This is a genomic window from Geitlerinema sp. PCC 7407 (assembly GCF_000317045.1).
GTDB lineage: Bacteria > Cyanobacteriota > Cyanobacteriia > PCC-7407 > PCC-7407 > PCC-7407.
In genome coordinates this window covers 4619586-4674670 of the sequence record NC_019703.1, presented here as the reverse complement: position 1 = coordinate 4674670, position 55085 = coordinate 4619586, and the positions used below count along the sequence as shown (strand labels likewise).

The window sequence follows — 55085 nt, the reverse complement described above, 5'->3', positions numbered from 1 at the left end:
TGGATCAGGCGTTCGTTGGTGCGTCGAACCTGATCGTGAGTGTAGGTATAATCGATCACCAAGCCAGTCAGGGGAACTAAGTACGCCACCACCTTCAAAAAGTGGCCAATATTGAAATCATTGTCAAAAAGCTCTGCCGATCCAAACGCCATGTGCATCTGAGTCACCGCATTGGGCAGCGTACTCACCACCAGCGCACTCGAGAAAATACTGGGATAGCGACGATAAAATCTTGGATAGATAAAAATCCCTGCTACCAAAAAAAGCACCAGGGGTATCACATCCCACGGTCGCCGAATCAGCGCATTGGGGAACATCGTCACCGGGAGCTGACTGCTGGTCGCGCAGGCGTGGAGCACCGCATAGGCCGCCGCAATAAAACAGACGCTCACCCCGGCCATCAGGGGAAAACTGCCCTGCCACCGCTTCGGTTTCCAGCCCAAAAACAAGCTCACGCCGATGATCGTCAGCAGGGCATTGCCTAGGCGGCAGATTGCCCACGTGAAGGGGACCAAGTCTTGATTGTTTGCCCCCGCGCTGATGAAGCGATCGGCTGCTAGAACGTGAAAAGCATCCATCGCCCCCGCGCACAGCAGCGCGACCCCAATGATCGGCGTGGTCACATCGCGCTTGATGCTGAAGTGGGAAAAAGCCAGCACCGCCGTAAAAATCGCCGCACAAACAGCGCTCCACTCCAAAAGGGTGTGGGTGAAGCTGCCCCGGAGAGAATGGTGCAGCTGGTCTGAGATCGCTGCGGGCGACAAACCTGCCCAGTCCTCAGGCGTCACGACAGGCGATCGCGTCCCAAAGTCAACGCCCGCGAGGTGAAGCAGTGACGGGGCTACACACAGGATGACCACAGACCAAATCACGTGCTTTGGTAGCATGGGCCCTGTCCTGTAAAACGATGGTCGCTTTTGGCGAGAAAAGAATTTGGGAAACCAAGGAGAGGAAAGCACACCCATCGCAGTTGATCCATTCCCACAGCAAAAGCCTGGGTAAAACGAAAGGTCGGCATCTGACAGCAGACCTTGAGGGGGTATAGAGCTGTTGCAGCGATCGCTCTAGACAACACGGCTGCTTAAGGTTCCATCTGCTAGCTTCTCCAAATCCCATTATGCTAACAACGGCGTTTCTACGAGACCACCTGGCAACAAGGGTTCATACTTGCGTGATTGAACGGTAATTTTTGTTACCTATTCTGACCAGCCACTTAGCTGGCGATCGTCCCTCGCTGGGCTTGGCGATCGCGAATTTGCTCCAGGCTGCCCACCGGAATCGCTGAAATGAGCTGGCGTGTATAGGCCTCTTTGGGCTCGCGGTAGATGCTGTCCGCTGGCCCAATCTCTTCAATGCGGCCTCGATTCATCACCATAATGCGATCGCTCATAAACTTGACCACGCTCAGATCGTGGGAAATGAAGATATAGGTCAAGCCAAACTCGCTTTGCAGCGCCTTGAGCAAATTGAGCACCTGGGCCTGTACCGAGACGTCCAGCGCCGACACAGACTCATCGCAAATAATGAACTGCGGATTGAGGGCCAGGGCGCGGGCAATGCAGATCCGCTGGCGCTGGCCCCCCGAAAACTCGTGGGGATAGCGATTCATCCAGGCCGGCTCTAGGCCCACTTTGTCGAGGAGGTAGGCCGCGCGCTCCCGCAGGTGCTGGCGGGGCTTGGCGTGGCGGCGGTGAATGCCGTGAATGCGCAGGGGCTCCACAATGGCGGCCCCGATGCTCATCCGGGGATCGAGGGAGCTGAAGGGGTCCTGGAAGACAATTTGCATGTTGCGCCGGACCTCCTGGAGCGCCTTGCCCTCCAGGGTCAGCACGTCGCGCCCCTCAAAGACAATCTGGCCGCTCATCGGCTGCACAAGCCGCAGCAGGGTCCGGGCGAGGGTGGTTTTGCCGCAGCCCGACTCTCCCACCAGTCCCAGGGTTTCGCCGGGATAGATGTCGAAGGAGACGTCATTGACGGCCATGGTGTAGCGCTGGGTGGTGCCGAGGAGGCCTTTGACCGGGAAGCCGACCTTCAGGTTGCGTACGGCGATCAGGGGCGATCGCTGGCCGAGATCGGCGAGGCGCTGCTGGACCTCGGCGTCGCTGATGTCGTCCTGGTGGAGCGCCGTCTCAACATCTAGCGACTTTTCGCGGATTTCGAGATGACCGTCGGGGGTGGTGACCGTTTCCATGAAGTCTGCCACGGTGGGCAAGCGGCGCAGACGGCGATCGGGACGGGGCCGACAGGTCAGCAGGCCCTTGGTGTAGGGGTGCTGGGGCTGGGAGAAAATGTCCCAAACCGAGCCGAGCTCCACGAGTTTGCCCTGGTACATGACGGCGATGCTGTCGGCGATGTCGGCAATCAGCCCCAGGTCGTGGGTCACGAAAATAATTGACATGCCCCGGCGATCGCGCAGTTCGCGCAGCAGATCGAGAATGCGGGCCTGGACCGTCACATCCAGCGCCGTGGTGGGCTCGTCGGCGATCAGCAAAGAGGGGTTGCCGGCTAGGGCCATGGCGATCATGACCCGCTGGAGCTGGCCGCCCGACAGCTCGTGGGGATAGCGCTGCAAGAGGGCCTGCTTTTGCTGCTCGACGATCTCGGCGATCGCCTGTTCAGAAGGAGGCCTGTCGGTGTGGCTTTCCCGTAGGCGCTGGGCCAGGTCTTCGTCGCTGGCCAGCAGCTTGACCTCTTGCAAAAGGGCGATCGCCCGTCGCTCGGCCTCTGCCTTGGGCAGGGGATGGTGCTGCAAGATCGCCTCGGTGAGCTGGTAGCCGCAGGTAAAAACCGGATTGAGGGAGCTCAGGGGCTCCTGGAAAATCATGGCAACCTCGCCGCCCCGGTACTGCTGACGCTGCTCCTCAGAAAGGCTGCGCAGATTAATCGGCTCGCCGCTCGATCCTTGAAACAGAATTTCGCCGCTGGTGACGCGGCCAGGGCTGGGCACCAGTCCCAGCAGCGCGAGGGCTGTCACCGATTTACCAGAGCCAGATTCGCCCACAATGCCCAAAGTTTGGCCTCGCTGGACCTGAAAGGAGATGTCGTCGACGGCTTGAACGCGGCGGGAGTCGAGGACAAATTCAACTTTCAGATTGCGAACGTTGAGAACAGTGTCAGTCATGGTGCGGGAGGGGAGAGCGAGGGACAGCGATCGCGCTCTGAGGGCGATCGCGCCAGTACCGAGTCAGCGCTGAGGGGAGACGATCCCTGAAGGGGGCGATCGCGCGCCTTGGACTGCCACCTGGCCGTGCCCAAGGGCTCCTCAAAAGAGTAACAGGATTGTAGCAGCGTCCCCTGAGTGGTTTTGTGCTTTGCAAGGGGGGTTTGACCCAGCAGACCGACCCAGCACTAGAAGGATTCTTGGTGTCGCTGCTGCTGAGCCCACTGTAAAAGGATCTGCTGCTCGGCCTGATAGAGGACGCGCTGGGTGGCGGCGATCGCCTCGGGCTCCACCACCAGGGCCGTCGCTCCTGCCTGCACCCATTCCGCGATCAAATCCGGAAAGTCCGTCACCGCTTGGCCACACACAGCGCAGGGCACCCGATGCTGGCGCGCCGTCTGGAGAATCTGGGCGATCGCCCGCCGCACCGCCGGATGCTGGGCCGTGTAGGCTTGGGCCAGGGCGGCATCGTCCCGATCGGCCCCCAGCAGCAGCTGGGTTAGATCATTGGTGCCAATGGAAAAGCCCTGCACCCCCGCCTCCACGTAGTCCGCCATCAGCAACAGCACCGAGGGGACTTCAGCCATGATCCACAGCTGAAATGTGCCCTGGCGGCGCAGCCCCGCCGCCTCGACCCGCTGGCGACAAAACCGAAACTCTTCCACGCTGCGCACAAAAGGGATCAGCAGCCGCAGATTGTCCAGCCCGCGCGCCAGCACCGCTCCCAGGGCCGCCAGCTCCAGCTCAAACAGCTGGGGGTGAACCTGGTAGCGGTAGGCCCCGCGCTGGCCCAGCACCGGATTGGCGCTGGTGCCCTCGCCGAGGAACTGGGGAAACTCGTGGGCCCGCAGGTCAAGGCTGCGGTAGAACAAGGGCCGAGGGGCGATCGCCGCCGCAAAGCGCTCAATGCGCTCGGCCAAGCGGGCCACAACATCCGCCGGATCCTGGAGCCAGTCCGCCAGCGATCGCCCCGCCATCAGATCCACCAGCATCAGCTCACTGCGCAACAGGCCAATGCCATCCACCGGCTGATCGCGCAGCCGCTCCAGGGACGATACCTGGCTCACGGCGGCCCAAATCTGGGTGGCCGTCGGCGGCAGTGGCTTGGGATGGGGAGCGCCGGAGTCTGCTACCGGGCGACGCTGGCCATTGGGAAAAGTCACCTGAGCTAGGCGATCGGTAGATGTCTCGGGGGTCGGCGATCGAAAAACCAGGCCGCGATCGCCATCAAGCAGCAGCACTTCGCCCGAGCGGACCGCCTCCAGCGCCCCCGCCGCCCCCACCACCGCCGGAATCCCCAGCTCCCGCGCCAAAATCGCGCCGTGGCTGGCCCGCCCCCCCTGCTCTGCGATGATGCCGGCTGCATGGCGCAGCGCTGGCAGCCAGTCCGGGTGAATGGACGCCGCCACCCAGATCGTGCCAGCCGGGGCCGAGGACGGAAGTAGCTCAGCCTCTGTGATGACGTGCACCGGCGCGATCGCCTGTCCGGGCGCCGCCGCAATGCCCTGGAGAACAGGAGGCGTCGAGGCAGGCTTGATCTTTGGCTCCGCCGCGTTGGGGGATGGCAGCGCTACGGCAAGCGATCGCGCTTGGCCCGCGACGGGCTCGGGCGGAGCGATCGCCGCGTCTACCTGGCTCAGGCACAGCCTCGGCTCACGGCCTGCCCGCCCGAGCACCCAGGTCCACCGAAACGTATTTCCAAAGGCCACATGCAGCCGCAGCCCTAGCTGGACGATCTGCTCTAGCACCTCGTCCCTCAGGACCATTCGAGTTTGGTAAGCAGCGTCTAAAACGTAGGGCATCATCGGGCTTGGCTCCGGCAACCACTGCTCTAGAGCCGGGCTGGCCTGAGGAATCTCAGTCTCTAGGCCGTAGGCTAGGGGTTTCCAGCCAGGTTGGTAGAGCGTCGTACCCTGACCCGGCTCGACCCAGTAGCAGTCTGGGCTCACCTCCCCCCGCAGCAGCGCCCACTCGTGGCCCCAGCAGGCTTGCAGCGCCAGCTGCTGATTGCTCATCTCCAAAAATCCGCTGGCGATCGCGGGCTGCACTGGCTGCACCATCACCGCGAGCTGAATATTTTGCAGCTCAATGCCGCTGCGCTGCCAGTAGAGCAAAGTCTGGGCTCGAAAAGCGCTGGCCCAGAGGGCCTTGAGCATGGTGGCTACGGCGGAGACGTGACTCGCGCACAGCCGAGGCTCGATCAGGCTCTGGGCCTGGAGGCTGGGAAAAGAGTCCGAGGCGTGGGCCAGACCAATGGAGGGCCGCAGCACCAGAGCTGAGATCTCCCCCGTGGTCTGGTCGCGCAGCTCTTGCAGTGCCCCTTCGAGGGCCTCCAGCCAGTCCGCTGCCAGCTCGGTGGCCTGGAAAACGTGGCGAATTTGCTGGGCGATCGCCTGCAATTGTCGCGGATTGTTGATATCGAGGTGGAGCGAGGAGGTCGAAAAATCGGTAAACAGCGGTTCTAGCCAATCAATCGTTTCCAAAAATCCCCGAAATGCTCGGGCTGGCACCACAAATCCCGGCAGGATTGGATATCCTTTTTCCCCCAGACGGCTGAGATAAAAGGCCCCCTCCCCAACGGCTGCTCGGTCTGCGAACGGAATCTGCCCAAGCCAATGAAGAATGCTCACGGGGTGACGAAGAGTGGACGTGTTGCCTTTGATTGTACGGACTTCCCCCGAGAGAACGGCAGCCCTATCTGCCACGCTGCCAAGGGATCCAAAGTCAGGCGGTAAGACGGTGGGCGATCGCCCCTAGACACCGTTCGGCAACTTCCACACCCTTGGAACTGGACTTAGATCTTCTTGGGCAACTTTGGGCACCGTTTGGCAACTTCCACACCCTTGGAACTGGACCCAGATCTTCCTGGGCGACTTCCACACCCTTGGAAGCATTCCAGCAGAAAGCTCGGTGAGGCCTTGATGGTTTTTCTCTGATGGCGTGCATCCTGAGAAAAAGACAACAGGATGGTGCCATGGCCCGCTGGACCGCTGCCTTCTCTGGTTTGCTCTCGCTATTTCTCAAGTCTGTTTGCCCGCTGTGCCAGCGGCCAGCGGACCAGACCCTCTGCCGCGACTGCCAGCAGCAGATCCGGCGCTGCCAGCGATCGCCCCTGACCTGGCGCCAAGACGGGCTGGTGTTGCAGGTGTGGGGCCAGTACACCGGACCGCTGAAGCGGGCGATCGCCGCCTTCAAGTACGACCAGCAGCCCCAGATCGCGCAGCCCCTAGGAGACTGGCTGGCCGAGGCGTGGCTGGCTGAGGCCCCGCGCTTTCCGGCGTCTCTGGCGGTGGTGCCGATTCCGCTGCACCCCGACAAGCAGCGCCAGCGCGGCTACAACCAGGCCGAGCTCTTGGCGCGCCAGTTTTGTCAGCAGACGGGACTGCCCCTGCGATCGCGCGGGCTGCTGCGCCAGCGCTCCACCGAGGCCCTGCACCGCCTGGGAAGTCGCGATCGCGCGGCCCAGCTGGCTGGGGCCTTTGGCCTGGGACCCGATCTTCGGGGGAGCGCTCCTGTGCCGATCTTGCTGCTCGATGACATCTACACCACTGGGGCCACCGTTCAGGCCGCTGCCCAAGTCCTAAGACACCACGGTTACCCGGTCTATGGCATTGCGGCGATCGCCACCTCCCGTCCGCCCTGGCCCGCGCTCTCTTCAGAACGGCGGCACCGTTGACTCCTGGGGCGGCAGCTCCGAGGACGATCCGAAAATGGGGCTGGGGTCTAGCCCCGTGACCTGCCGAAACTGCTGGGGGGTGACTGTGCTCACGATGGGGTGCCCCTCCCAGTAGACCAGCTTGGCCTGCACCTGCTCCAAAAATGCCTGTCCCCGCACCAGCGGCACAGAGCGCCACAGCTCCGTGAGCGTCTCTACCAGCGCCAGCTCGATCAGCGGCGCAGGATAACGGCTCAGCAAGGCAGCCATGACTGCTTCAAAGGCTTGCGCCCGCTGACCCACAGCGTCACCCTTGAGCTGATAGCTACTCACAATATGTTTGACGCGCTGTTGGCTCAACTGTTTTTGGAGTTCCATGGAAACCTCGACCAGCGGGGTGCAACGGCTAGGCGCTGACGGCAGGTGCTCGACGCCCCGATCCCGGCGATCGCGCCCCCAGAACGTGGGTACCAACCAGCGTGCCCAGAAAAATTCTATCGCGCTGGAAATCGCGATCGCCCATCTGCTCAATCTGAGCCGCTCCACCCAGGGCTTAAAATACTACTGCCCTTCAGTGCTCCAGAGAAACATCCCCCAAGGGATACAAATTCACTGCGTGGTGCTTGGGGGACGGGGCGCATGACTCATTGGGAGCCCGCTCCCATCCTCACGCTGAGCCAGCTTGCCGCCCCCTCGAGAACACATCCCATCGACGCTAGGGAAGGAAACGTCGTGCAGCAACTGCTTCGAATAGCCAGGTGGATTGATCAGCTCAATGAGTATGTCGGGCGCTTCATGACCGGTGTGGTGCTCTTGATGGTGCTGATTGGCGTCTGGAACGTGATCGGGCGCTACGTCGGTCAGGCCATCGGCCAAAATCTCAGCTCCAATGCCCTGATCGAGACTCAGTGGCAGCTCTTTGACCTCGTCTTTTTGCTGGGCGCGGCCTACGGCCTCAGACACAACGAGCACGTGCGGGTGGATGTGTTTTACAGTGGCTGGTCAGCCAAGCGCAAAGCCCTCGCAGACTTGATCGGCAATCTCGGATTTCTGATTCCGTTTTGCATCATGGTGATCTGGGTTTCCTGGGACACGGTAAAGATCTCCTGGCAAATTCGTGAAATGTCGCCGGATCCAGGCGGTCTGCCCCTCTACCCGATCAAAACCATGATTCTGGTGGGCTTTGGGCTGCTGATCTTGCAGGGCTTTGCCAATGCGATCAAAAACATTGCGGTACTAAAAGGCGTTCAGCAACCCCCAGCGGAGGAAGAGCATGAGTCTGCCCTTTGAATGGCTTGGTCCCACAATGTTTGTGGGAGCGCTGGTCTTTTTGTCCATGGGGTACCCGGTCGCCTTCTCCCTGGGGGCGGTGGCGATCGCCTTTGGCATTGTGGGCGTGGCCCTGGGCGTCTTTGACCCGATTTTCATGACGGCCATGCCCCAGCGGATTTTTGGCATCATGAGCAACTTCACGCTCCTGGCCATTCCCTACTTCATCTTCATGGGCTCCATGCTGGAGCGATCGGGGATTGCCGAGCGGCTGCTGGAGACCATTGGCATTCTGTTTGGCCGGGTCCGGGGCGGCCTAGCCCTGGCGGTGGTGCTGGTGGGCGCGCTGCTGGCGGCGACGACGGGAGTCGTGGCGGCGACGGTGGTGGCCATGGGCCTGATTTCGCTGCCGACCATGCTGCGCTACGGCTACAACAAGCAGCTCGCGACGGGGGTAATTGCGGCGTCGGGGACTCTGGGCCAGATCATTCCGCCCAGCATCGTGCTGGTGGTGCTGGGCGATCAGCTGGGCGTTTCGGTGGGGGACCTGTTCATTGGGTCGGTGATTCCGGGACTGCTGATCTCGGGAGTGTTTGCGGTCCACGTGCTGGTGGTGGCGTTTCTCAAGCCGGACGCGGCGCCGCCACTGCCGCCGGAGGTGCGCAACATTGGCGGTCGGGCGCTGGGGCTGCGGATGATCCAGGTGATGCTGCCGCCTTTGGCCCTGATTTTGCTGGTGCTGGGCAGTATTTTCTTTGGCTATGCGACGCCGACGGAGGCGGGAGCGGTGGGAGCCCTGGGGGCGATGGTGCTGGCGGCGGTCAACCGCAAGCTGAGCTGGCAGTCACTGCGCCAAGTGTGCGATGTGACGCTGCGCACGACCACTATGGTGATGTTTATTCTGCTGGGCTCGACCGCGTTTAGCCTGGTGTTTCGCGGGCTCAACGGCGATCGCTTCATGTTCGATGTGCTGTCGAACCTGCCGGGCGGCCAGGTGGGCTTCCTGGTGGTCAGTATGCTGACGGTGTTTTTGCTCGGGTTCTTTATCGACTTTTTCGAGATTGCCTTTATTGTGGTGCCGCTGTTTGTGCCGGTGGCCCAGCAGCTCAATCTCGATCTGGTCTGGTATGGCGTCGTGCTGGCAACCAACCTCCAGACATCATTTTTGACCCCGCCCTTTGGCTTTGCGCTCTTTTATTTGCGCGGGGTATCGCCCCCAGAGATTACGACGGGAGACATTTACCGGGGAGCGGTGCCCTTCGTGATTTTGCAGCTGCTGGTGCTGCTGCTGGTGATCGTGTTTCCGGGCTTGGTGAATTTTTTGCCGAGCCTGAGCCAGCCGCTCTAGGGCAGACCAGACAGGGGGTCGGGGTGGTAGTAGTCTGAGGGCTTGATCTCGTCGACCTCGTCGCGGTTTTGGTTGATGCAGCCCGGTTTGTCCACGTAGCGGCAGACGCGGGCCCACAGCTTGGCGCGGGTGCCCGGCGCACCGGACGAAAACAGAACCCGATCGCCCCCCGGGGCGGGTTCGATTCTGACGCCGCAGATGGGGCAGGTTTGGGGAATGGAGGTAGACATCGCCGCTCCTCCGGGCGATCGCCCGAGGCTCACAATTGAGGCTAGCGTAGCCCTATCCCCAGCGATCGCCAAGTAAGCTGACCAAATTTCTGGCAAAAGGCAGATCTTTGGGAAGGATGGCGAAATTTGGTCCGAAGATGCTGATTTTGCCGGGGTTTAGCGGCGCGATCGCCGGGAAAACTGGGTGGCAAAATTCTGCGATCGCGTCGGCGAGAGGGCGCGGGCCTTGAGAATGGCGGCGCCCAAAAAGGCATAGGACACTACCCCCACCACCGCCAAAATCAAGCCGCTCACAACGCCCGTGGTATTCCACAGGGCGTGCAGACCGGCAGCGCTCAGGTAGCCGACGCTCAGGCTTGACCAGCGATTGGCGGGCTTGAGAACGCTCAGGCCAATGAAATAGCCCAGGTAGCCGCTGTAGGCCATGTGCCCAGCAATGGAGCCCAAAATCCGGGGAATCAGAAGCTGGAGCCCCAGCAGCTCGCCGGAGCTGTCTGCGGTGCTGGCGCTTTCGATCATCGAAGGCACGTACTGATCGAGGGTTTCCAGCAGGGTAAAGCCCACGGCTGCCGCGCACCCGACCAATATGCCGTCGAGGGGCTCCCAGATGCCGATGCGATCGCGCCAGGGCGATCGCAGCTGCCGCCCCAGCCACCACAGCACCAGCACCGGCAAAGACTTGAGAATTTCCTCCATCAGTCCGGCGCCAAAAAACATGCGCACCAGCAGCATCGGGAAGCTCACTACTTCCCCCTCCACCGGCAGGCGTCCCGGCAAGATTTCCCGAAACACAGTTAGGAAAACCGGCAGAACGGGGCTGGTCAGCAGCAGCACCATGGCCCCCATCACCCCCACCAGCAGCCACCAGGGCTTGTGTTTGCCGCACAGCTGGTAGACGAAATAGTAGGCCGCGCTGGCCAGATAGCCCGCCAGCAGCACGTTAAACACCATGGCGTCGCCGACGGAGGCAAACATCAGCACCACGCAGCTCACCGTCACGATGCCGGGCAGCAAGTAGGCCTTGCGGGGCAGATCGCGGCCCGTGGAAAAGATGGGAAAAAGCTGGCTAAAGGTCGCTTCTTCGCGCGTGGATTTGGGGGTGAGCTGGACCTCGCTGGAAACCACGGCGGACAGGGCTGGCTTGGGGCTCGCCTCCGGCCTCGAAAAGGAGGTAGATCGGCTGTCCTCGGCCGGGGGCATTCGTCCCCGATCGAGCAAAAATTCTGGGCCGTTTTGCCCTAGCAAAATGCGATCGCCCGGCTGCAAACTGCGACACCCCAGCAGGCGCTGCCCGTTGACGTAGGTGCCGTTGGCGCTGTTGAGGTCGCAGATTTCCCAGTGGGAGTCTCCGTCTCCCCCAACCACAGGCCGAATCAGGGCGTGGCGGCGAGAAACCATGCCGTAGAGCACTGAGTCCAGGACGATTTGGCAGCTCGGATCGCGGCCGATCTCGATGGAGTAGTGGGGAAGCAGGGGGTAGCACGCAGCCGACTGGGGGTCAGCAGAGATCAGTCTCAAAAAGCTGCTAGAAAGAGGTTTGCCCGTCATTAACGGCCAGCTAAATGCAAAACGCGCACGAGTCGGCGATCGCGACTACAGCAATTCTCGCTCGAATCGTCCGCAGAAAGGCAAGTTCGGAGTGCGGGGGCTTGCCAGGAGATCTGGGGCACTGGGCAAGGGCGCGCCCCCAGCGATCGCTCAAGCCCACACAAAAACCGTCAGCGTGAGAGCAGCTGACGGTTTGGGGCGAAGCTAGCGGGAAATCAGCGGTTTTGGTCGGCGTTCGCGCTGGTGACAGCGGCGTAAAAGGAAAAGCCGCCCACCGGAATGCTCAGGGCCAGAATGGCGCTGGTCAGGGTTGTACCTAGTTCAGGTGTACCAGAGGCCAGCTCAAACACAGAGCCCACTGTGGCGATCGCTGCAATACAAGCAATGGCCAGCAGCAGGCCACTTTTGGGAGACGTCACCATAAAACGCTGGAAAAAGAATTAAAAACGATTCAGAAAAATTCCGGCAAAAAATCTTGGCGATCGGGCCAGGGGCCTAGCGCACCGGCTGGACGGCGTTGGCCGCAAACCCGTGCTTGGTCAGCTCCTGGTTGAGGGCCAAAGCATTGTCGACCCGATCCACAAATAGCACGCCGTGGAGGTGGTCCATCTCGTGCTGGATCGCCCGCGAGAGCAAGCCGCTGGCCATCAGCTTTTGGGGACGGCCCTGCTCGTCTTTGTAGCTCACCTCGATCACCTCGGGGCGCTGCACATCCAGGTACACCCCCGGAATGCTCAGGCAGCCTTCTTGGGCCATGCAGACATCCCGGCTGGCCCGCTGGATCGCCGGGTTGATCAAGATCAGCGGCGGCGTGGTCGCGTCATCGGGTTCGCAGTCCACCACGATGAGCTGCTTTTGGACGGCCACCTGGGGCGCAGCGAGTCCGATCCCGTCGGCGCTGTACATGGTTTGCAGCATGTTGCGAATGAGCGTCCGAATCTCGTCATCCACCCGAGAGATGCGCTTGGCCGGCTGGCGCAGCACGCGATCGCCCAAATAATGAATCTCCAGGGGAGGATTCTCTAGCTTTTTCTTCTCAACCAGAATCGTGGATGTCATGAATAATTTGGAACTCGCTATCACTGCCGAGGCGTCGGGCTGGACCCTACCTTTCGATCTTATCAACCTCTCCCCGAATCTTCTATGTCGAAGTGACTTCGAGAAAGAAATTCAGGGTCTGCCCTTGCCGCTCAGTAGCCAGCAATACGCAAACCCTGATGATTCCCACGGAAGGATGGACCGTTGTAGCCTCGCTCTCTGGAAAGGAACCCTGTCTCTTGGCCGGTTTGGACATCGGCGATCGCAAGAGACAAGCTGTGGAACCTAGAAACCCTTGGTCCCACTCTAGAAGGAAATCTTTCATCGCTCTGAGTGGAACCTGACTACATTACAGCGTTTTTCAAACCATAAAATCCCGCGAAGATATACGGATTTTGGTATCGAGAAAGACCGAAAATCGGGTTTTGAGGCCGTATTTCCCGGCTTCGGCGCAACATCTCGATACAGTTTCTCAGAGGCGGCTGCCGACTTCCAGCACTGTGGAACTTGGAAGCAGGCGCTCTTGGGCGGATTTCCCTGGGCGATCGCGCGGGAGCGGCCAAGCGGCCCAAAGTGAAGCTTCCGAAACAGAGCGATAGAATTTTTAAGGACTCTCCCCTACTGTGCCGGTTCATGCCCAAGCCCGCCAAGTCAAAGGCCCCCCAAAAAACTGCCGATCGCAACGGTCGCTCAGCGGCAGCCTCTGCCCCAGACCGCAACCTGATTCGGGTCCGGGGCGCCAGACAGCACAATCTCAAAAATGTGGATCTGGAGCTGCCCCGCGATCGCCTGATTGTGTTTACGGGGGTTTCCGGTTCGGGCAAGTCTTCCCTGGCCTTTGACACGATTTTTGCCGAAGGGCAGCGGCGCTATGTCGAGTCTCTGAGCGCCTATGCGCGCCAGTTTCTCGGGCAGGTCGACAAGCCCGATGTCGACGCCATCGAAGGGCTGAGTCCAGCGATTTCCATCGACCAAAAGTCAACGTCTCATAACCCGCGCTCCACGGTGGGGACGGTGACCGAAATCTATGACTATCTGCGGCTGCTGTTTGGCCGGGCGGGGGAGCCCCACTGTCCCCACTGCGATCGCTCCATCGTGCCCCAGACCATCGATGAAATGTGCGATCGCGTCCAGGCCCTGCCCGATCGCACCCGCTTTCAGATCTTGGCCCCGGTGGTGCGCGGCAAAAAAGGCACCCACAAAAAGCTGCTGTCGAGCCTCGCTGCGGAGGGATTTGTCCGGGTGCGCGTGGATGGGGAGGTGCGCGATCTCAGCGACGCCATCGACCTCGACAAAAACCAGTTCCACGACATCGAAATCGTGGTCGATCGCCTGATCAAAAAAGACGATATCCAGGAGCGCCTATTTGACTCCTTGTCCACCTGTTTGCGGCGATCGGACGGCATTGCCGTGATCCACCTGCTCCAAGAGGAGCCAGCGGTGGTCGAGCTGCCGGGACGCCCTGGGGAAGACCCAGCCGCGGCCCCTCTGGCTGCCGAGGCGGGCGGCACCTATGCCCCCCTACCCAAGGAGCTGGTCTTTTCGGAAAACTTCGCCTGCCCGGAGCACGGCGCAGTGATGGAGGAGCTCTCGCCCCGGCTCTTTTCTTTTAACTCGCCCTACGGCGCCTGCCCCAACTGCCACGGTCTGGGCTCTCTGAAGCGGTTTTCGCCCGATCTGATCGTGCCGGACCCCAAGCTGCCGGTCTACGCGGCGATCGCCCCCTGGTCCGAGAAAGACAACACCTACTATTTCTCGCTGCTCTACAGCGTCGGCCAGGCCCTGGGCTTCGACATCCAGACGCCCTGGAACCAGCTCACCCCCGAGCAGCAGCACACCCTCCTCCACGGCACCGAGGAGCCCATCTGGATCGAAACCGACTCCCGCTACCGCGAAAAGAAGGGCTACGAGCGCCGCTACGAAGGCGTGATTCCCATCCTCCAGCGCCAGTACAGCGAGAGCACCTCGGAGATGTACAAGCAGAAGCTGGAGCAGTACCTGGTAGACCAGGCCTGCGAAGTGTGTCAGGGTCAGCGCCTGCGGCCGGAGTCCCTGGCCGTGCGCATGGGACAGTACCGCATTACCGAGCTGACCAGCGTCTCCATTCGCGAGTGCCTGACCCGGGTCAACCACCTGAACCTCACGCCCCGTCAGGCCCAGATCGGGGACTTGGTGCTGCGGGAAATCAAGGCGCGACTCCAGTTTTTGCTGGATGTGGGCCTGGACTATCTGACCCTGGACCGGACGGCCATGACGCTCTCTGGGGGCGAGGCCCAGCGAATCCGACTGGCCACCCAGATCGGCGCGGGCCTGACGGGGGTGCTCTATGTGCTGGATGAGCCGAGCATTGGTCTGCACCAGCGCGATAACGATCGCCTGCTGAGCACTCTGATCAAGCTGCGGGACCTGGGCAACACCCTGATCGTGGTGGAGCACGACGAAGACACCATCTGCGCCGCCGATCACCTGGTGGACATTGGGCCAGGGGCGGGGATTCACGGGGGCCGCATCGTGGCCCAGGGGGACTTGCAAGCCCTTAAGGACGCGCCGGACTCCCTGACGGGAGCCTATCTGTCGGGGCGACGGGCGATCGCCACGCCAGGAGAGCGCCGGGCTGGCAACGGGCGATCGCTCCTGCTCCAGAACGCCCACCGCAACAATCTGCGCCACATTGACGTGGAGATCCCCCTGGGTAAATTTGTCTGCGTGACGGGGGTATCGGGCTCTGGCAAATCCACGCTGATCAATGAGCTGCTGTACCCCTCTTTGCAGCACCACTTCGGCCACAAGACCCCTTTTCCCAAAGAGCTGGACGATGTGAAGGGTCTCAAGGCCTTGGACAAGGCCATCGTGATCGACCAGTCGCCCATTGGCCGCACGCCGCGATCGAACCCCGCGACCTACACGGGCGTGTTTGACGTGATCCGATCGCTGTTTGCAGAGACCGTCGAGGCCAAAGCCCGGGGCTACAAACCGGGGCAGTTTTCCTTCAATGTCAAGGGCGGGCGCTGCGAGGCCTGCGGCGGCCAGGGGGTGAACGTCATCGAAATGAATTTCCTGCCGGATGTGTATGTGCAGTGCGAGATTTGCAAGGGCGCGCGCTACAACCGGGAAACCCTCCAGGTGAAGTACAAGGGCAAGTCCATCGCCGATGTGCTGCAAATGACGGTGGAGGAAGCCCTGGAACTGTTCAAGAACATTCCCCAGGCGGCCAACCGCCTCCAAACTCTGGTGGATGTGGGCCTCGGCTATGTGCAGCTCGGCCAAACGGCCCCCACCCTGTCCGGGGGCGAGGCGCAGCGGGTGAAGCTGGCCACGGAGCTATCGCGCCGCGCCACCGGCAAAACGCTGTACCTGATTGATGAGCCGACGACGGGCCTGTCGTTTTATGACGTGCACAAGCTGCTGGACGTGGTGCAGCGCTTGGTGGACAAGGGAAATTCGGTGCTGATGATCGAGCACAATCTGGATGTGATTCGCTGCGCCGACTGGATCGTGGATCTGGGGCCAGAAGGGGGCGATCGCGGCGGCGAAATCATCGCCCAGGGGCCTCCGGAGGAGGTGGCAGCCAACCCGCGCTCCCACACGGGCCACTACCTCCAGCAGGTGCTCAAAAAACACCCGCCCCAGCCTGTGGAGGCGCTAGAGGAGGCGGCTTCCTAGTCTGGGTCAACGCAGCTCCAGAAACGGCTGGATCTGCTGAAGGGTCTGCTCAGCGATCGCGCGATCGAGAGACCCTTGGGGCGTGAGCATCAGCGTGGTGCCATTGTGCAGCCGGAGCGCGACTTTGTAGACAGGGCGGCGATCGCGACCCAGCGTACTCTCCTGAATGGCGAGGTGATCAATGGCGCTGAGGGCAAAGCGTTTTTGGGTTTGGAGGGCGCAGCGGTAGCGAATCAAACGCCCGCGATCGCGCCCTTTGTCGAGCACCAAAAGGGTGGTCGGTGCGCTCAGTAGCCCTGCCAAAGGGAGCCCCAACAATAAGCCGCCTAAAAGAACCCAAAACAGCGCGATCGCCATGGGCGCAGTCCGATCGGCGGCCCAAGTTTCTGTCAGGGACTGCCGCGCTGTCTGGCGGCTGAACCCGTTGATGGCATTGGCGCTGGCCCGCAGCCAAGCTGCCTGCTCGGGCTGGGTGACTGTCTTGACCCAGGTTTCGCCTGTTTGAGAAACCAAGACGAGCTCATAGGAAATGTCGTACTCGTAGGCAGAGGTGCCGGTACCGCTGTCAAAGTACTCGATTTCTTTTCGTTCCCTGACTTCGGCCCGCAAGGGGCCAGGGACCTTGACGCTGCGGCGCATGACAGGCAGCCAGCTTTGGCGCTCTACAGTGCAGCTAATCTGGGGCGTGCGATCGCAGCGCACCTGAGTGGGGCCTTCGGCGATCGCCATCAGCAGCATCACGCCCAGACCGACTGTTGCAGGGAGTCCTATCAGCCCTACAATCAGCCACAGACACCCGCGGCAGCCCCAGTGCGGCGCCTGCTTCAGGATCAGTTCCTGATCGGTGTGCTTGAGAATCCGCATGGTCGAAAGTTTCCCGAGAGGCTCTGGCCTGATCGTGCCCGAGCGACTGCGGTGGCTCGACAAAACAAACGCTATGGGAGACAAAGTTTTGCGAAGAGTGGGGCAGGCGATCGCCTCCAGTCCGGTGATTTTGGGGGCGATCGCCGTTGGCATTTACGGGATTGTTTGGCTGGGGCGCCAGATCGCTCCCCAGGGAATCGGGGCTCAGATCCTGGTGCTGACGGTGGCTGGCTTGGTGCTGGGCTTTTGGGGGGCGCTGATTGCTTGGCGCTTGGCCCTGTTTGATCGGCCTGCGGGGGGGCAGTGGGAGCCTGCGCAGTTAGCAGACTGGTCGCGTCTAGAGACGACCGCCTGGACCCAAGCAACAGCCCACCTAGAAGAGCTGGGGTTTCAGCGTGGCCAAGACTGGCGCTTGATTCCGGAGGTGGGGCCGACCGAGCCCCAAGCGATGCGGCTGTTTTATCATCCCGAGCACCAATGCTTTGCGCGGCTGGTGCAAGGGGTCCCTCGCCGGGGCCAGCCCTCGCCCTTGGTGAGCGAGGTGACCAGCTATCTGGCAGAGGGCTGGTGCCTGATCACCACGTCCCAGCCGCCGAGTCCGGCGATCGCCGCTCTCCAGGTCTCCCGGCAGCTGTGGTTTAGCGTGTCCGGCGCTGATGCGCCGCCAGTCCTGGCCGAGCACCTCGCGCGACGTCAGGAAATCTTGACCGGTTTGGGGCAGCCGATCGCGGGCGATCGCACCTTCACGGACTACCAAACGGCCTTGCTGGAGCGGGCTTGGCGCCAGCGCCAGATTGCTAAGCGCCTGAATACTCTGGGATCCTTCGGGCAGGCCGTGAAGTCAGTTTTTCAGCCTCAGCGCGCTTGGTGGAATGGCTATGCTGAGGCAATCCGAAAGCAATCTCCAGATTGAATCTGAGCCCCCAAAGGAGATCTGAGATGAACCAAACCCATTCTTCCAAGCATGCACTGGTCATCGGCGGCAGTATGGCGGGTCTGCTCACGGCCCGGGTGCTGGCGGACTTTTGCGATCGCGTGACGGTGATCGAGCGCGATTCCCTGCCCGAGAGCCCCAAGGCTCGTCCTGGCGTTCCCCAGTCTAGTCAGCTCCACCTCCTGCTCAATCGCGGGCGAGATATTCTCGAGCGCCTGTTCCCAGACCTAGAAGCGGCGATCGCCCAGCAAAACATTGCGCCCCTGTTTTGTACCCAGGATCTGGCCGTGTTGGGGCCTTCTGGCTGGCTGCCGGGGCGTCCGTCTGAGATCAAGAGCTACAGCTGTACGCGGCCGATGCTGGAATGGCTGGTGCGCCAGCAGCTCCAGCAGTGGAGCAACGTTCACATTGTGGATGAGTGCCAGGTCGAGGAGCTGTGCCTGGACGAAACGCGATCGCGGGTGAGCGGCGTGCGCCTGCGCTTTCAGAAAACGGTGCCCTCGGGGCCATGGACCGCGATCGCGGAAGGCAGCGACAAAGAGCGCTTTTGCGCGGCAGATTGGGTCGTGGATGCCAGTGGCCGCCGCTCCCTGGTGCCCCACTGGCTAGAGCAGCTAGGCTATCAGCCGCCCGCCGAGACCCGCGTGACCCCCTTCATCGGCTACGCCAGCTGCCAGTACCAGACGCCGCCAGCGTTTCAGGTGGCCCATCCGGGATTCTTGATCATGGCGGTGCCGCCCCACCAGCGTCGAGGCGGCTGTGCAATGCAGATCGAGGGCGAGCCCGGTGCGTCGGGCCAGCGCTGGCTGGTCACGCTGACCGGGACCGGCAAAGACTATCCGCCGACCGAGGAAGGTCGACTGCTGGAGTTTGCTCGCAGCCTGCGATCGCCGGTTCTCTACGATCTGATGCGCCAAGGGGAGCGGGTCACCCCGATCACCAGCTATCGGCGAATGGAAAATCTCCGCCGCCACTACGAATCCCTCAAAGCGTTTCCTCAGGGGCTGCTCGTGACGGGGGATTCGGCGTGCGCCTTCAATCCTATCTATGGTCAGGGCATGAGCGTAGCGGCCCTCGATGCCGTGCTGCTGCAGCGCTGCTTCGCGGAGGCTCAGCGCACCGGTCGCTGGGACCGCCTGGGCGATCGCTTTCGACGGCAGCTCGCCCAGGAGATCGCCGTGCCCTGGATGCTGGCAACCGGGGAAGACTCCCGCTGGGCCACCACCCAAGGCGCTCAGGTCAGCCCCATCACCCGCTGGTCCCAGCGCTATCTCGATGAGGTGTGGAGCGCCGCCGTGGGCAATCCTGAAATTACGCTGCGCCTGTTTTCGGTGCTGCACATGTGGGCTCCGCCAACGGATTTGTTTCATCCCCGAGTGATGGGGCCGGTGCTGCGGCACGTCCTGCGGGGGCTCGTGCGCCGTCCTGACTCGGAGGCGATCGCCCCGCCGTCTCTCAACTCTCTGGGGCACTAGGGAAAAACGGGCGATCGCCCGTGGGGTCCGCAGCTGGGGCAAAATAAAGCCATGCAACCTTTTTCTACTCAGCTGCGGGTTCGTCACTACGAGCTCGATACCCTTGGCCACGTCAACAATGCGGTGTACCAGCACTATCTAGAGCACGCCGCGATCGCCCATCTCGAGCATCACGGCTTTACCCTGGAGCGCTACCGCGAATACGGCGGCTTTTTTGTCATGCGGCGCATCGCCCTGGAGTACCTGCGGCCCGCCCTAGCCGGCGACACCCTGGAGGTGACCACCTGGATTCAGGATATGGGCCGCTCTCGCAGCACCCGCTGCTACGAAATCCGGCGCCTCGGCCAGCCCGATCTGCTGGTCACAGCGGAAGCGCTGTGGGTGTGGGTCGACGCCCAGACTGCGCGCCCCCGACCGATTCCCGACGTGTTTTTGCAGCTGTTTGAGCAGCTGTGCCACGCCCACGCTAGCGAGGCGAAGGGCTAGGAGAGGTTGTTGCCGCAGGCGAAGGGCTAGGAGAAGTTGTTGCCGCAGGGGAAGGGCTAGGAGACGCTGCCGAAGGCGATCGCTCCACCCGGTACTGCGACGGCAGCTCCTCCGCCTGGCGGGTTGCCACCAGCCCCTGGTAGATCATGGCCGCCACATCGGCGCGAGTGGCGGGTTCACGCGGATTCAAGAGGCTTGGGTTTGGATAGCTGACCACCAGATCGGACTGCGTTGCGCCCGCGACCTTGAGGGTTGCGTAGTTGGGGATGCTAGCCGCGTCCTGATAGATTTCCAAGGTATCTCCCGCCGTCTGGGGCAGGGGCAGTCCCAGACCGGTCATCAGCGCCACGAGCACCTCCGCCCGAGAAACGGGCGACTCCGGCCGGAAAACATTGCCGGGATAGCCTTTCATGAAGCCCATGCGGGTGGCGCTGTCGATGGCGCTCACGCCCCAAAAGTCCTGGGGCACATCTCCGTAGTTGATCGGGGTGGCCTGGCGATCGCTCGCAAAAGCCTTTTGCAGCTGCGCCGCAAACTCAGCCCGCGTGACCGGCTGGTTGGGCCGAAAAGACCCGTCTGGGAAGCCGCTGACAATGTCGCGCTGCTCCAGAGCCGCGATGAAGGGAACGGCCCAGTAGGTCCGGCTCACATCCGAAAAATTGTTAGACCCGATGGTCGCGGGAGCAGTGGCGATGCTGGGCGAAGGCGAGGCTGCCGGGCTGGGAGGAGTCGGGGCTGGCACCGGAGCCGGGGCAACGGCGCTGGTCTCAGGCGAGGGCTGGGCAGGACTGGGGGCGGGGGCGCTCTGGGGCGATCGCTCACCGCGCAGCAGCGGCACCAGCAGCGCTGTCAGCTCTGGATGTCCCTGCGATCGCTGAACCGGCTGTTCTGTGGTCACTCCAGGCGTTTTTGGGTCCGCCGACCGCTGGAGGCGGGACGCCGGAGAGGGATTTGCCTCGATGGCTTCGCCCTCAGCAGGCAGGGCAGCAGATGAGTCATCAGCTTCAGCGCCTGCCTCTGGAGCCGGAGCCAGTTCGGCCGAGGGGCTCGGGGATTCTGTAGAGACGGCTCCCTCCCCAAGCGAAAGCCAATTGAAGTCGCTGCTGCGGGTCAAGCCCCAGGCCAAAATCGCGCCCAACACGCCAAACGCCACGATGATGGCAATCAGTTCATCGAAGTCTACGGGGGGCTTCCGACGGGATTGCGGATCTGGAGAAGCGTTGGTCATCGCGATCGCCTCGTACCTTTGGTCTTCAGATTACCGTACCTTTCGAGAGGGCGATCGCCCCAAATCCAAAATCAATCTACAGAAAGATAAAGGCTCCCGGGCCTCTTCCCTGGGCCTGAGAACCCCAAAACCCACGCTAGGCCTCCCGCGCTGCGATCGCCTGCCTACAACCTGCCTACAATGGGAAAAAACTCGCCAAAACGACTGTATGACCGCCATTCCTGTCAGCCTCCTTCGTGCCGAGTCCTACGAGCCCGATGCTCTCCGCGCGTCCCTCGAAGCCCTGCTAGCGCCCCTGGGCGGCATGGGAGCCATTGTCAAACCGGGCGATCGCGTGCTGCTCAAGCCCAACCTGCTCACCGGCGCCCGCCCCACCAAGGAATGTGTCACCCGCCCCGAAGTGGTGGCCTGCGTTGCCCAAATGGTCCGTGAGGCCGGCGGGGAGCCCTTCCTGGGCGACAGTCCCGCCTTTGGCAGCGCTCGGGGCGTCGCCGAAGCCAACGGCTACAAGCCCCTGCTCGAATCCCTCAACCTGCCCGTCGTGGAGTTTCACGGCAAGCGCTACGAAGTCGTCAACGAGTCCTTCAATCACCTGCGGCTGTGCAAAGAAGCCATGGAAGCCGACGTGGTGATCAACTTGCCCAAGGTCAAGTCCCACGCCCAGCTGACCCTGACCCTTGGCGTCAAAAACCTATTTGGCTGCGTTCCCGGCAAAATGAAAGCCTGGTGGCACATGGAAGCCGGTAAAGACCGCGATCGCTTTGGTGAAATGCTGGTGGAAACCGCCCGGGCGATCGCCCCGGACCTCACGATCGCCGACGGCATCCTGGGCCACGAAGGCAACGGACCCAGCGGCGGTGAGCCTCGTCAGATCAGCGTCCTGGCCGCCTCCCAAAATGTCTTCGCCCTCGATCGCGCCATGGTCGACATTCTCAGCGTCGACCCCCAGAGCGTGCCCACCATTGCCGCCTCCCAGCGCTTGGGTCTGTGCCCCGATCCAGCAGATCTCACCTTCCCCCTGCAAACTCCCGCCGAGCTGCAGCTCCCAGACTGGCGCCTGCCCAGCCGCTTGATTCCCATCGACTTTGGGCTGCCCCGGGTTATGAAGTCCAGCTTCAAGCACCTCTACATTCGCTGGCTCAAGGAGCCCCTGCGGGCCTACGCCAACCGCTCCTAGGGCAAATGCCAGCGCGGGGTCAGATTGTCAAAGTCGACACAGCACAAGGGCGATCGCCCGCGCTACCGTGACCTCACCCTCCGAATAGTTTTGCGATCGCCCCCTGTGGGCGATTTTTTGTTGCTCGTCTCGAGCGTACTAGAGGTGAATGGTGCCGTCCGGCATCACGGCCCGCCGCAAATCAACCCCTTGCAAATCAACCCCTTGCAAGTTGGCGCCCATCAGATTTGCCCCTGTGAAGTCCGTTGCGCTCAGGGTCGTGCGGTAGAGATTTGCGCGCACCAGCACCGCCCCACTAAAGTCAGCGCCGCTGAGGTCAGCCCCGCTGAGAATTGCCCCGATCAGGTCCGTGTGCGTTAGCCAGCTGCGCCGCAGGTTGGCGTTGTAGAGATTAGCGCCGTGGAGGTCCGCCTTGCGCAGCCGCGCATTGCACAGATTCGCGTTATTCAGATTCGCCAGCTTGAGCAACGCTCCGTCCAAGACCGCGCCATTGAGGTCTGCATCGCTAAAATCGGCGCCGCTCAGGGTGGCATTGGTCAGCACGGCCTCCGCCAGATTTGCCTGACCCAGGTTGGCCATGCTCAGATCGACGCGGCTCAAGTTGGCCCCGCGCAGGTTGGCCCCGCGCAGATTGGCTCCCACCAGGTTGGCCCCCGCCAGATCCACCCCCTGCAAGTTTGCATCGACCAGGTCGACTTTGCTCAGGTAGGCTGCGTGCAAGTCCAAACGGCTAAAATCCCGCTCGCCCATGACGTAGCGCTTTAGCAATTCATCAATGGTCATTGTGTTCATGCCCTAACCCTGCTTTAGTCGCCAAAGGAACCGGAAGTACAAGCGCAAGCCTGTTTTGGTGGAAGTGAAAGGCTGTGAGGACAAGATCGCATTCCTCTACCAACCAATAACTTTGTTGAAGTCCTGCGGTCCGGAGAAATAGAAAGGCTTCTTGCACACAAAATCGAGCAAGGGGCAAAAATCGCAAAAAAATAAGGGGCCGCCGATGGCGCACCCCACAAACCAGAACATCTTGAATTTCAAGGACCAATGGAGCCGACGGGAGTCGAACCCGTGTCCGCGATGGCTATTGACCTCTCGCTCCTTCACAGGCTTAGCCTCTCTGACCCTCGAGGCGGGAACCGCCAATTATCCCTGGCGACAGGATTCCCTAGTAAAGTCTTAGCCAACTAGCAGACTAGAGGCCGCTAGCGGGAGCATCCGTTGGGGTTAAATCTGTCGTCCTTAACGGAGTCAAACGCCAGATGCTCGAACCTGTTAGAGGTTTTTGTTAGGCAACAGCTGCTGCCTTAACACGAGCGAAAGGAACGATGTTGTTCGCAGTTACTTTTTTTTGAGCCCGGTATTTGCGAGAGAAGACTCACTCTCGGCCTGTATCACAATACGGATTTCACCAACACGTCGAAACCGTTACGGCCCCGCGTACCCCTATTATAGTCGGCATTTTGAGAGAGTGTGTCTGCGATCGCCCCGGGACTTTCAGACGGCGATCGCCCGCTCCCTAGCGCCGCAGCGTCAAAATCTCGTAGCCGTCCTCCGTCACCGCGATGGTGTGCTCAAACTGAGCCGACAGCTTGCGATCGAGGGTGACCGCCGTCCACTCGTCCTCCAGCACCTCGACTTCCCAGGTGCCTTCATTGATCATCGGCTCGATCGTAAAGACCATGCCCGGTCTCAGGCGGCGCCCCTTGCCCCGCGTCCCGTAGTGGGGCACCTGCGGCTCCGTATGAAAAATGCGGTTGATGCCGTGACCCACGAAATCCCGGACCACCGAGAAGCCTTCTGCCTCGGCATACTCCTGGATCGCCGCCCCAATATCGCCGATCCGAGCGTCCGGCTTGACCGCCTCGATGCCCCGGCGCAGGCACTCCTCGGTCACGTCCACCAGCTTTTTGGCGACGGGGGAGGGGGTCCCCACAAAGAATGTCCGGGACGCGTCGCCGTAGTAGCCATCGAGGATCGGCGTCACGTCCACGTTGATGATGTCACCGTCCTGCAAGACCTGCTGCTTGCTAGGGATGCCGTGGCACACCACCTCGTTGATGCTGGTGCAAATTGACTTGGGAAAGCCGTGGTAGCCCAGCGGCGCACTGACCGCGCCGTGAGCCTTGGTCCAGCGCTCCGCCTCGTCGTTGATTTCGAGCGTCGTCACGCCGGGTTGGATCATTGGCGCGAGGTGATCGAGCAGCTCCGCCGCGAGACTGCCCGCCGCCCGCATTTTTTCCAGCTCTCGCTTGGACAACAAAACAATTGGTTCGCCCATGTCAATTTTTCCAGTACCGATCCCTTATGGTGCCATTTCTTCAGACTGCTTGGTTGGCGACGATTTGACCAGGGCGATCGCCCGGAGACACCCCGAATCTTGGGTGCCCCGTGGCCAACGTGCCACAATAAGGGGAATGTAAAACCCAAGCGACACCGGATTTTAATCCCTCGTTTGTTTTTGCGTAGGTCGTAGGTTTGCTTTGCTGACTCTCTTTAAGACCCTCAAAGACATCATTGCCCGCTGGTGGTCAGAGTTTACCCTTCAGACCAAGCTCATGGCGGCTGCCACCCTGGTGGTTTCCCTCATCATGAGTGGCTTGACGTTTTGGGCCGTCAACACCATCCAGCAGGACGCGCGCCTGAGCGATACCCGCTTTGGCCGCGACTTGGGGCTGCTGCTGGCCGCGAACGTGGCTCCGCTGGTGGCGGATGACCAGCTCACCGAGGTAGCGCGATTTTCCCATCGCTTCTACAGCAGCACCACGAGCATTCGCTACATGCTCTATGCCGATCAAGATGGCGAAATCTTTTTGGGGATTCCGTTTTCGGAATCTGAGGTCCAAAACTCCCTGACGATCCAGCGCCGCATCCAGCTGCCAGAAAACTACACCACCAAGTGGGAAGAGCCCCTGGTCCGCCAGCACCTGACGCCCGATGGCGAGGTGGCGGATGTGTTTGTGCCGCTGATCCACGAGGGGAAATATTTGGGCGTGGTGGCCTTGGGCATCAACCCCAATCCGACGGTGGTCACGTCGTCCCACTTGACGCGAGATGTGACCATTGCGGTGTTTGTCTCGATTTGGGTGATGGTGATTTTGGGCGCGGTGTTTAACGCCCTGACGATCACTAAGCCGATCAAAGAGCTCCTGGTCGGCGTAAAAAATATCGCGGCGGGCAATTTCAAGCAGCGAGTCGATTTGCCCCTGGGGGGCGAGCTGGGGGAGCTGATCTACAGCTTCAATGAGATGGCGGAGCGCCTAGAGCGCTACGAGGAGCAAAACATCGAGGAGCTGACGGCGGAGAAGGCGAAGCTGGAAACTCTGGTCTCGACGATCGCTGATGGAGCAGTGCTGCTGGACCCCAATCTGCGCGTGATTTTGGTCAACCCCAATGCCAGCCGCATGTTTGGCTGGGATGCCCAGGCGATCGCCGGCGAAAATGTCCTCTACCACTTGCCCCAGGCCCTCAAGGCAGAGCTGACCCGGCCCTTGTATCAGCTGGCCCAGGGCGATCGCGAAGGGGCTGAGTTTCGGGTGACCCTGACGGAGCCCACCAGCCGCACGGTGCGGGTGCTGCTGACCACGGTCCTCGACCAGTACCGCGAAAACGTCAAAAGCGTGGCGATGACCATTCAGGACATCACCCGCGAGGTCGAGCTCAACGAGGCGAAGAGCCAGTTTATCAGCAACGTCTCCCACGAGCTGCGCACGCCGCTGTTTAACATCAAGTCCTTTATCGAGACGCTCCACGAGTTTGGCGATGACCTGACCGAGGAGGAGCGCTGCGAGTTTCTGGAGACGGCCAACCGCGAAACCGATCGCCTAACCCGCCTGGTGAACGATGTCCTCGACCTGTCGCGCCTGGAGTCGGCGAAGCGCTATCACTTCGAGCCGGTGGACATCAGTCAGCCCATCGAGCAGACCCTGCGCACCTACCAGCTCAACGCCCGCGACAAGGGGATCGAGCTGCTGCAAGAGATTGAGCCGAATCTGCCAGCGGTCTATGGCAACTATGACCTGCTGTTGCAGGTGTTTGCCAATCTGGTGGGCAACGCGCTGAAGTTTACGAAGTCGGGGGGCAAGGTGGCGATCCGCGCCTACTGGCTGGACATGCAGGTGCGGCCGGATCACCTCAATTTGGGCCATGTGCGCATCGAGGTGTCCGATACGGGCATTGGCATCGATCTGGAAGACCAGACGGCGATTTTTGACCGCTTTTTCCGGGTGGAGAACCGCGTCCACACCCTGGAAGGAACGGGCCTGGGCCTGTCGATCGTGCGCAACATCATGGAGAAGCACCACACCCTGATGCACCTGGTCAGCGAGGTGGGCGTGGGGACGACATTCTGGTTTGATCTGTCGGCCTACGACGACAGCCTGCTGCTCGATCGCGCCCCGGCCTGCGATCTGCCGTCGGCGGTGGAAGAGGGCCGGATCCAGGCGGATGTAGACACGATCGAGACGGCGGTGAATGATTCGCTGCCGGCGAACCGCTGAGGCTAGGGCAGCAAGGCGATCGCGACGCTAATCAAGGCGATCGCCATCACAATGGCCCAGATGCCATAGCGGCGCAGCCAGCGCTGGAGCCTGACGCCGAGGGGAGCGGGGGGCAGGACGTCCTGGACGAGGGGCTCAGCAACGTCGTGATAGAGCGTGCAGGTTTGAGCGTGGGGCCGCTGGGGAAAGTTGCAGGTGTCGTCGGCGTCGTAGGTGCAGGTGGCGCACAGCGAGGCGGCGTCGGTGGCTCGGTGGAGCGTGATGCCGGGATGACCGTGGGCCTTGAGGGTGAGGCCGCAGTGGGGACAGTGAATGGCCTGACGGCTAACGGACTGATGGCAGCGGGGACAGTGCATGGTCCTGGGGGCGTAACGGTAGTCAGCAGCGCGGCTTCCCAAACGAGTATGGTATTTAATAGCAAGGGAAGGTTTACCAGAATTGACAGATTTTAATCAGGGCGAAATCTTGGTTTACCAAGGTTCGCAACCCGACGCATTCTTCCCCTGCTGATAGTGATTGGCTCTGGTAGATCTTGGCTCGAATGGCGAGTGTGGGCGATCGCAGGGGTATTTCCCGTCGACGAAGGGAGATGCCGGTTGACCTCACCCTAGCGTTCCTCAGAGCGCGATCGCCACGGTTGCTTGCGGTTTTCGTTGGCTCTTGGGTTTTCCTATCTCCATGACCTCCTCTTTCTCGGGTAACATGCTGGCCACGCTGTCCCTGGCCAACCGCCAAGGCAATCTGACGGATCGGGTCCGAGACTTGCCCGTGGCGCAGTTCGTGGCGTTGCTAGAGCAGATTACCCGCGAGTTTGAGCATTTTCTGCGGGCGATCGATCTGATCAACAACGAAGCCCTAGAAGTCATGCTCGAGGAGATTCTAGAGGCCTTCACGCTGAAAATTGGCCAGATTCTCCAAGCTGATCGCACCACCATTTTCTTGGCCGATCACGAGAAGGAGCAGCTCTGGGCCAAGCTGGCCCAAGGGGAAGGCGAGAAACCCCTCGAAATCCGGATCCCCATTGATGCGGGCATTGCGGGCCACGTGGCGACCAGCGGCGAGGGGCTCAACATCCCCGACGCCTACGCCCACCCGCTGTTTAACCCAGAGGTCGATCGCCAGACCGGCTACCGCACCCGCAATATTCTCTGCATGCCGATCTTTAGCAAGCAGGGCCAGGTGGTGGCCGTGGTGCAGCTGCTCAACAAGCTGACGGATTTGCCCTTTGACGCCCAGGATGAGCAGCTTTTTCGGGAATTTGCCCTGTCAATCGGCATCATTCTGGAGAGCTGCAACACGTTCTACATCGCGGCGCGCAACCAAAAAGGGGTAGCGGCGCTGCTGAAGGCGACGTCCTGCCTGGCCCAGAGCCTTGATCTGGAAAGGACGCTGCGGGCGGTGATGAATGAGGCGCGCCTGCTGATGCAGGCGGACCGCAGCACCCTGTTTCTGCTCGATCGCGATCGCCACGAACTGTGGTCCAAGGTCGCCAAAGCCGACGGCCAGGAATCCATCGAGATCCGCATTCCCGCCGATCGCGGCATTGCGGGCTATGTGGCCTCCACGGGCCAAACTTTGAATATTCCAAACGCCTACGAAGATCCCCGCTTTGACCCGACCACCGATCGCCGCACCGGCTACAAAACCCGCAGCCTGCTGTGCATGCCGGTGTTTAACTCGGAAGGCGACCTGATCGGCGTCACCCAGCTCATTAACAAGCAGCAGGGCAGCTTCACCAGCTCCGATGAGGAGTTTATGCGGGCTTTCAATATCCAGGCGGGCATCGCCCTGGAAAATGCCCAGCTTTTCGAGAGCGTCTTGCAGGAGAAGCAGTACCAAAAAGACATTTTGCAGAGCCTCTCGGATGCGGTGATCTCCACCGACTTGCAGGGGCGCATTGTCACGATCAACGGGGCGGCGCTGGAGCTGCTGGGCTGTCCGGTGCGCCAGGGCTCCCGCTCGGCAGAACATCTCTGGGAGCGCCAGCTGGTGGGCCGCCTCGTGTGGGAGGTGGTGCCCATCGAGAATCTGCAAATGCGCCTGATGGACAGCCTGACCTGCGGCGCGCGGCACTATGTGCCGGAGCAGGGGCTGACGGTGGGGCTCTACACGCTGGAGGAACCGCCCCAGGAAGACAACGGGCGATCGCCCGGGGCTGAGCAGGACGAGGGAATGGTGATCTTGGCGATACGCGATCGCGCCCATCCCGATCGCTTCTTGAGCTGGAACCTGCCGCCCCTCGATAAACCCTACGAAATCCACGGCTACACCATGCCGCCGACCCTGCCCCAGGACGAAGTGCGGGAAATCGAGCGCAGCATCAACTTAACGGTGAATCCCCTGACGGACCCCGATGGCGGGGTGCGAGGCGGCCTGATCGTCCTCGAGGACATCAGCCAAGAAAAGCGCATGAAAACCACGATGTACCGCTACATGACGCCGGGAGTCGCCGAGCGGGTCATGGCCCTCGGGGACGACGCCCTGATGGTCGGAGAGCGGCGGGATGTGACCATCCTGTTCTCGGATATTCGCGGCTACACCACCCTGACGGAGAACCTGGAAGCGGACAAGGTGGTGTCCCTGCTCAACCAGTATTTCGAGACCATGGTGGAGGCGGTGTTCAACCACGAGGGCACCCTCGACAAGTTCATCGGGGATGCCTTGATGGCGGTCTTTGGGGCGCCGCTGCCGTTGGAAAACCACGCGCTGATGAGCGTGCTGGCGGCCCTAGACATGCGGCGACGTCTTGAGGAATTTAATCGGGGACGGCTCGATCAGCCCCAAATTCGCATCGGGATCGGCATTAGCTCGGGGGAGGTGGTTTCGGGCAACATCGGCTCCCAAAAACGTATGGACTACACGGTGATCGGGGACGGGGTGAACCTGAGCTCGCGCCTCGAAAGCGTCACGAAGGAGTACGGCTGCGACATTATTTTGAGCGAGTTTACCTATCGCCTGTGCCGCGATCGCATTTGGGTGCGCGAACTCGACAAAATCCGCGTCAAGGGCAAGCAAGAGGCGGTGAGCATCTACGAACTGATCGGCGATCGCCAGCAGCCCCTCGACAGCCCGTTTCACGAACTGCTGGCGCTCTACAATGCGGGCCGCTCCGCCTACCAAAACCGAGACTTCCAGGCGGCGATCGCGCAATTTGAGCAGGTTTTGCAGCGACGGCCTGACGATCGCGCTGCCGCCATTCACCTCGAGCGCGCCCACGCCTACCTCCTGTCGCCGCCCCCGGCCTCCTGGGACGGCGTCCACACCATGACCCAGAAATAGCGCCGCCTCATTCCCACAAAAAAACCCGACAGATGCCGGGTTTCGTTGCAATTCTGGAATTTCAGCAAGTTCACCAACTCCCTCTTATAGCGAAGTAGAGAGCGGGTTTTGGTGTCTGGTTGGTGACGGTACAACTGGCAACAAGGCTCGACGGTTTCGTTTCAAACCCTCAGGCCAGTCTAGAAGGGATGACGGCCCTTAGAGGTTGCCGCCGCGAGCCGCCAGCAAGAAGATCACGACCGGCCCAGAGATCATGATGAGACCGACCAACGAAACTTGAATCAAGGCTTCCCAATTGACGCCACCAGCAAAGCTAGTCAGAAAGTCCATGTCTCCTCCCAAGTCAATCAAACAAAGTCACAATTAAAACGCAAGATATTCAGCTGCCCGTGCTTGATCATACCGGGCGATCGCGGAATTTTTTTAAGGAAATTTACAAAACGCTAAAAACTAATGTAAACGAGCTGCGCTCTTTCGCAAAGATTCTTCAAATTCTGCGGCTGAGCGCATGTTTTTGGTCACTTCTCTGGCCCTTTTTTCGGCCTTTGGATTTGCCCATTGCCGCAAACATTGAGCAACTTTTCGGCAAAAAACTCCCGGGCGATCGCCCTTTCTATCCCCGAATTCTACGGCCTTTTGGCATCGCCGAATCCCCGAAGGTTCGGGGAGTTGCCCCTGTCTGCGGACGCAAAATTGCGATAGGGTAGCGAGGCGATCGCCGCCAGCGTCCCCAGCCTGTTGCAGAGCTGTCCTGGCCCAGCGCGATCGCGGTTTCTCGGCCACCTTTGCAATATCCAGGACACAATCAACCACCATGGCAACTTGGCAATGCGTCAAACAATGTGGGGCTTGTTGCCATCTTGACCCCGCTGATCGACCGGACCTCGGCGAATATCTCTCCTCAGAGGAGCTAATGCTGTACCTCAGCATGGTGGGGGAAGATGGCTGGTGCATCAACTTTGACCACAATACGCGGCAGTGCCAGATTTATGACGATCGGCCCCGCTTTTGCCGCGTGCAGCCCGACATTTTCCAGGATATGTACGGCATCGAAGCCGACGAGGTCAACGACTTTGCCATTGACTGCTGCCGCCAGCAGATCGAAGGAGTCTACGGCGATCGCAGCCTCGAAATGCTTCGCTTTGACCGCGAAATTGGTCTTTGACGCGCTGCTGTTCCAGAGCCCCAGAGAGAAACCATCGGCGATCGCCCCGTCTGGGAAATCTCCCCTTGTCATTCCCCTATCCGGCCATTAATAATGAAATGAAAATGAAAAGCTTTTAGCCAACCATTGCCTGTGACTTCCTCTGCACGCCCGTCCGAATCCCTGGCCGCTGAATCCTGGTCGGCGCCTAACGCAGCAGTGACCCTTGCTCCTGAAGAGGCGATCGCGCCAGCAGCGCCCCAAGATAGCGCCAAATCGACTGATTCATCCCAGATGCGGCAGAGTTTGCAGGTGTTTGGCTCCACCTTCGTCACCATTTTCTTGGCGGAGATTGGCGACAAAACCCAGCTCACAACCCTGCTGATGAGCGCCGAGTCCCAGGCTCCCTGGATTGTGTTTGCGGGGGCGTCTCTGGCGCTGATTTCTACCAGCTTGGCGGGGGTGCTGCTGGGGCGCTGGCTGGCCTCCCGCGTGTCGCCGCGCGCCCTAGAAACGGCGGCGGGCTGCATCCTGCTGTCGTTGGCGGTGTGGCTGGTGTTCGATATTGTGACCGCTGCCTAGATTGATTGCGCTGACTCCGGAGAATTTTGCTATGGACTGGCAACTGCTGGGACTGAGCTTTGCGACGGTCTTTATTTCTGAGCTGGGAGACAAAAGCCAGCTGGCGGCGATCGCCCTGGGCGGGAGCACGAAGTCTCCGAAGGCCGTGTTCTTTGGGGCGGCGGCGGCGCTGCTGGTGGCCAGCTTCCTGGGGGTGCTGGTGGGCGGCGGGACCGGATACCTGCTGCCGACTCGGGTGGTGAAGGCGATCGCGGCCGCTGGCTTTGCGATCATGGCCCTGCGCCTGCTATGGCCACAAAAAGAAGCCCCTGATGCATCAGAAACGATGTCCCAAGGGCCCCGAAATTAGTAACAAGCACTCAAACAAACACGAAACTTGGAGAACCGCGAGCGTGCCTAGGGTCTAGACCAGGGAGCTGTCGCCAAAGCGCTGGAAGCAGCCATTGAGCAAAAGGCCGATGCCGGTCAGCTTGCAGATTTCCAGTAGCCAGTAGCTCTGGTGCATGCTGTTCATGGCGGCGGGGGCGCTAAAGGTCTCAAACAGGTTGAGCTGGAGGCCCATGGCCGACATGGTCGGCGTCAGCGCGTAGGTGTACATCAGCGGCACGATCAGCAGCGCGACGCCCAGGGCGATCGCCCAGCGCAGATACCGGCGGCTGAGGTGGCTCATGTCTTGGAGCAGGGTCAACAACCCCGTCAGCACCACAGCAGCGCACAGCAGCTCAATGCGGTTAAAAATGCCGAAAATCAAGTTACCCGCGATCGCAAATCCGGGCTCGGTCATCATGCCCGACCAGTACAGCCCCGGCATGATCAGCAGGTCCACCAGCAAACTACCGCTCAGCCAAAAACCAAGGGTGAACAAAATCAGGGTTTGCCAGTTCGGGCGGTGGAGGTCAAATCGCACAGTAGCCATTGGACATTGCCCAGTGAGGTGAGTGGCGAGAGACCGCTAAGAGAGTGATTACTCACTGCTGCCTAGGAGCTTCGGGGCGTTTTAGAACTGCTGGATTTCAGTCAAATCGTGCAGCTCAAGCCCTTGAAGATGAAAGCTCAAATCGGCCTAGAATCTCTCAGAAACTGAACCGCTTAAAATAGAAGTGAGCGAAAAAATGCTCGGAAATTGAAGGGAATAGTGCAAATCTGCGGTTCGTTTTCAGACTATCACTTTGCCTTCTCAGGGCGGGGTTCATTTAATAGAAGTTCATTTCTTGGGACAGGACATTAGACTGCTCGAAGGCTTGTGTAAAGAAGCGCGATCTTTGAGTTGCAATGCATGAATAAATATCTAGAAAAATTGCAATGATTCTCAGAAGAAAGGCATCTACTCAACGCGAATAGCCGGATGCTCGAAGGAGGCGAAATTCCGATGCTGCGACCCAACAAACAACAACGGTGGAGCTGGGCGATCGCCCTGGGTTTGGGGCTGGGGAGCACGGTGGTTCCGGGGGCGCTGGCGGTGCGGCTGCGCGACGGCAAGGTTCACTTTGTGCAGCCCCCGAGCTTGGTGAGCGCCACGACCACCCGCAACGAGGCCAGCGCCTGGAGCGCAACCTACTATTTCACGGTGGCGGTGCCCGAAAACGCCGATGAGCCCCTCGGCCAGCTGATGCTGGAGCAGCGGGAGGGAGTAGATACGCTGCGCTATCGCCTGGGAGAAACCTTTGCCTATGAGGGGGGCGATCGCCAGCGCCTGATTGCGGTGGGCGAGGTGACCCAGGATCTTTCCCAACGCCGGGTGACGGTGACCTTTGACCCGCCGGTGGAGCCTGGACGGACGGTGACCCTGGGGCTGCGGCCGGTGCGAAACCCCCGCTATGACGGCGTGTATCTGTTTGGCGTGACGGCGGTCCCGGCGGGGGACAATCCCCAGAGCCAATTTCTCGGCTATGGACGGCTACACTTCTATGGGGGCAGCGACCTGTATCTTTGGCGGGGATATCCCTGGTACTAGAGCGTGCAAATCTTAGTGGGCGATCGCCCTGGTGTCATTGCCAGTTTGGAACAGATGGGGTCGCTGCTTGCTTCGGGGTGCACCCTGGCTCAGGCGTTGGCGATGTCCAGCGCCAAGGGAAAGCGCGACTGGCAAACCTATTGCCGAGAGGTGGCGGCGCGCCTCCGGCAGGGCCAAGACTTGACCGACGCGATGGCGGGCCATCCGCGCACCCGCCGCTACTGGACGCCGTGGGCGCTCGCCCTGCTGGCGGCGGCTGAGGCCAGCGGCACCCTCCCCGAATTTTTCCCAGTGCTGGCGGCGGATGCGGAGCAGGAGCGCCGCCAGCGCCGCCGTCAGCGGGAGATGGGGCGCTCCCTTGGGCTGATGTGGCTGTCGCTGCTGGGGGCGATCGCCTTGGCCATCGGAGGCCTGTCAGCGGCGGTGCGGCTGGACCTGTGGTTCTTGGCGCTGGCGGGGTCGCTGCTGGTGTGGGGGATGGCGACGGGGCAGGTCTCGTGGCACCCGCGCGGGCCTACGGATCGAGAAACGGTGGAGCAGCTGGCGGCCTTGGCGATCCCGCTGCAAGCGGGCCTATCGGTGGTGGCTTCCCTCGATCTGCTCAGCCGCTACACGCCGCCCGCCCTGCGCCGACCCTGGCGGCTCGCCCAGAGCCAGGTGCAGCTGGGTTTGCCCCTGAGTCAGGCGATCGCCCTGCCTGCTGTTGCGCGCCAGATCCTGATCAGCGGCGAAGAAACGGGAGATCTGGCTCCGGCCCTGGAACACATTCGTCAGTACGTGCGCGAACAGGCCGAGCAGCGATCGCGCCAGCTCCAGATCTATTTGCGTTTGGGAAATATGGTCGTCCTGGGCTTGCTCGTGGCGATCGCCGCTGTGCAGCTTTTGCGCACGCTGATCGGTCTGCTGGGCACCTAGGCGACCGACCGGGCTCAGCATCGGGCCGAGAGTGTGTCACAGTGGGAAACGCGCAAACCGTGAGGGCTTACAAGGATCGGGCAGGATGCAAGAGGGTGTAGTGGAACTGATTCGAACGCTGATGCACGCTCAGCAGCTCAGCGTGCGCAAGGTCTCAGCCCGGATCGCCGAGGTGCACGGAGGCAGCGATTTTGGCTATACCCAGCAGATCAGCCGCATCCTCAATGACCCGGACTACGACCCCAGCTTTGCCACCGTGCAAAAAATTCTCTCAGCCCTCAACCTGTCGGTTTGGGAAATCCCGCGCTCCGATGCCAGCCTCAAAACCCTCGAAGCGCAGGTCAGCCAGCTGACCCAGGACGTGGGCCACATGCGGGCGCAGCTGGCGGCCCTGGAAGGGGCGATCGCCGCTTTGGCCGCCCAGCAAGGCTCCCTCAGCGCCCCGAGTCCGCCCTCTCTGGGGGAAACTGGCGAGTCCGTACCTCCTGGGCGTACTGAGCGATCGCCTGAGTAATGGTTTGGCGCAGGTTGGCGTATACCCGGGCAAAGGGCGGCTGGCGATCGCTTAGCCCCAGCAAATCCGCCGTCACCAGCACCTGGCCATCGCAGTGGGGACCGGCACCGATGCCAATGGTCGGAATGCTGAGGGTTTCGGTAATTCGGCGGCCCAGCTCGGCTGGAATGTGCTCTAGCACCACCGCAAAGGCCCCTGCCTGCTCCAGGGCGATCGCCTCCTGCAAAACCTTTTCGCCCCCATCGTCGGTCTTGCCCTGCTGGCGGTAGCCCAGCTGGTGCACGGACTGCGGCGTCAGCCCCACGTGCCCCAGCACTGGAATGCCCACCTGGACCAGTCGAGCGACCGTCTCGGCGATCGCCGGATAGCCGCCCTCCACCTTCACCGCCTCCGCGCCCGACTCCTTGAGGACTCGACCCGCCGAGTGGATCGCCTGGGACAAGCTCTCCTGGTAGCTCAGAAACGGCAAATCACACACCACCAGCGCCTGTTTGACCCCCCGGCGCACCGCCTTGGCGTGGTGCAGCATCTCCTCCAGCGTGATGGGCAGCGTCGTCGAGTAGCCCAGCGCCACCATGGCCAGAGAATCCCCCACCAGCACCAAATCCACCCCGGACTCGTCCATCAGATTGGCAAACGCGTAGTCCCAGGCCGTCGCCGCCACGATGGGCTGGGACTGCTGTTTACGCTGCATCAATTGTCGAACGGTGACCGCCATAGATTTTGAGGAGATAGGCCTTTGTCAGAATATCAAAACCCGCTCCAGCTCCGGGGGACGGCGATCGCCCCCTGCGCCGCAGCTAGCGCGATCGCAGCTGCACTGTCGCTCCCACGGCGCTCAGGCGCTGCTGCCACTGGCGGGCCACTGCCTGCTCCACATTGCTGCCGATCACGCTAGGGACTTGATCGGTCATGTCCTTGGTCGCTGCGAGGCTCAGGCCCGTCATCTCGCGCAACACCTTGATCAAGGGAATTTTTTGGTTAGGCGGGAAGTCCAGCAGCACCACATCCACGCGATCGCCCCCAGCCAGCACGGCTGCGGGCTCGGCTGCGGCCATCACCGGGGGCTCCTCCAGCCCAATCACGGGAAACTGATAGACAATTCCCCCGTCCTCCATCACATCAAAGGTGACGCCAAATTCGCGCGATCGCGCATCCAAAAAAGCCTTAGCCTCTTCCCCCGGCAGCTCCGCCTCCATGGCAAAGTTCAGCACCGTTACCCGGCCATGGTGCTGGCGCACCAGCCGATAAAACGCATCCTGAACCTGCTTCAGTCTGGCCTTGCGACGGTCGCTGTAGAGGCCCCACACGATCCAGCCGCCCCACGCCGTCACCGGAATCCCCATGGCCAAACAGCCCCAAGCCCCATCTCGGTCGTCTTGGGTCGCCTCGCGATCGGGCAAAACCACCGCTGGCACCAGCAGCAGCAAAAATCCAAACGTCAACAAAAACCCCGCCGCAGTTTTGCGAAGAAATCTCACGGGGCCTCCTGCCTACTGGCTATTTGGAAAAAGGTAGGACGGACTGTCGTTGGGAGAGGCTGTCGGAGAGGCTGGATCGGCTGAAGGCGCGTCGGAAGCTGCTTCAGGCTTAGCGACTGGCAGCCGCTGACCATTGAGTTCCTGGGCTTTACTCACCAAAAAGTCATTGGCCCAAAAGGCTGAGCACCGGGCTTCTTGGGCCAGGCCCCGCACGCTGATTTTTCCCCCTTGGCTGGCCAACAGGGTTTGGAAAGCCGCCTGTAAGCGATCGCGCTGAGCCTGGACCTGCTGGCGGCGCTGGGTGTAGAGCAGCCACGCCCCCGCCCCCGTACTCGGGATGCCCAGAAGCCAAAACGGCAGAGACACCCGCGCCCCGATCAGAGCACTGTCTGTTCGCGTAATCGGTTTGCCCCCCTTCTCGAGGGGTAGGGTCACATACCAAATTAGGGCCATCAGCCCAAACAAAAGGCTCAAGCCCCCTCCCACGAGAAGTCCTGTCGTGACGATCGTCTTGCGGCGGCTCATCGTCTCTGTGATTGCTGGGGTAAAGATTGCAACGATTTTATCGCTAGGCGCGAGTTGCCTCCAGCATACAAGAGAAGTAAAAGCGAGTGCTGACTTGGTTGCGTCGCTTCACTTCCCAGCCCAGGCTTTTGAGGGTTTTGACCACTTCCGCTTCGCTGTGCAGGTAGGCGCGAGTGGCCTTGCTGGGGCCTCGGAATAGATTCCCGATCTGCTTGAGGGCGCTGTAAAAGAGGTTCTTGGGCGCAAAGCTGACCACCAAGCGCGACTCAGCCAGAGAGCTCAGGTGGGCAATCATTTGCGCCGCTTGCTCCTGGGGATAGTGAATGATCACGTCCAGGCACACGACCGTGTGGTACTTGCCGCTGAGGTTCTCGAGGTCCTTCACCTCGAAGGTGATGCTGTTAGAAGCGCCCAGCTCTGCCTGAGCGCGCTCTTTGGCTTCGCCCACCATTTTCTCGGAAATGTCGGTGGCGTAGACCTTGGCACCCGCCGCGCCTAGGGGAATGCTGAGACTGCCAACGCCGCAGCCCGCATCGCAAACGGTGAGCCCTTCCAGACCGCCGTCGGCTTTGAGCCAGCCTAGCAGCGTGTCAACGGTTTCCTGGTGGCCGGTGCGAATGTCGAGCTGGACTTTGTTGATGTCGTCGGTTTGGCCGTAGATCCGCCGCCAGCGATCGAAGCCAACGGCATTAAAGTATTCGCGGACAACGGTTTTGTCGTCGGTTGCGTTCATATCGGGGTTTGTGGTGGATGGGCCAAAAAAAGCATCATGAACGCTAAATACTATGCCCCGAGGAGGGTCGGGGGGGCAAGGGCGCGGCGCGGTCGGGGATTTAGGGGCGCGGCAGCAGACGCTGCCAGGTGAGCTCCTGGGTGGTGCTGTCGAGTTTCCAGCGCAGCAGGCTGGCGGATTTGTCGAGATAGGGGTTGTAGGCGCGGCTGCCTTTGCCCGAGGGGGTGCTGGCGGGGCGCAGGGCGCGGCGCGGCGCGGTGGTGGCTAGGGCGATCGCCTCCCCCGGGGAGCAGACTCCCCAGCGCACCAGGTTTTTCACCCCTTCCAGGAGGGGCAAGGTGGTGCCAGCGAGGGTGCCGTCGTCGAGGCGAGCGGTCCCGTGGGTAACGGTGATTTGGCGGCTGTCCCAGGGATAGGTGCCGTCGGGGAGCCCCAGGGGAGCGAGGGCATCGCTAACTAGGAACAGGCCGTCTTCGATGGACTGACCGCTGAGGTTGCCGCGACTGAGGCGGACCAAGAGGTCGACCATGGCGGGCGTGATGTGCTGACCATCGGCGATCAGGCCGCAGTGAATGCCCGATCGCAGCAGCGCTGCGCCCAGCAGGCCCGGTTCTCGGTGGTGCAGGCTGGGCATGGCGTTGAAGGCGTGGGTCACCATGGACGCGCCTTGCTCAAAGGCGGCGTTGGCTTCCTGGGCGGTAGCTTGGGAGTGGCCGAGGCTGACGACGATGCCCTGGGCGCGCAGGTAGGGAATGACGGTGTGGGTGGGGTCCAGCTCGGGGGCGAGGGTCATCACGCGCACCAGAGAGCTGTGGGGACCGAGGACTGCTTGGACAGTGTCGAGGGTGAGGGGCTGCAGGTGCTCCTGGGGATGGGCTCCCCGCTTGGCGGGATGCAGAAACGGCCCTTCGAGGTGGACGCCCAGAATCCGGGCGCTGCGGCTGGGCTGGGGGCGATCGCGAAAAGCAGCGATCGCATCGAGAGACCGGCGAATTTTTTCCCCTGACGTCGTCACAATCGTCGGCAAAAAGCCATCAAGACCCTGCTGCCACAGAAACTGGCAAATCTCAGAAAGCCGATCAAAATCGCGCTCCGTGACATCCGGAAAAGCCAATCCCAGCGCGCCATTGATCTGCCCGTCGACGCCGCCGAGGGACACCCAGTCCCCTGCAATATCCAGAATCTTGAGGGAGTCTGGCGGCAGGCGCTTCAGGGCCTGGTTCATGGGCTGGATGGTCTGGATCATCCCGCTGGGATCGATCCAAATTTGGTGAAATCCTTCATATCCCGGTACGCGGGCATTGGTGACGAGGTACGTGGGCGCGGTGGTCTTGACAGAGTTAGGCGTCACACGGTTTGTCTGGGAAGATGATTGGGGCATGCGCGTCGCGTCGGGGTCGTCCCGTCCAAAGCAAGACTAGTGTATGCAAATTTGCGTTTGATTTTGAGCGTGATCTAATAAAAAGCAATCCTATGGCTCAACCGCTGATTGGCATCATCATGGGCAGTGACTCCGACTTGCCCACCATGCAGGCTGCGATCGCCGTCTGCAAAGAATTTGAGGTTCCCTGTGAGGTGGAGATTGTCTCCGCCCACCGCACCCCCGAGCGCATGGTGGAGTACGCCAAAACGGCCCATGAACGGGGTCTCAAGGTCATTATCGCGGGTGCTGGGGGGGCTGCGCATCTGCCAGGAATGGTAGCGGCCCTGACCCCTTTGCCCGTGGTCGGCGTGCCCGTATCGAGCCGCCAACTCCAAGGGATAGATTCCCTCTACTCCATTGTCCAGATGCCGGCGGGCATTCCGGTGGCGACGGTGGCCATCGGCAACGCCACCAACGCGGGACTCCTGGCGGTGCAAATCTTGGCGGCAGACCGACCCGACCTACTGGTCAAAGTCCAGGCCTACCGGCGATCGCTCAATGACGCCGTTTTAGCAAAACAAGCCAAACTGGAAGAAGTTGGATATCAGCAATATCTGACGGAAATGTAGCTTCTCGGGGCCTAGAGCCCCATGTTGCCCATGACGCTCCCCCGCGCTGAAGCCATCTTGGACTTTTGGTTTGGTCGGCCCAACGATCCAGACTATGGTCAGCCCAAAAAATACTGGTTCATCAAGGATCCAGCCTTTGATGAGGCCATTCGCGAACAGTTTTTGGCCGACTATCAGCAGGCCGCTGAGGGCCGCCTCAACGACTGGCAGGCGATCCCCCAGACCTGCCTGGCGCTGCTGATTTTGCTCGATCAGTTTCCCCGCAATCTGTTTCGCGGGACGCCCCAAATGTTTGCCACCGATGCCCACGCCCGGGCTGTGGCCCAGCACGCGGTGGAGCAGGGCTTTGATCGCCTGCTGCTGCCGGTGCAGCGCTGGTTTGTGTATTTGCCCTTCGAGCACAGCGAAGACCTCGCGGACCAGGAACGCTCGATCGCCCTGTTTGCCCAGATCGCGGACCATCCCGACAGCGCGATGGCCATCGACTACGCCCAGCGCCACCACGTCGTCATTCAGCAGTTTGGCCGCTTTCCCCACCGCAACGCCATTTTGGGCCGCGACTCTACGCCTGCGGAGACCGCGTTTTTGCAGCAGCCCGGCTCGTCTTTTTGAGCTGCGGTGGAGCCTAGGGGCTATTCCATCATCGATGAGTCAGCCTCGCGACTGAAGGCCGCCAAGGGCCTAGCGCGGCCAATGTCTTGGGAGGTACTGATCCAGGCGAGCCCCTCGCGGGTGCCGACCCAGACTTTGTTGCCCGTATCTGGAGAAATTGACAGAATTTCCCGCGAGGGCAAATTGGACACCTCACCGACGATCGCGCCGTTATAGGGATTGACCCGCAGCAGTCCCCCGTCGGTGCCGACCCAGATGCTGCCGACTCGATCGAAGGCGATGGACTTGACGTTGCGGCCGCGCAGCTGGGTGACCGAGCGGAGAATGCGGCCGTTGCGGGAGTCAATTTCGAGCAGTCCTTCGGGGGTGCCGGCCCACAGGGATCCCCGAGGCCCCAGGGCCAGGGTTTGCACCGTGGTGCCGGGGACCTCTGCGATCCGCTTCATCGCGAAGCCGCTGGCGCTGTTGACCTGGACCAGTCCTTCGAGGGTGCCGACCCACAGCTGGCCGTCGCGATCGAGGCTGAGGGCGTTGGCGCTGACGCCTGGCAGCTTGCGCAGCGTGGTCATCAGGAGACCCTGGTCTGGGCTGATCAGGGCGATGCCGCGATCGGTGCCGACCCACAGGTAGCCCCGCTGGTCTAGCTGAAGCGACAAAATCCGATTGGACGGCAAAAAGAAGTTCTGGGCGGTGATTTCGTTGGTTCGCGGGTCGACCCGCATCAGGCCCTCGTAGGTGCCGACCCAGATCCGGCCCACCTTGTCTTGGGCGATCGCCCCAATGATCGTATTGGGCAGGCTAATGCGGGCAATCGTGCGACCAGTATTGGGGTCAATGCGCGCCACCCCTTCCCAAGACCCAATCCAGAGGTTGCCATTGAAGGCACGCAGCAGCGCACTGATGCGATAGTCCCCCGTTTGGGGCTGCTCCATCCGGCGGCGCTCCGGCGGCAGAGGCTCAACTCCGGGCGGCGGCGCCTCGGGAGGATAGTCCACCGCCTCCGGTTCGGGGGTCTGGGCGATCGCAGCCTGAGGCCCAATCTCCCCCAGCGCCAATCCCCATCCACCCAAACCAAGAAGGGCCGCCCCCATCAGAGCCCGTGCGTAGCGAAAAACCTTAGCCACCGTTTTCCTCCCTTCCACTCCAAGACAAGACTCAATCTCAATCGTTCGATTCGACCCCGCGATCGCCCCTAGCGGTGCCCTGACTCTTTGGTCAGAAACTCCCCAGGAAACAGACAGCTACCCCAGGCCAGCTTGGGCATTTTTGGCCCCACCAAGCCCCAGGTGCCTCCGACTCTAGCAGGTCTGCCCTAGTTTTCCCGCGAGTCGGCAGTGGCGTCAACGACTGGATGCAAAAACCGCTGCCTGAGTTCCTTCCCGCCTTCTTCCCGGTCCGCTACCGTCGCCGCCCAGGGGCAATGCCCGCAAATCCTGTGCCCGATCGCTCAACCTTGTCCCCATCCTCTGGTAGGATTAGCGATCGCCCCAACCTTGGGTAAATCCTGCCCCCCAATTCTCCAAAAACACAACCAAATCACCCATAAATAGCGTTTACAGCGCAGATTCTCCTCCTCAATCCCAGCGTCAATAAAAAGTTGCTAGAAAACGCATTTGATGAGTTTTTTGAACATTCCAAGAACCCCATACAGCAACATTGACCAATCTCGAAAAAAACCAAGAAAAAGTTGCAATTATTTAGCATCGCGCAAGCACTAATCTCAAAAGAATTGAGATTCTTGAATGAGATCTTGCGCTTCCTAACGTCTCAAAAACTCGTTTAAAACATTGACAGCGGGCATCAGTTGTGCGTTCCTTGGGTTCGCGATCGCCCTACGACTTGAGTGATCCCAGCCCCCAGATCTCCCACCCAAAAGCACAATGCAATCAAGAAACAAGGCTCTATAAATAAAACTTATAAAAACATAAAGAAGATTCGAAATATAACTTATAGAATTCCTGATATATTCTTGGAAGTGCCCGGTTGGGTACAAGAAGAAAAATTTGGCGAATCCCAATCCCATTGCTTAAAAAGCGTTAGCCGCGAGAAATCCTTAGCTAACCAAGCAAAGCTATCTTCATCTGAACTGTTCAGGTCCTCGTCGAAAAGATTTTGGGGAGGTCTGAATAGGCGAAACTAGTCAAGGTTAAGTGATTCCTTAGGAAGGGAAATTTATGTCTTACGCCCAAACAAAGACTCAGGCGAAAACTGGGTACCAGGCCGGAGTTAAAGACTATAAGCTGACCTACTACACTCCGGATTACACGCCCAAGGATACCGACATCCTGGCGGCTTTCCGAGTGACCCCCCAGCCCGGCGTTCCTCCCGAGGAAGCTGGTGCAGCAGTAGCAGCTGAGTCCTCCACCGGTACCTGGACCACGGTGTGGACCGACCTGCTAACGGACCTCGATCGCTACAAAGGCCGTTGCTACGACATCGAGCCTGTGCGGGGCGAAGACAACCAGTACATTTGCTACATCGCCTACCCCCTCGACCTGTTCGAAGAAGGCTCCGTCACCAACCTGCTGACCTCCATCGTGGGTAACGTCTTCGGCTTCAAGGCCCTCAAGGCCCTGCGTCTCGAAGACCTTCGCATCCCCGTTGCCTACCTGAAGACCTTCCAAGGTCCTCCCCACGGCATCCAAGTTGAGCGCGACAAGATCAACAAGTACGGTCGTCCTCTCCTCGGCTGCACCATCAAGCCCAAGCTCGGTCTGTCTGCTAAGAACTACGGCCGCGCTGTGTATGAGTGCTTGCGCGGTGGTCTCGACTTCACCAAGGACGACGAGAACATCAACTCCCAGCCCTTCCAGCGCTGGCGCGATCGCTTCCTGTTCGTTGCAGAAGCCATCCACAAAGCCCAAGCTGAAACCGGCGAAGTCAAGGGTCACTACCTCAACGTGACCGCCCCCACCTGCGAAGAAATGCTCAAGCGCGCTGAGTTCGCCAAAGAGCTCGGCATGCCCATCATCATGCATGACTTCCTCACTGCAGGCTTCACCGCCAACACCACCCTCTCCAAGTGGTGCCGCGACAACGGCCTGCTGCTGCACATCCACCGTGCAATGCACGCCGTGATCGACCGTCAAAAGAACCACGGTATGCACTTCCGGACCCTTGCCAAGTGCTTGCGGATGTCCGGTGGTGACCACATCCATACCGGTACCGTCGTGGGTAAGCTCGAAGGCGACAAAGCCATCACCATGGGCTTCGTTGACCTGCTGCGCGAAAACTACGTCGAAGAAGACAAGTCTCGCGGTATCTACTTCACCCAAGACTGGGCTGCTATGCCTGGCGTGATGGCAGTGGCTTCCGGTGGTATCCACGTGTGGCACATGCCCGCTCTGGTGGAAATCTTCGGCGACGACTCCGTCCTCCAGTTCGGTGGTGGTACCCTCGGTCACCCCTGGGGCAACGCTCCTGGCGCAACCGCAAACCGCGTTGCTCTGGAAGCTTGCGTCCAAGCTCGTAACGAAGGTCGTGACCTCACCCGCGAAGGCGGCGACATCATCCGCGAAGCAGCTAAGTGGTCTCCTGAACTCGCCGTTGCTTGCGAAGTTTGGAAGGAAATCAAGTTCGAGTTCGAGACTGTTGATACCGTCTGATCTCCGGCTATCGGCTAGTAGTGTTTAGAGGGCAGCGCCCGGCCCCGGCCATGAGCGCCTCAGCGGTCGCTGGCGCTAGCCCCTAAGCACTCAGCCCTATCCAAATCAACGGTTGGGATGGGGGTCACGGTAAACCAGCTTATGGATCTCAAAAGTCTTGCGAAGCAAACGGCCAAGGTCACGATCAGCTATCTGACGTACCAAGCTGTGCGGGTCATCGTTAATCAGCTCAATGAGACCGATCCCCCCCGCGGCCACTGGCTTAGTAGTTTCTCCTCGACTGGCAAGCTCCAAGATGGTGAAGCCTATCTGCAAGAATTGCTGCAAGCAAACCAGGAACTGGCGTTTCGCGTCATGACGGTGCGACAGCATTTGGCTGAAGAAATTGCCGAGTTTTTGCCAGAAATGGTGCAAAGCGGTATCCAGCAAGCCAACGTCGAGTACCGCCGCCAGTACCTGGAGCGCATTACGCAAATGACCCTGCCTGACTCCCCAGAACCTGAGGCTCAGCCCGGTTCTGAACCCGATTAAATCTAGCTTGCGCAACAAAATCAAAGGAAGTCATGCAAACACTAAAGAAAGAGCGTCGCTTCGAAACCCTTTCCTATCTGCCCCCTCTGTCGGATGCGCAGATCGCTCGTCAGGTCCAGTACATCTTGGATCAGGGCTACTTCGCGGCGGTTGAGTTCAACGAAACCTCTAACCCCACCGAAGTGTACTGGACGATGTGGAAGCTGCCTCTGTTCAGCGCCAACAGCGTTCAAGAGGTCCTGAACGAAGTGCAACAGTGCCGTTCTGAGTACCCCAACTGCTACATCCGCGTGATCGGCTTCGACAACATCAAGCAGTGCCAAACGCTCAGCTTCATCGTTCACAAGCCCAACAGCGGCGGCTACCGCTACTAAGTCGGTGGCTTGTGCCTTTAGAGGCTAGAACGCAGATATAACAAGGTATCTCAAAGATTGGGGGGTAGGGTTTCTGCCCCCCTTTTTGCATAGATGGAGGGTGAAAGGCGATGAGTTTTTATGTTTCGCCGCGATTCCTGGATAAGGTCGCGGTGCATATTACGAAGAATTTTCTAGACTTGCCGGGGGTCAAGGTTCCGCTCATTTTGGGAATCCACGGCCGCAAGGGGGAGGGAAAGTCTTTCCAGTGTGAGCTGGTGTTTGAGCGGATGGGAATTGAGCCGGTGCATATGTCGGCGGGGGAACTGGAGAGCCCGGATGCGGGCGATCCGGCGCGTCTGATCCGGCTGCGCTACCGGGAGGCGGGGGAGTATATCCGGACGCGCGGCCGGATGTGCGTTTTGATGATTAATGATTTGGATGCGGGGGCGGGCCGTTTTGACGGCGGGACGCAGTATACGGTGAATACTCAGCTCGTGAATGCGACGCTGATGAATATTGCGGATAATCCGACGAATGTGCAGCTGCCGGGCAGCTACGATGAGAAGCCGCTGCCGCGGGTGCCGATTTTGGTGACGGGGAATGATTTCTCGACGCTGTATGCGCCGCTGATCCGCGATGGCCGGATGGAGAAGTTTTACTGGGATCCGGACTATGAGGATCGCGTCGGCATTGTGAGCGGGATTTTTTCGGATGATGGCCTGTCCCGCCAAGATTTTGAGCGCTTGGTAGATACGTTTCCGGCGCAGTCGATCGATTTCTTTGGGGCGCTGCGATCGCGCTTTTATGACGAGCAGGTGCGCCGCTTTATTCAGGAGGTGGGCGTGGAGCAGGTGTCTTTCCGCCTGCTCAACAGCAAGGAAGGAGCCCCCACGTTCCAGAAGCCGCGCTTCACGCTGGAGCGCCTGCTGGAGTTTGGCTACCTGATGGTGCAGGAGCAGGAGCGGGTGCGCACGTCGCGACTGGCGGAGGAGTATAACCGGGTGCTGATGGATTCGCACTCTCCGTCCGCGCCGTCCGCGCCTGCCGCAGCGCCTTCGGTGCCGGTGTCTAGACCGCCTTCCTCCGGTGGCAGTAGTGCCTCAAGCTCGCCCTTGACCTCTGAGGTGGCGGAGCAGGTGCGCCAACTGGTGCGCAATGGCCACCGGGTGGGTATCGAGGTGGTGGATGAGCGCCGCTTCCGGACCAATTCGTGGAACTGCTGCGCCACGCTGGATACGGCGCGCCCTGAGGAGGCGATCGCCGCTCTTGAAAGCTGCATTGCTGACCACCCGAGCGAGTATGTGCGCCTAGTGGGCATCGATCCGAAGGGCAAAAAGCGAGTCCTCGAAACGATTGTGCAGCGGCCCAAGCGTTAGGGATTTGTGAACCCGAGGCGATCGCCCCGCCAAAGTTTCTCTGGAGCTGCGGGCGATCGCCAAATAGTGTTATCCTAAAGTTGACTCGGACCCATGCGGTTACAACGCCCAAATCTTGTCAGGACCGGAAGGTAGCAGCAATACGGGATGCTTGTAACAGGCGTGGTCTCCGGGTCTTTTGCATTTTTACCCCGAAAGGGCGGAAGACCGCCCAAAATTCCCCGTAAATTGCGCCATGCTCGCGGTGGGCAGTCGCCTCCCTTTCTTCGTATCCTGAAAGCAGAAATCACTTCAACCTTTCTAGCTTGAGGGATCGGCACATGAGCGGCTTTAGCGATCTGTTTCAGAAAGCGGTCTATCTGGGGGTAGGCCTTGCTTCCTACGCGGGTGAAAAAGCAGGAACAAAGCTGACAGAGCTGCGGGCTCAAGCTCAGAAATTGGCAGATGAACTGGTGGCTCGCGGTGAAATGACCACCGAAGAGGCGCGGCGCATGGTGGATGACTTGGTGCAGCAGGCCCAAACGCCTGGGGCAGAGCCGGTGCCTGATCAGCCCCGGGAGCCTCGCCGCATCGAGATTGTGGATGATGAAGAACCGAACGCATCGTCCCAACCGGCCGGAGCGCCGCCCGTAGATGATGTCGAGCGGCTGCGTCAGCAGGTCCAGTCGCTGCAAGACGAGCTGAGACGGCTGCGCCGGGACTAACCGAAACTCTCGGGTAAAGGTGCGGGTCAGAGGGTCTAAAAAGAGAGCGTAACGGCCTGGAGTACAGACAATATGGAAGACTGGTCAACGGAATTTTGGAAGGCCTGGGAGGCGATCGCCACGGATGCTGAGCAGCGCGTGCTCGAAATTTCCCAAGACTTGGTCGACAAAACCGATGCCTTCTTCACAGGCGTTGAAGAATTTGCTGAACAAGTTCAACACCAGCTTTTTCCGGATCTCGATCAGCAGCTAGATGATTTCTTTGAAACCATTGCGGACGCGCTGACGCTGTTTGAACATTCTGTCGAGGAGACAGCCCAACCCTTTGCTCAAACCGTCGAGCCCATCTTGAATGAGCATGCCGCCTGCGCAGGCTGCTGCAACTATCACGGCCACTCCTACAATGGCGTTGCTTTTGTGTGCGCCATGCATCCCTACGGCGCCGAAGAGGAGAAATGCCCAGACTGGGAATCGGCTTGGGGTGGCGAATAGGGCCAAACCTTGCCTAGGTCGGCCCCCAATCTTTTCATCAAACCCAGTCTTTCCGGCAAATCGGTTAGCTTAGCTCCCCCTCGCACCACCAAAATGAACGCCCGCGCCAAAAAGGGGCAAAAAGATTAAAAAAAAGAGCAGCAAGGCGCTGCTCCAAACATGATTTAGACGCAGAAGGGGCGATCGCCCCTTCTCGCGCCAACTGGTTTTATGCACCCACTGCCTCTTTGGCAGCGTAGAGCACCTCAGCGTTGATATCGCTCAGGCCGCGATCGCGCGCAAACCGTTCAGTATTGCGCTTGACTTTGCCGCGTACAAACCCAGGAATTTTGTTCAGTTCAGCCAGACCATCTTTGGTCCAGTTCAGATCAGAATCGGGCGCCATTTCTTTGGTGATCACGTCCTTGGTGTCGTGACCGCCAAAGATTTCCAGTAGGTGGTCCTCCATACCCAGGGTGAAGGAGTTGTAAATCAAGTCCACCAGCTGATTGGTGCCTTCGTAGCCGACAAAGGGCTTGTAGCCAATGGGGAAATTCTGAATATGAATGGGGGCCGAAATGACTCCGCAGGGAATATCCAGGCGCTTGCCGACGTGGCGCTCCATCTGGGTGCCGAAGATGGCGGCGGGCTCTAGGCGGGCGATCGCATTGGCGATTTCCGCATTGTCCTCGCTGATCAGCACCTCATCGCAGTAGGGGCCGACCTGTTCGCGGAACCAGTCTGCATCGTATTTGCAGTAGGTACCCGCCATGACCACCTGAATCCCCATCTCCCGCGCCAGCACCTTGGTGATGGCAGCCGCGTGGGTGTTGTCCCCAAAGACCACTGCCTTCTTGCCCGTCAGGTTTTGGCAGTCGATGGAGCGCGAAAACCAGGCGGCCTGGGAGACGTGGAGGGTTTGCTCCTCGATGTACGCTTCGTAGTTGACCGCTGCCCCCTGCTCGTTGAGCACCGCCTGGATCTGGCGCAGGCAGCGGGCCGTCTCCACAACGCCCATGGGCGTCACGTCCACGTAGGGCGTCCCAAAGTGTTCTTGGAGATACTGGGCGGTCGAGAGCCCCAGTTCTCGATAGGGGATCAGGTTAAACCAGGCTCGCGGCAGGTTCTTGAGATCCTGGACCGATGCGCCTTCGGGCAAGACGGCGTTCACCGTAATGCCCAGGTCGGCCATCAGTCGCTTCAGCTCGGTGCAGTCGTGATTGTTGTGGAAGCCGAGGGTGGTAAGGCCAATGATGTTGACGGAGGGCTGCTCCGTTTTGCCGCTGGGCAGTTCGCCTTTTTTGGCGGCCTTGTCCAGGTAGAAGCGCACAATCTGGCCGAGGGTGCGATCGGCGGCCTGGAGTTCGTTGTAGCGGTAGTGGTTGACATCGGCCAGCAGGACATCGCCCTTCGAGTCGAGCTGAGCCCGCTCCACAAAGTTTTGCAGGTCTTCTTGCAAGATGCTGGAGGTGCAGGTCGGCGTCAGCACAATCAAGTCGGGGTGCTCTTCGCCGTCCTTGCGCACGATATTGTCAACGACTTTTTCTTGGGAGCCGCGGGCGAGGACGTTGCGATCGACCACGCTGGTGGTCACGGGGGTAAAGTTGCGCTCCCGCTCCAGCATCGATCGCATGACATTAAAGTAATCGTCCCCCAGAGGGGCATGCATAATGGCATGGACGTTCTTAAAAGAACTGGCGATGCGAAGGGTGCCAATGTGCGCGGGGCCTGCATACATCCAGTAGGCCAATTTCATAGAGATTTCTCCATTCTGCTGAGGGCTAGCGTCCGGTGAAGCGGAAAAGGGTGACGGGTTCTCCCCAAAAATGAAAGAATCCCAGTGGATCACTAGAGGCGCGAAGGGTTGTGGCGTTCGGCCCTTTTGATTGTCTCAAAGATGGCGAAATGGCCCACAAAAAAATCGAGGCGCGATCGCTGCCTCGATTTAATCAGCGAACCCTCCAAAGCGTTACCCAGCAAGGGATCTGATTGTCAAAAAAGCGATCGCCCGCTCACGGCTTTGCAATAATTTTTAAACTCAAATTACAAAGCGAAACGCCAAAATCCGTTGCCTTCAAATAAGTTGATTAACTTCAGTTAATAAACCGGTTTGATTGGCTTTTCAGGCGCGACTTTCTAGGGCTTGGCGCTGGGCTTCCAGCAGCTCTCGAATGCCCTTTTCGGCGCAATCGAGGATTTGGTTAAGCTGGGCGCGGCTGAAGCTGCCTTCTTCGGCGGTCCCCTGAATCTCGATGATCTGGAGCTCGTCGGTCATCACCACGTTGCAGTCGGTGTCCGCTGCCACGTCCTCGGGATAGTTTAGGTCCAAGAAGGCCTCGCCTTTTAGCAGGCCTACCGAGACCGCCGCAACTTGCCGGCAAATGGGCGATCGCGCCAAATCTCCTCGCTCCATCAGGTGGGCGATCGCGTCTTGCAGCGCCACGAACCCCCCGGTGATCGACGCCGTCCGCGTGCCCGCATCCGCCTGCAGCACGTCCGCATCCACCGTGATCGTGTACTCCCCGAGGGCCTGCATATCCAGCGTTGCCCGCAGACTCCGGCCGATCAGCCGCTGAATTTCCTGGGTCCGGCCCGACAGCTTGAGAAACTCCCGCGACTGGCGCTGGGGCGTCGCCCCTGGCAGCATCCGATACTCCGCGGTCAGCCAGCCCTGGCCGCTGCCCTCCAAAAACCTCGGCACCCCGGGCTGCACCGTCACCGTACACAAAACCTGGGTATCCCCGCACTTGGTCAGCACCGACCCCGGCGCGAAGCGAGTAAAGTTGCGGATGAAGTGCACCGGGCGCAGTTCATCGGGTTGGCGACCATCGGGACGCTGCCAAGCCATGGGAAATGCCTCAAGAATCCCTCCCAGAATACAGCAGGACTCGGGGAAGCAAACCCGTCAGCGCTAGGGGATTGTCAGGGGACGTGGGGAAATGGGCAGCAAAGTTTGAACCGAAGGTGAATAGATATCTAGCGTTTGGCGGGGAATTTTTGCGAGAGATACACTATATTTTGTCTATCGATGTCGAGACCGATGGGGTTCGCTCTGGACGGGACCGCCATCGTGACCACCGCACTTTCCCCAGGCCCTATGGTTTCGCAGCTAGAAGCCCCGTCTCTCAATCCCGCTGTCTCTCGGCCCTACGTGCTAGAGGGGCTGATTCAGGTTTTCACCAGCCCCCACCGCAGCTTTTTCACCAATGTGATGGCCCAGGCCCTCCGCATCGCGGGCCAAGGGACTCCTGTGCTGGTGGTGCAGTTTCTCAAGGGCGGCATCCATCAAGGGCATGAGCACCCTGTGCGCCTCGGCGAAAACCTGGAGTGGATCCGCTGCAATCTGCCCCGCTGCATCGACACGCCCCAAATCGAGGAGAGCGAAGCGCGATCGCTCCAAGAGCTCTGGCAGCACACCCGCACCGTGGTCGCGGAGGGCCGCTATTCCCTGATTGTCCTCGACGAGCTCAGCCTTGCCATTCACCTCGGCCTGATTCCTGAGGCAGAAGTGCTGGAATTTTTGCGCACCCGCCCCAACCACGTCGATGTCATTCTCACCGGCCCAGACATGCCCCCATCGCTGCTCGATCTGGCCGATCAGATCACCGAGCTGCGCCGCAGCCACCGGCCCTGAGGGGGCTCTGGCAGGGACACCCTAAAGCGATCCGGAGAGTGCTAGGATCGCTCTCCTGAGGGTTGAGTGGGAGCCATGATCAAAAACGATACCTGGATTACGGCGATGGCCGAAAACGGCATGATTGAGCCGTTTTTGCCGACGTTGGTGCGAGAAGTGACCGCTGAGGCTGGGGGACCCCTGCGCCCGGTGATTAGCTATGGCTTGTCGTCCTACGGCTACGACATTCGCCTCTCGCCGGCAGAGTTTCGCATCTTCCGCCACATCCCAGGGACGGTGGTCGATCCCAAAAACTTTAACTCTGACAACCTAGAGCCTGCGAAGCTGCACCAAGATGCGGCTGGGGACTTTTTTATTTTGCCGGCCCACTCCTATGGCTTGGGGGTGGCGCTGGAGCGGCTGTCGGTGCCCGAAAATGTGTCGGTGATTTGCATCGGCAAGAGTACCTACGCCCGCTCGGGCATCATTGCCAACCTGACGCCCGCGGAGGCGGGGTGGCGAGGACACCTGACCCTCGAATTTTCGAACTCATCGAGCGCTGACTGCCGAATCTATGCCAATGAGGGCGTGGTGCAGCTGCTGTTTTTGGAAGGGGAGCCGTGCGCGGTCAGCTACGAGAAGCGCCAGGGCAAGTACCAAGATCAGCGGGAGCGGGTGACGCTGCCCCGAGTCTAGCGATCGCCCACTCGATAACCCGTGGAGCCGAAGCCGCCCTGGCCGCGAGCGGTGCTCGTCAGGGCGTCGGCGGTCCCAATGGCTTCGACGGCCACTCGCAGTACGGGGGCGATGACCATTTGGGCAATCTTCATGCCGGGCTCCACGGTGAAGGGGTGGCGGCCATGATTAATCAAAATGATGGCGATTTCGCCGCGATAGCCTTCGTCGATGGTGCCGGGGGTGTTGAGGACGGTGATCTGGTGGCGCAGGGCGAGACCGCTGCGGGGCCGGATCTGGGCTTCGGTGTTGGGCGGTAGCTCGATGCTGAGGCCGGTGGGGATGAGGCGGCTTTCGCCCGGGGCGATCGTGGCGGAGGCGATCGCGCACAGATCGAGGCCCGAGTCGTCGGGGTGGGCGTAGCTCGGCAAGATCGCCTGGGGATGCAAGGGGTGGACTTTAAGTTTCATCGGTGGGTTCAACTCGGCGGGTTCATTGGCGAAAAAGGGCGGCTAGCGGGCACGGGCGCGGCGCCAGGCCGCGAGAGCCTCAAGCCACGGCCCCCAGCGCTGATGACGGCGATCGCGCCACTGCTGGCCGAGCTGCGTCCACACTTCACTGTAGCTGGGAGCAATGGGAATCAGCCTCTCAAGGGCAGGCATCCCCTGGGACGACTCTTGGAGGAGGGCGATCGCGCTCATCAGCTCGGGCGCGGCGGGGCCGAGGATGTGCGCACCCAAAATCTGGCCGCTGGGACGAACGATCAGCTTGGCAAAACCATTCACCTGATGGTGCAGATGGGCTTGGGGCAGAGCCTTGTAGGGGCAGCGCAGGACCCAGGCGTCTTCGTGGTACTGCTGGCTGGCTTGGGCTTCGGTGAGGCCCAGGCTGATCAGGGGATTTTGGGTGGGCACCCACTGGGGAATTGCTTGATAGTGCGGCACCCGGCGACGTCCCCAGAGGGCATTTTCGACGGCGATCGCCGCTTCGTGATGGCCAATGTAGGGAGCCGGATCGCCGCCCAGCACCGCACCGCAGGCGTAAATCCGGGGATGGGCCGTTTGCAGCCACGGCTTGACGCTGAGGCCGCGTGGCGTGGCGCGGACCCTCACCGCTTCGAGGTTGAGTCCTGTCAGGTTCGGCTGCGGGGCCGCCACCACGAGCAGGCGATCGCCCGCCAGCGCATCATTGCCCGCCTGGACCCACACCTCCTGGTCCAGCATCCGCGCCTGGGTGATCGGGGATCCGGTCAAAATGCGCACGCCGTCCGCCTCGAGCTGAGCTTGGATCAGCGCCACCGCTTCGGGTTCGGCCTGGGGCAGCAGTCTCGGTTGGCGCGTGATCAAGGTGACGGCTACCCCAAAGCGAGCGAAGGCCTCGGCCCAGGCCACTGCCAAGCCCTGACCCCCCAGGATCAGCAGGCGCTCCGGCAAGACCTCCGGGGGCTGCGTTGCTAGCGTCTCGGGGGTCCAGTAGGGCACAGCGTCGAGGCCCTCGATGGCGGGACGCCCGGTGTGGGAGCCGGTGGCGATCAGGTAGGCGCGCGATCGCAGACAGCGATCGGCTAGATTAAACCCCAAGCTGGGCTCGCGCCGAAACGCCCCCTGACCCAAAATCACTTCGAGGCCCTGCGCCGCTAAGACGGCTGGGTCAGGAGCCAGGGTGTCTCCGAGGGCGTGGTGCCAGGCCAGGGCCGCTGGCCACTGGAGCTCCGCCCTGGCCGAGTCGGCTAGCCCCAGCCAGTGAGCCAGGGGCTGCTGCTGGGCGATCGCTCCTAGGGCGCTCAGGCTGGGCAACAAGGGAGTCTCTGGGCCCAAGCCCTCCTCGGGCGATCGCTGACTGACCAGGGCCACGCGTCCCTGGGATCGCAAAGCCGCCCGTGCCGCCGCGATCGCCGTGGGCGTACTGCCCACAATTACCAGGTCATAGTCCACAGCCATCGGCAGAGGAACCCAGAAACACCAAAAATCGCTGCGCTAACGCAGCGCCGAACTGGACATTACCGCAGGTCGAGTACTGGCCAAAAATCGCTGCAGCACCTGCAAATAGGTTTCGCCACCGACCTCACCCACATTATTGTGGTCCGCGCCTTCCACCATCAGCAGCTCTTTGGGGTGGGGGGCCGCTGCGTAGAGCGCCGGACTCATCTCCGGCGGCACCACCTGATCTAGGGTGCCGTGGGTAAACAGGACCGGCATTTGCAGCGATCGCACCTTCTCAATGGACTTGAAATGCTGAGTCAGCAGCAGCGACACCGGAAACATCCACAGATGCCAGACCCGCTCCACCACCGACTGCATTCTCGTAAAAGAGCTTTGGACGATCAGGCCCGCCGCTTCGGGGTGCTTGGCGGCCAGGTCAATGGCGATCGCCCCGCCCAGGGAATGGCCGTACAAAACAATCTCAGCAGGCGACGCGCCCAGCATCTGGACCAGATATTGCCAGATCGCCTCAGCGTCTTCGTAGACCCGCTTTTCATTGGGGAAGGGGCCTTGACTGCGCCCATAGCCCCGATAGTCAGCCAGCAAAACCGAGTAGCCCAGCTTGTGAAATCGCCTGGTTTGATCCAGATTGGCCCCGATGTTGAAGCCATTGCCGTGCAGATGCAGCACAACGCCCTTGGGATTCGCAACCGGAATCCACCAGCCGTGCAGTTTTTGCGTATTAAACGTCTTGGGAACGGGAATCCAAACTTCTTCGTAACTCAGGCCTAGATCCTCTGGCGTCCGGTCCACAAAGGGCGACGGCATGAAAATAAATCGATTTTGGCGGAGCAACAAAAAAACGCAGGCAGCGATGTAGGCAATCAGAACAATCGTGGCGAGAAACAGCCCAAGTTTAAAGGCTGGGACCAGGACAGCGAGCGTCATAGATAGAGTCAATCGAGAAGAAGCAGCACAGACTAAGGGGCGCTGAAGTCAGCGCCCCCCTGATCAAACCAGATCCCTAGGCAATCTTGGGGCAATGGTTGTGCCAGTCCGTGGCTTGCTCGTAGGCGTAGGCGACATGGAAAAGCTGATCTTCTCGGAGCACATTACCGATGAGCTGCAAGCCGATGGGCATGCCTTGGCCATCGAAGCCGCAGGGGAGGCTCAGACCGGGCAGACCCGCGAGGTTGACCGGGATGGTCATCAGGTCCGACAGGTACATGCTCAGGGGATCGGAGGTTTTCTCACCGGCCTTGAAGGCGGTGGTGGGCGCAGTGGGGCACACCAGCACATCCACTTGGCCAAAGGCGGCCTCAAAGTCCTGCTTGATCAGCGTGCGGACTTTTTGGGCCTTGAGGTAGTAGGCGTCGTAGTAGCCCGCCGACAGGGCATAGGTGCCGATCATGATCCGGCGCTTCACCTCGGGACCAAAGCCTTGGGCTCGAGTCTGGGTGTACATGGCCATCAGGTTGTCGGGGTCTTCGCTGCGGAAGCCGTACTTGACGCCGTCGTAGCGCGCGAGGTTCG

Annotated in this window: 55 protein-coding genes and 2 other RNA genes (2 of these 57 cut by a window edge); 28 read left to right on the top strand and 29 right to left on the bottom strand. The window is 60.7% G+C overall.

Features of this window, described 5'->3' with window-relative positions:
• From GEI7407_RS19200 to GEI7407_RS19190, 4 genes are all read right to left on the bottom strand, one after another.
• Positions 1 to 887 carry the beginning of an ATP-binding protein gene (locus tag GEI7407_RS19200; protein WP_015173880.1) on the bottom strand. The gene continues 955 nt to the left of window position 1, outside the view, so the window shows 887 of its 1842 coding nt (coding positions 1-887); its start codon is at positions 885 to 887; its stop codon lies beyond the left edge, outside the window.
• 326 nt (positions 888 to 1213) lie between these two features.
• Positions 1214 to 3121, bottom strand: coding sequence for an ABC transporter ATP-binding protein (locus GEI7407_RS19195; RefSeq protein ID WP_015173879.1), 1908 nt, complete (start codon positions 3119 to 3121; stop codon positions 1214 to 1216).
• A complete protein-coding gene (locus tag GEI7407_RS21525) occupies positions 3118 to 3255 on the bottom strand; it encodes a hypothetical protein (protein WP_190274161.1) in 138 nt (45 codons plus the stop codon). Before GEI7407_RS21525 ends, GEI7407_RS19195 begins: the two co-directional genes overlap by 4 nt.
• Before the next feature lie 93 nt (positions 3256 to 3348).
• On the bottom strand, positions 3349 to 5790 hold the full coding sequence (locus GEI7407_RS19190) for a putative PEP-binding protein (RefSeq protein ID WP_015173878.1): 2442 nt from the start codon (positions 5788 to 5790) through the stop codon (positions 3349 to 3351).
• Positions 5791 to 6134: 344 nt separating this feature from the next.
• Between GEI7407_RS19190 and GEI7407_RS19185 the strand changes: the two genes are divergently transcribed.
• Positions 6135 to 6836 carry a ComF family protein gene (locus GEI7407_RS19185; RefSeq protein WP_015173877.1) on the top strand — a complete coding sequence of 234 codons (702 nt, stop codon included), beginning with the start codon at positions 6135 to 6137 and terminating at the stop codon, positions 6834 to 6836.
• On the opposite strand, the gene GEI7407_RS19180 is transcribed toward GEI7407_RS19185, so the two are convergent.
• Positions 6816 to 7193 (bottom strand): hypothetical protein, encoded by a 378-nt coding sequence (locus tag GEI7407_RS19180; protein WP_015173876.1) that lies wholly within the window; start codon positions 7191 to 7193, stop codon positions 6816 to 6818. The two genes, GEI7407_RS19185 and GEI7407_RS19180, sit on opposite strands and share 21 nt — an antisense overlap.
• Here GEI7407_RS19180 and GEI7407_RS21230 point away from each other — a divergent pair.
• The 3 genes from GEI7407_RS21230 (at position 7192) to GEI7407_RS19170 (ending at position 9432) form a co-directional block, all read left to right on the top strand.
• Positions 7192 to 7458 (top strand): hypothetical protein, encoded by a 267-nt coding sequence (locus tag GEI7407_RS21230; protein ID WP_150109828.1) that lies wholly within the window; start codon positions 7192 to 7194, stop codon positions 7456 to 7458. The two genes, GEI7407_RS19180 and GEI7407_RS21230, sit on opposite strands and share 2 nt — an antisense overlap.
• Before the next feature lie 89 nt (positions 7459 to 7547).
• On the top strand, positions 7548 to 8105 hold the full coding sequence (locus tag GEI7407_RS19175) for a TRAP transporter small permease subunit (RefSeq protein ID WP_041268541.1): 558 nt from the start codon (positions 7548 to 7550) through the stop codon (positions 8103 to 8105).
• Entirely contained in the window at positions 8089 to 9432 is a 1344-nt protein-coding gene (locus GEI7407_RS19170; RefSeq protein ID WP_015173874.1) for a TRAP transporter large permease subunit, read from the top strand. The genes GEI7407_RS19175 and GEI7407_RS19170 overlap by 17 nt, the downstream gene beginning before the upstream one ends.
• Here the strand turns inward: GEI7407_RS19170 and GEI7407_RS19165 are convergent.
• The 4 genes from GEI7407_RS19165 to def all read right to left on the bottom strand — a co-directional run bounded on the left by GEI7407_RS19165 (position 9429) and on the right by def (position 12269).
• The gene (locus GEI7407_RS19165) at positions 9429 to 9662 is read right to left on the bottom strand and encodes a hypothetical protein (RefSeq protein ID WP_015173873.1); all 234 of its coding nucleotides are present in this window, start codon (positions 9660 to 9662) and stop codon (positions 9429 to 9431) included. The genes GEI7407_RS19170 and GEI7407_RS19165 overlap by 4 nt on opposite strands.
• Before the next feature lie 156 nt (positions 9663 to 9818).
• The gene (locus GEI7407_RS19160; protein ID WP_015173872.1) at positions 9819 to 11210 is read right to left on the bottom strand and encodes a PrsW family glutamic-type intramembrane protease; all 1392 of its coding nucleotides are present in this window, start codon (positions 11208 to 11210) and stop codon (positions 9819 to 9821) included.
• Between the two features lie 215 nt (positions 11211 to 11425).
• Positions 11426 to 11632 carry a hypothetical protein gene (locus GEI7407_RS19155; protein ID WP_015173871.1) on the bottom strand — a complete coding sequence of 69 codons (207 nt, stop codon included), beginning with the start codon at positions 11630 to 11632 and terminating at the stop codon, positions 11426 to 11428.
• Positions 11633 to 11705: 73 nt separating this feature from the next.
• Positions 11706 to 12269, bottom strand: coding sequence for a peptide deformylase (gene def / locus GEI7407_RS19150; protein ID WP_015173870.1), 564 nt, complete (start codon positions 12267 to 12269; stop codon positions 11706 to 11708).
• A 612-nt stretch (positions 12270 to 12881) separates the two neighbouring features.
• Here def and uvrA point away from each other — a divergent pair.
• Complete coding sequence (gene uvrA / locus GEI7407_RS19140) at positions 12882 to 15911, top strand: excinuclease ABC subunit UvrA (RefSeq protein ID WP_015173869.1); 3030 nt, start codon at positions 12882 to 12884, stop codon at positions 15909 to 15911.
• Positions 15912 to 15917: 6 nt separating this feature from the next.
• On the opposite strand, the gene GEI7407_RS19135 is transcribed toward uvrA, so the two are convergent.
• Positions 15918 to 16775 (bottom strand): hypothetical protein, encoded by an 858-nt coding sequence (locus GEI7407_RS19135; protein WP_015173868.1) that lies wholly within the window; start codon positions 16773 to 16775, stop codon positions 15918 to 15920.
• On the opposite strand from GEI7407_RS19135, the gene GEI7407_RS19130 reads away from it, so the two are divergent.
• Genes GEI7407_RS19130 through GEI7407_RS19120 form a run of 3 tightly spaced genes read left to right on the top strand, consistent with a single transcriptional unit; the run spans position 16774 to position 19670 of the window.
• Positions 16774 to 17688: a hypothetical protein gene (locus tag GEI7407_RS19130; protein ID WP_041268539.1), complete on the top strand. Its 915-nt coding sequence runs from the start codon at positions 16774 to 16776 to the stop codon at positions 17686 to 17688. The genes GEI7407_RS19135 and GEI7407_RS19130 overlap by 2 nt on opposite strands.
• Before the next feature lie 26 nt (positions 17689 to 17714).
• Entirely contained in the window at positions 17715 to 19184 is a 1470-nt protein-coding gene (locus tag GEI7407_RS19125; RefSeq protein WP_015173866.1) for an NAD(P)/FAD-dependent oxidoreductase, read from the top strand.
• A 51-nt stretch (positions 19185 to 19235) separates the two neighbouring features.
• Positions 19236 to 19670, top strand: coding sequence for a thioesterase family protein (locus tag GEI7407_RS19120; protein ID WP_015173865.1), 435 nt, complete (start codon positions 19236 to 19238; stop codon positions 19668 to 19670).
• Here the strand turns inward: GEI7407_RS19120 and GEI7407_RS21885 are convergent.
• Positions 19651 to 20898, bottom strand: a complete 1248-nt coding sequence (locus GEI7407_RS21885) for an S-layer homology domain-containing protein (protein ID WP_015173864.1) — start codon at positions 20896 to 20898, stop codon at positions 19651 to 19653. The two genes, GEI7407_RS19120 and GEI7407_RS21885, sit on opposite strands and share 20 nt — an antisense overlap.
• Before the next feature lie 208 nt (positions 20899 to 21106).
• Here GEI7407_RS21885 and GEI7407_RS19110 point away from each other — a divergent pair, with 208 nt between their 5' ends.
• A complete protein-coding gene (locus tag GEI7407_RS19110; protein WP_015173863.1) occupies positions 21107 to 22075 on the top strand; it encodes a DUF362 domain-containing protein in 969 nt (322 codons plus the stop codon).
• A gap of 138 nt (positions 22076 to 22213) precedes the next feature.
• On the opposite strand, the gene GEI7407_RS19105 is transcribed toward GEI7407_RS19110, so the two are convergent.
• The 3 genes from GEI7407_RS19105 to map form a co-directional block, all read right to left on the bottom strand.
• Positions 22214 to 22858, bottom strand: a complete 645-nt coding sequence (locus GEI7407_RS19105; protein ID WP_041268538.1) for a pentapeptide repeat-containing protein — start codon at positions 22856 to 22858, stop codon at positions 22214 to 22216.
• Positions 22859 to 23114: 256 nt separating this feature from the next.
• Positions 23115 to 23507, bottom strand: a transfer-messenger RNA (tmRNA) gene (gene ssrA, locus GEI7407_RS20500).
• Positions 23508 to 23588: 81 nt separating this feature from the next.
• Positions 23589 to 24350 carry a type I methionyl aminopeptidase gene (gene map, locus GEI7407_RS19095; RefSeq protein WP_015173861.1) on the bottom strand — a complete coding sequence of 254 codons (762 nt, stop codon included), beginning with the start codon at positions 24348 to 24350 and terminating at the stop codon, positions 23589 to 23591.
• 202 nt (positions 24351 to 24552) lie between these two features.
• On the opposite strand from map, the gene nblS reads away from it, so the two are divergent.
• Complete coding sequence (gene nblS / locus GEI7407_RS19090) at positions 24553 to 26568, top strand: two-component system sensor histidine kinase NblS (RefSeq protein ID WP_015173860.1); 2016 nt, start codon at positions 24553 to 24555, stop codon at positions 26566 to 26568.
• Positions 26569 to 26570: 2 nt separating this feature from the next.
• Here nblS and GEI7407_RS19085 read toward each other — a convergent pair whose 3' ends face one another.
• The gene (locus tag GEI7407_RS19085; RefSeq protein WP_015173859.1) at positions 26571 to 26924 is read right to left on the bottom strand and encodes a zinc ribbon domain-containing protein; all 354 of its coding nucleotides are present in this window, start codon (positions 26922 to 26924) and stop codon (positions 26571 to 26573) included.
• Positions 26925 to 27246: 322 nt separating this feature from the next.
• On the opposite strand from GEI7407_RS19085, the gene GEI7407_RS19080 reads away from it, so the two are divergent.
• Entirely contained in the window at positions 27247 to 29847 is a 2601-nt protein-coding gene (locus tag GEI7407_RS19080) for a GAF domain-containing protein (RefSeq protein WP_015173858.1), read from the top strand.
• A 198-nt stretch (positions 29848 to 30045) separates the two neighbouring features.
• On the opposite strand, the gene psb30 is transcribed toward GEI7407_RS19080, so the two are convergent.
• On the bottom strand, positions 30046 to 30177 hold the full coding sequence (psb30, locus tag GEI7407_RS19075) for a photosystem II reaction center protein Ycf12/Psb30 (protein ID WP_015173857.1): 132 nt from the start codon (positions 30175 to 30177) through the stop codon (positions 30046 to 30048).
• Positions 30178 to 30661: 484 nt separating this feature from the next.
• Between psb30 and GEI7407_RS19070 the strand changes: the two genes are divergently transcribed.
• The 3 genes from GEI7407_RS19070 to GEI7407_RS19060 all read left to right on the top strand — a co-directional run bounded on the left by GEI7407_RS19070 (position 30662) and on the right by GEI7407_RS19060 (position 31922).
• A complete protein-coding gene (locus tag GEI7407_RS19070; RefSeq protein WP_015173856.1) occupies positions 30662 to 31012 on the top strand; it encodes a YkgJ family cysteine cluster protein in 351 nt (116 codons plus the stop codon).
• Between the two features lie 132 nt (positions 31013 to 31144).
• Entirely contained in the window at positions 31145 to 31573 is a 429-nt protein-coding gene (locus GEI7407_RS19065; protein WP_051030888.1) for a TMEM165/GDT1 family protein, read from the top strand.
• A gap of 31 nt (positions 31574 to 31604) precedes the next feature.
• Complete coding sequence (locus tag GEI7407_RS19060; RefSeq protein ID WP_015173854.1) at positions 31605 to 31922, top strand: TMEM165/GDT1 family protein; 318 nt, start codon at positions 31605 to 31607, stop codon at positions 31920 to 31922.
• Positions 31923 to 31976: 54 nt separating this feature from the next.
• On the opposite strand, the gene GEI7407_RS19055 is transcribed toward GEI7407_RS19060, so the two are convergent.
• A complete protein-coding gene (locus GEI7407_RS19055; protein ID WP_015173853.1) occupies positions 31977 to 32489 on the bottom strand; it encodes a hypothetical protein in 513 nt (170 codons plus the stop codon).
• Positions 32490 to 32942: 453 nt separating this feature from the next.
• Between GEI7407_RS19055 and GEI7407_RS19050 the strand changes: the two genes are divergently transcribed.
• The 3 genes from GEI7407_RS19050 to GEI7407_RS19040 all read left to right on the top strand — a co-directional run bounded on the left by GEI7407_RS19050 (position 32943) and on the right by GEI7407_RS19040 (position 34956).
• Positions 32943 to 33527 (top strand): DUF2808 domain-containing protein, encoded by a 585-nt coding sequence (locus GEI7407_RS19050; RefSeq protein WP_015173852.1) that lies wholly within the window; start codon positions 32943 to 32945, stop codon positions 33525 to 33527.
• A gap of 3 nt (positions 33528 to 33530) precedes the next feature.
• Entirely contained in the window at positions 33531 to 34442 is a 912-nt protein-coding gene (locus GEI7407_RS19045; RefSeq protein WP_150109827.1) for a type II secretion system F family protein, read from the top strand.
• 100 nt (positions 34443 to 34542) lie between these two features.
• The gene (locus GEI7407_RS19040; protein ID WP_190274160.1) at positions 34543 to 34956 is read left to right on the top strand and encodes a helix-turn-helix transcriptional regulator; all 414 of its coding nucleotides are present in this window, start codon (positions 34543 to 34545) and stop codon (positions 34954 to 34956) included.
• Here GEI7407_RS19040 and panB read toward each other — a convergent pair.
• The 5 genes from panB to nagA all read right to left on the bottom strand — a co-directional run bounded on the left by panB (position 34877) and on the right by nagA (position 39076).
• The gene (panB, locus tag GEI7407_RS19035; protein ID WP_015173849.1) at positions 34877 to 35674 is read right to left on the bottom strand and encodes a 3-methyl-2-oxobutanoate hydroxymethyltransferase; all 798 of its coding nucleotides are present in this window, start codon (positions 35672 to 35674) and stop codon (positions 34877 to 34879) included. The genes GEI7407_RS19040 and panB overlap by 80 nt on opposite strands.
• Positions 35675 to 35756: 82 nt before the next feature.
• Complete coding sequence (locus tag GEI7407_RS19800) at positions 35757 to 36437, bottom strand: ribosomal protein L7/L12 (RefSeq protein WP_015173848.1); 681 nt, start codon at positions 36435 to 36437, stop codon at positions 35757 to 35759.
• A gap of 12 nt (positions 36438 to 36449) precedes the next feature.
• Entirely contained in the window at positions 36450 to 36962 is a 513-nt protein-coding gene (locus tag GEI7407_RS19025; RefSeq protein WP_015173847.1) for a hypothetical protein, read from the bottom strand.
• 43 nt (positions 36963 to 37005) lie between these two features.
• Positions 37006 to 37695: a magnesium protoporphyrin IX methyltransferase gene (gene bchM, locus GEI7407_RS19020; protein ID WP_015173846.1), complete on the bottom strand. Its 690-nt coding sequence runs from the start codon at positions 37693 to 37695 to the stop codon at positions 37006 to 37008.
• A 100-nt stretch (positions 37696 to 37795) separates the two neighbouring features.
• Positions 37796 to 39076, bottom strand: coding sequence for an N-acetylglucosamine-6-phosphate deacetylase (gene nagA / locus GEI7407_RS19015; protein ID WP_015173845.1), 1281 nt, complete (start codon positions 39074 to 39076; stop codon positions 37796 to 37798).
• 92 nt (positions 39077 to 39168) lie between these two features.
• Between nagA and purE the strand changes: the two genes are divergently transcribed.
• Positions 39169 to 39687 (top strand): 5-(carboxyamino)imidazole ribonucleotide mutase, encoded by a 519-nt coding sequence (gene purE / locus GEI7407_RS19010; RefSeq protein ID WP_015173844.1) that lies wholly within the window; start codon positions 39169 to 39171, stop codon positions 39685 to 39687.
• 21 nt (positions 39688 to 39708) lie between these two features.
• The gene (locus GEI7407_RS19005; protein ID WP_015173843.1) at positions 39709 to 40299 is read left to right on the top strand and encodes a DUF924 family protein; all 591 of its coding nucleotides are present in this window, start codon (positions 39709 to 39711) and stop codon (positions 40297 to 40299) included.
• A gap of 20 nt (positions 40300 to 40319) precedes the next feature.
• Here the strand turns inward: GEI7407_RS19005 and GEI7407_RS19000 are convergent, their stop codons facing one another.
• Positions 40320 to 41423, bottom strand: a complete 1104-nt coding sequence (locus GEI7407_RS19000) for a two-component regulator propeller domain-containing protein (RefSeq protein WP_015173842.1) — start codon at positions 41421 to 41423, stop codon at positions 40320 to 40322.
• 1050 nt (positions 41424 to 42473) lie between these two features.
• Here GEI7407_RS19000 and GEI7407_RS18995 point away from each other — a divergent pair.
• The 7 genes from GEI7407_RS18995 (at position 42474) to GEI7407_RS18970 (ending at position 47363) form a co-directional block, all read left to right on the top strand.
• On the top strand, positions 42474 to 43904 hold the full coding sequence (locus GEI7407_RS18995; RefSeq protein ID WP_015173841.1) for a form I ribulose bisphosphate carboxylase large subunit: 1431 nt from the start codon (positions 42474 to 42476) through the stop codon (positions 43902 to 43904).
• A 141-nt stretch (positions 43905 to 44045) separates the two neighbouring features.
• A complete protein-coding gene (rcbX, locus tag GEI7407_RS18990) occupies positions 44046 to 44435 on the top strand; it encodes a RuBisCO chaperone RbcX (protein ID WP_041268536.1) in 390 nt (129 codons plus the stop codon).
• 32 nt (positions 44436 to 44467) lie between these two features.
• A complete protein-coding gene (locus GEI7407_RS18985) occupies positions 44468 to 44809 on the top strand; it encodes a ribulose bisphosphate carboxylase small subunit (protein ID WP_015173839.1) in 342 nt (113 codons plus the stop codon).
• A 110-nt stretch (positions 44810 to 44919) separates the two neighbouring features.
• Entirely contained in the window at positions 44920 to 46167 is a 1248-nt protein-coding gene (locus GEI7407_RS18980; protein ID WP_015173838.1) for a ribulose bisphosphate carboxylase small subunit, read from the top strand.
• A gap of 82 nt (positions 46168 to 46249) precedes the next feature.
• An RNA gene (gene ffs, locus GEI7407_RS19805) (signal recognition particle sRNA small type) lies at positions 46250 to 46346 on the top strand.
• Positions 46347 to 46487: 141 nt separating this feature from the next.
• Positions 46488 to 46871: a phasin family protein gene (locus GEI7407_RS18975; protein WP_015173837.1), complete on the top strand. Its 384-nt coding sequence runs from the start codon at positions 46488 to 46490 to the stop codon at positions 46869 to 46871.
• Positions 46872 to 46943: 72 nt separating this feature from the next.
• Positions 46944 to 47363, top strand: coding sequence for a hypothetical protein (locus tag GEI7407_RS18970; protein WP_015173836.1), 420 nt, complete (start codon positions 46944 to 46946; stop codon positions 47361 to 47363).
• Between the two features lie 208 nt (positions 47364 to 47571).
• Here the strand turns inward: GEI7407_RS18970 and bchB are convergent, their stop codons facing one another.
• Positions 47572 to 49098 (bottom strand): ferredoxin:protochlorophyllide reductase (ATP-dependent) subunit B, encoded by a 1527-nt coding sequence (gene bchB, locus GEI7407_RS18965; protein ID WP_015173835.1) that lies wholly within the window; start codon positions 49096 to 49098, stop codon positions 47572 to 47574.
• Positions 49099 to 49464: 366 nt separating this feature from the next.
• Positions 49465 to 50190, bottom strand: coding sequence for a ribonuclease PH (gene rph / locus GEI7407_RS18960; protein ID WP_015173834.1), 726 nt, complete (start codon positions 50188 to 50190; stop codon positions 49465 to 49467).
• A gap of 249 nt (positions 50191 to 50439) precedes the next feature.
• Here rph and GEI7407_RS18955 point away from each other — a divergent pair, with 249 nt between their 5' ends.
• Positions 50440 to 50976 (top strand): P-loop NTPase family protein, encoded by a 537-nt coding sequence (locus GEI7407_RS18955; protein WP_041268535.1) that lies wholly within the window; start codon positions 50440 to 50442, stop codon positions 50974 to 50976.
• A 75-nt stretch (positions 50977 to 51051) separates the two neighbouring features.
• The gene (dcd, locus tag GEI7407_RS18950; protein WP_015173832.1) at positions 51052 to 51651 is read left to right on the top strand and encodes a dCTP deaminase; all 600 of its coding nucleotides are present in this window, start codon (positions 51052 to 51054) and stop codon (positions 51649 to 51651) included.
• On the opposite strand, the gene dut is transcribed toward dcd, so the two are convergent.
• The 4 genes from dut to gatA form a co-directional block, all read right to left on the bottom strand.
• Positions 51648 to 52100: a dUTP diphosphatase gene (gene dut / locus GEI7407_RS18945; protein ID WP_015173831.1), complete on the bottom strand. Its 453-nt coding sequence runs from the start codon at positions 52098 to 52100 to the stop codon at positions 51648 to 51650. The genes dcd and dut overlap by 4 nt on opposite strands.
• Before the next feature lie 42 nt (positions 52101 to 52142).
• Positions 52143 to 53570, bottom strand: coding sequence for an NAD(P)/FAD-dependent oxidoreductase (locus GEI7407_RS18940; RefSeq protein ID WP_015173830.1), 1428 nt, complete (start codon positions 53568 to 53570; stop codon positions 52143 to 52145).
• Positions 53571 to 53606: 36 nt separating this feature from the next.
• The gene (locus GEI7407_RS18935; RefSeq protein ID WP_015173829.1) at positions 53607 to 54500 is read right to left on the bottom strand and encodes an alpha/beta hydrolase; all 894 of its coding nucleotides are present in this window, start codon (positions 54498 to 54500) and stop codon (positions 53607 to 53609) included.
• Positions 54501 to 54576: 76 nt separating this feature from the next.
• Positions 54577 to 55085, bottom strand: partial view of an Asp-tRNA(Asn)/Glu-tRNA(Gln) amidotransferase subunit GatA gene (gene gatA / locus GEI7407_RS18930; protein ID WP_015173828.1) — the final stretch only. 943 nt of this gene lie beyond the right edge of the window; the window shows 509 of its 1452 coding nt (coding positions 944-1452); the start codon falls outside the window, past its right edge — the gene reads right to left on this strand; it ends in the stop codon at positions 54577 to 54579.

What these genes read in the sequence shown, in the direction of transcription:
- GEI7407_RS19155 (WP_015173871.1), bottom strand. Translation starts at nt 11,632, where the DNA reads ATGGTGACGTCTCCCAAAAGTGGCCTGCTGCTGGCCATTGCTTGTATT.
- GEI7407_RS19060 (WP_015173854.1), top strand. Translation starts at nt 31,605, where the DNA reads ATGGACTGGCAACTGCTGGGACTGAGCTTTGCGACGGTCTTTATTTCT.
- GEI7407_RS18940 (WP_015173830.1), bottom strand. Translation starts at nt 53,570, where the DNA reads ATGGCTGTGGACTATGACCTGGTAATTGTGGGCAGTACGCCCACGGCG.
- GEI7407_RS21230 (WP_150109828.1), top strand. Translation starts at nt 7,192, where the DNA reads ATGGAAACCTCGACCAGCGGGGTGCAACGGCTAGGCGCTGACGGCAGG.
- GEI7407_RS18970 (WP_015173836.1), top strand. Translation starts at nt 46,944, where the DNA reads ATGGAAGACTGGTCAACGGAATTTTGGAAGGCCTGGGAGGCGATCGCC.
- GEI7407_RS19185 (WP_015173877.1), top strand. Translation starts at nt 6,135, where the DNA reads ATGGCCCGCTGGACCGCTGCCTTCTCTGGTTTGCTCTCGCTATTTCTC.
- GEI7407_RS19165 (WP_015173873.1), bottom strand. Translation starts at nt 9,662, where the DNA reads ATGTCTACCTCCATTCCCCAAACCTGCCCCATCTGCGGCGTCAGAATC.
- def (WP_015173870.1), bottom strand. Translation starts at nt 12,269, where the DNA reads ATGACATCCACGATTCTGGTTGAGAAGAAAAAGCTAGAGAATCCTCCC.
- GEI7407_RS18955 (WP_041268535.1), top strand. Translation starts at nt 50,440, where the DNA reads ATGGTTTCGCAGCTAGAAGCCCCGTCTCTCAATCCCGCTGTCTCTCGG.
- bchB (WP_015173835.1), bottom strand. Translation starts at nt 49,098, where the DNA reads ATGAAATTGGCCTACTGGATGTATGCAGGCCCCGCGCACATTGGCACC.
- GEI7407_RS18985 (WP_015173839.1), top strand. Translation starts at nt 44,468, where the DNA reads ATGCAAACACTAAAGAAAGAGCGTCGCTTCGAAACCCTTTCCTATCTG.
- rcbX (WP_041268536.1), top strand. Translation starts at nt 44,046, where the DNA reads ATGGATCTCAAAAGTCTTGCGAAGCAAACGGCCAAGGTCACGATCAGC.
- GEI7407_RS19120 (WP_015173865.1), top strand. Translation starts at nt 19,236, where the DNA reads ATGCAACCTTTTTCTACTCAGCTGCGGGTTCGTCACTACGAGCTCGAT.
- bchM (WP_015173846.1), bottom strand. Translation starts at nt 37,695, where the DNA reads ATGAACGCAACCGACGACAAAACCGTTGTCCGCGAATACTTTAATGCC.
- GEI7407_RS19025 (WP_015173847.1), bottom strand. Translation starts at nt 36,962, where the DNA reads ATGAGCCGCCGCAAGACGATCGTCACGACAGGACTTCTCGTGGGAGGG.
- psb30 (WP_015173857.1), bottom strand. Translation starts at nt 30,177, where the DNA reads ATGGACTTTCTGACTAGCTTTGCTGGTGGCGTCAATTGGGAAGCCTTG.
- GEI7407_RS18975 (WP_015173837.1), top strand. Translation starts at nt 46,488, where the DNA reads ATGAGCGGCTTTAGCGATCTGTTTCAGAAAGCGGTCTATCTGGGGGTA.
- GEI7407_RS19080 (WP_015173858.1), top strand. Translation starts at nt 27,247, where the DNA reads ATGACCTCCTCTTTCTCGGGTAACATGCTGGCCACGCTGTCCCTGGCC.
- GEI7407_RS19005 (WP_015173843.1), top strand. Translation starts at nt 39,709, where the DNA reads ATGTTGCCCATGACGCTCCCCCGCGCTGAAGCCATCTTGGACTTTTGG.
- nagA (WP_015173845.1), bottom strand. Translation starts at nt 39,076, where the DNA reads ATGCCCCAATCATCTTCCCAGACAAACCGTGTGACGCCTAACTCTGTC.
- GEI7407_RS19180 (WP_015173876.1), bottom strand. Translation starts at nt 7,193, where the DNA reads ATGGAACTCCAAAAACAGTTGAGCCAACAGCGCGTCAAACATATTGTG.
- GEI7407_RS19105 (WP_041268538.1), bottom strand. Translation starts at nt 22,858, where the DNA reads ATGACCATTGATGAATTGCTAAAGCGCTACGTCATGGGCGAGCGGGAT.
- GEI7407_RS19170 (WP_015173874.1), top strand. Translation starts at nt 8,089, where the DNA reads ATGAGTCTGCCCTTTGAATGGCTTGGTCCCACAATGTTTGTGGGAGCG.
- GEI7407_RS19070 (WP_015173856.1), top strand. Translation starts at nt 30,662, where the DNA reads ATGGCAACTTGGCAATGCGTCAAACAATGTGGGGCTTGTTGCCATCTT.
- GEI7407_RS19130 (WP_041268539.1), top strand. Translation starts at nt 16,774, where the DNA reads ATGGTCGAAAGTTTCCCGAGAGGCTCTGGCCTGATCGTGCCCGAGCGA.
- GEI7407_RS19135 (WP_015173868.1), bottom strand. Translation starts at nt 16,775, where the DNA reads ATGCGGATTCTCAAGCACACCGATCAGGAACTGATCCTGAAGCAGGCG.
- dut (WP_015173831.1), bottom strand. Translation starts at nt 52,100, where the DNA reads ATGAAACTTAAAGTCCACCCCTTGCATCCCCAGGCGATCTTGCCGAGC.
- GEI7407_RS19110 (WP_015173863.1), top strand. Translation starts at nt 21,107, where the DNA reads ATGACCGCCATTCCTGTCAGCCTCCTTCGTGCCGAGTCCTACGAGCCC.
- GEI7407_RS18935 (WP_015173829.1), bottom strand. Translation starts at nt 54,500, where the DNA reads ATGACGCTCGCTGTCCTGGTCCCAGCCTTTAAACTTGGGCTGTTTCTC.
- GEI7407_RS19125 (WP_015173866.1), top strand. Translation starts at nt 17,715, where the DNA reads ATGAACCAAACCCATTCTTCCAAGCATGCACTGGTCATCGGCGGCAGT.
- rph (WP_015173834.1), bottom strand. Translation starts at nt 50,190, where the DNA reads ATGGCTTGGCAGCGTCCCGATGGTCGCCAACCCGATGAACTGCGCCCG.
- GEI7407_RS19055 (WP_015173853.1), bottom strand. Translation starts at nt 32,489, where the DNA reads ATGGCTACTGTGCGATTTGACCTCCACCGCCCGAACTGGCAAACCCTG.
- GEI7407_RS19160 (WP_015173872.1), bottom strand. Translation starts at nt 11,210, where the DNA reads ATGACGGGCAAACCTCTTTCTAGCAGCTTTTTGAGACTGATCTCTGCT.
- GEI7407_RS19195 (WP_015173879.1), bottom strand. Translation starts at nt 3,121, where the DNA reads ATGACTGACACTGTTCTCAACGTTCGCAATCTGAAAGTTGAATTTGTC.
- map (WP_015173861.1), bottom strand. Translation starts at nt 24,350, where the DNA reads ATGGGCGAACCAATTGTTTTGTTGTCCAAGCGAGAGCTGGAAAAAATG.
- dcd (WP_015173832.1), top strand. Translation starts at nt 51,052, where the DNA reads ATGATCAAAAACGATACCTGGATTACGGCGATGGCCGAAAACGGCATG.
- purE (WP_015173844.1), top strand. Translation starts at nt 39,169, where the DNA reads ATGGCTCAACCGCTGATTGGCATCATCATGGGCAGTGACTCCGACTTG.
- GEI7407_RS18980 (WP_015173838.1), top strand. Translation starts at nt 44,920, where the DNA reads ATGAGTTTTTATGTTTCGCCGCGATTCCTGGATAAGGTCGCGGTGCAT.
- GEI7407_RS18995 (WP_015173841.1), top strand. Translation starts at nt 42,474, where the DNA reads ATGTCTTACGCCCAAACAAAGACTCAGGCGAAAACTGGGTACCAGGCC.
- GEI7407_RS19085 (WP_015173859.1), bottom strand. Translation starts at nt 26,924, where the DNA reads ATGCACTGTCCCCGCTGCCATCAGTCCGTTAGCCGTCAGGCCATTCAC.
- uvrA (WP_015173869.1), top strand. Translation starts at nt 12,882, where the DNA reads ATGCCCAAGCCCGCCAAGTCAAAGGCCCCCCAAAAAACTGCCGATCGC.
- panB (WP_015173849.1), bottom strand. Translation starts at nt 35,674, where the DNA reads ATGGCGGTCACCGTTCGACAATTGATGCAGCGTAAACAGCAGTCCCAG.
- GEI7407_RS19050 (WP_015173852.1), top strand. Translation starts at nt 32,943, where the DNA reads ATGCTGCGACCCAACAAACAACAACGGTGGAGCTGGGCGATCGCCCTG.
- GEI7407_RS21885 (WP_015173864.1), bottom strand. Translation starts at nt 20,898, where the DNA reads ATGACCAACGCTTCTCCAGATCCGCAATCCCGTCGGAAGCCCCCCGTA.